The sequence below is a fragment of the Sphingobacterium olei genome (assembly GCF_005048855.1).
Classification (GTDB): Bacteria; Bacteroidota; Bacteroidia; order Sphingobacteriales; family Sphingobacteriaceae; genus Sphingobacterium; species Sphingobacterium olei.
This window is the reverse complement of record NZ_SUME01000002.1, coordinates 346,030-403,700: the sequence shown is the minus strand read 5'-3', so window position 1 is coordinate 403,700 and position 57,671 is coordinate 346,030. Positions and strand designations below refer to the sequence as shown.

Annotated in this window: 42 protein-coding genes and 1 riboswitch (2 of these 43 only partly in view); of the genes, 24 read left to right on the top strand and 18 right to left on the bottom strand. The window is 39.8% G+C overall.

Going from position 1 to position 57,671, the window contains the following annotated elements; translation table 11 throughout:
* On the bottom strand, positions 1-2,293 hold the 5' portion of the coding sequence (locus tag FAZ15_RS06010; RefSeq protein WP_136900409.1) for a TonB-dependent receptor. 497 nt of this gene lie to the left of the window's left edge; only the first 2,293 of its 2,790 coding nucleotides appear in the window; it begins with the start codon at positions 2,291-2,293; its stop codon lies off the left edge, out of view.
* Positions 2,294-2,478: 185 nt separating this feature from the next.
* On the opposite strand from FAZ15_RS06010, the gene FAZ15_RS06005 reads away from it, so the two are divergent.
* The 4 genes from FAZ15_RS06005 (at position 2,479) to FAZ15_RS05990 (ending at position 7,358) form a co-directional block, all read left to right on the top strand.
* Positions 2,479-3,021, top strand: a complete 543-nt coding sequence (locus FAZ15_RS06005; protein WP_136900408.1) for a TetR/AcrR family transcriptional regulator — start codon at positions 2,479-2,481, stop codon at positions 3,019-3,021.
* Positions 3,022-3,139: 118 nt separating this feature from the next.
* On the top strand, positions 3,140-4,843 hold the full coding sequence (locus tag FAZ15_RS06000; protein ID WP_136900407.1) for a glycoside hydrolase family 3 protein: 1,704 nt from the start codon (positions 3,140-3,142) through the stop codon (positions 4,841-4,843).
* 235 nt (positions 4,844-5,078) lie between these two features.
* Positions 5,079-6,506, top strand: a complete 1,428-nt coding sequence (locus FAZ15_RS05995) for an L-serine ammonia-lyase (protein WP_136900406.1) — start codon at positions 5,079-5,081, stop codon at positions 6,504-6,506.
* A gap of 63 nt (positions 6,507-6,569) precedes the next feature.
* Complete coding sequence (locus FAZ15_RS05990) at positions 6,570-7,358, top strand: MBL fold metallo-hydrolase (protein WP_136900405.1); 789 nt, start codon at positions 6,570-6,572, stop codon at positions 7,356-7,358.
* Between the two features lie 165 nt (positions 7,359-7,523).
* Here FAZ15_RS05990 and FAZ15_RS05985 read toward each other — a convergent pair whose 3' ends face one another.
* From FAZ15_RS05985 to FAZ15_RS05960, 6 genes are all read right to left on the bottom strand, one after another.
* On the bottom strand, positions 7,524-8,504 hold the full coding sequence (locus tag FAZ15_RS05985) for a hypothetical protein (protein WP_136900404.1): 981 nt from the start codon (positions 8,502-8,504) through the stop codon (positions 7,524-7,526).
* 86 nt (positions 8,505-8,590) lie between these two features.
* On the bottom strand, positions 8,591-9,286 hold the full coding sequence (lipB, locus tag FAZ15_RS05980; protein WP_136900403.1) for a lipoyl(octanoyl) transferase LipB: 696 nt from the start codon (positions 9,284-9,286) through the stop codon (positions 8,591-8,593).
* Between the two features lie 137 nt (positions 9,287-9,423).
* Positions 9,424-10,614, bottom strand: coding sequence for a GTPase HflX (gene hflX / locus FAZ15_RS05975; protein ID WP_136900402.1), 1,191 nt, complete (start codon positions 10,612-10,614; stop codon positions 9,424-9,426).
* A gap of 50 nt (positions 10,615-10,664) precedes the next feature.
* Positions 10,665-12,770, bottom strand: coding sequence for an ATP-dependent DNA helicase RecG (gene recG, locus FAZ15_RS05970; RefSeq protein WP_136900401.1), 2,106 nt, complete (start codon positions 12,768-12,770; stop codon positions 10,665-10,667).
* A gap of 59 nt (positions 12,771-12,829) precedes the next feature.
* Entirely contained in the window at positions 12,830-13,231 is a 402-nt protein-coding gene (locus FAZ15_RS05965) for a hypothetical protein (protein ID WP_136900400.1), read from the bottom strand.
* A gap of 74 nt (positions 13,232-13,305) precedes the next feature.
* Positions 13,306-15,189, bottom strand: coding sequence for a TonB-dependent receptor plug domain-containing protein (locus FAZ15_RS05960; protein ID WP_136900399.1), 1,884 nt, complete (start codon positions 15,187-15,189; stop codon positions 13,306-13,308).
* Between the two features lie 110 nt (positions 15,190-15,299).
* On the opposite strand from FAZ15_RS05960, the gene FAZ15_RS05955 reads away from it, so the two are divergent.
* Positions 15,300-16,790, top strand: a complete 1,491-nt coding sequence (locus tag FAZ15_RS05955) for an aminotransferase-like domain-containing protein (protein WP_136900398.1) — start codon at positions 15,300-15,302, stop codon at positions 16,788-16,790.
* Between the two features lie 25 nt (positions 16,791-16,815).
* Here FAZ15_RS05955 and FAZ15_RS05950 read toward each other — a convergent pair whose 3' ends face one another.
* Positions 16,816-17,730: an EamA family transporter gene (locus FAZ15_RS05950; protein WP_136900397.1), complete on the bottom strand. Its 915-nt coding sequence runs from the start codon at positions 17,728-17,730 to the stop codon at positions 16,816-16,818.
* On the bottom strand, positions 17,730-18,116 hold the full coding sequence (locus FAZ15_RS05945; RefSeq protein ID WP_136900396.1) for a RidA family protein: 387 nt from the start codon (positions 18,114-18,116) through the stop codon (positions 17,730-17,732). The genes FAZ15_RS05950 and FAZ15_RS05945 overlap by 1 nt, the downstream gene beginning before the upstream one ends.
* Before the next feature lie 206 nt (positions 18,117-18,322).
* Here FAZ15_RS05945 and nagA point away from each other — a divergent pair, with 206 nt between their 5' ends.
* The 12 genes from nagA to FAZ15_RS05885 all read left to right on the top strand — a co-directional run bounded on the left by nagA (position 18,323) and on the right by FAZ15_RS05885 (position 32,412).
* Entirely contained in the window at positions 18,323-19,450 is a 1,128-nt protein-coding gene (gene nagA / locus FAZ15_RS05940) for an N-acetylglucosamine-6-phosphate deacetylase (protein WP_136900395.1), read from the top strand.
* Between the two features lie 105 nt (positions 19,451-19,555).
* The gene (locus FAZ15_RS05935) at positions 19,556-21,217 is read left to right on the top strand and encodes a glycoside hydrolase family 10 protein (RefSeq protein WP_136900394.1); all 1,662 of its coding nucleotides are present in this window, start codon (positions 19,556-19,558) and stop codon (positions 21,215-21,217) included.
* A complete protein-coding gene (locus FAZ15_RS05930) occupies positions 21,207-21,878 on the top strand; it encodes an N-acetylmuramoyl-L-alanine amidase (RefSeq protein WP_238387167.1) in 672 nt (223 codons plus the stop codon). The genes FAZ15_RS05935 and FAZ15_RS05930 overlap by 11 nt, the downstream gene beginning before the upstream one ends.
* 73 nt (positions 21,879-21,951) lie before the next feature.
* Entirely contained in the window at positions 21,952-24,009 is a 2,058-nt protein-coding gene (locus tag FAZ15_RS05925) for a transglycosylase domain-containing protein (RefSeq protein WP_136900393.1), read from the top strand.
* A gap of 48 nt (positions 24,010-24,057) precedes the next feature.
* Positions 24,058-24,597, top strand: a complete 540-nt coding sequence (gene hpt / locus FAZ15_RS05920) for a hypoxanthine phosphoribosyltransferase (RefSeq protein WP_136900392.1) — start codon at positions 24,058-24,060, stop codon at positions 24,595-24,597.
* Between the two features lie 61 nt (positions 24,598-24,658).
* Positions 24,659-25,720, top strand: a complete 1,062-nt coding sequence (locus FAZ15_RS05915; RefSeq protein WP_238387166.1) for a DUF4271 domain-containing protein — start codon at positions 24,659-24,661, stop codon at positions 25,718-25,720.
* Between the two features lie 13 nt (positions 25,721-25,733).
* A complete protein-coding gene (locus tag FAZ15_RS05910; protein WP_136900390.1) occupies positions 25,734-26,501 on the top strand; it encodes a uroporphyrinogen-III synthase in 768 nt (255 codons plus the stop codon).
* A gap of 274 nt (positions 26,502-26,775) precedes the next feature.
* A complete protein-coding gene (gene porK, locus FAZ15_RS05905; RefSeq protein ID WP_136900389.1) occupies positions 26,776-28,068 on the top strand; it encodes a T9SS ring complex lipoprotein PorK/GldK in 1,293 nt (430 codons plus the stop codon).
* 34 nt (positions 28,069-28,102) lie between these two features.
* Positions 28,103-28,744 (top strand): type IX secretion system motor protein PorL/GldL, encoded by a 642-nt coding sequence (gene porL / locus FAZ15_RS05900; RefSeq protein WP_136900388.1) that lies wholly within the window; start codon positions 28,103-28,105, stop codon positions 28,742-28,744.
* Between the two features lie 43 nt (positions 28,745-28,787).
* Positions 28,788-30,311, top strand: a complete 1,524-nt coding sequence (gene porM / locus FAZ15_RS05895; protein WP_136900387.1) for a type IX secretion system motor protein PorM/GldM — start codon at positions 28,788-28,790, stop codon at positions 30,309-30,311.
* Between the two features lie 19 nt (positions 30,312-30,330).
* Positions 30,331-31,377 carry a type IX secretion system ring subunit PorN/GldN gene (gene porN, locus FAZ15_RS05890; protein ID WP_136900386.1) on the top strand — a complete coding sequence of 349 codons (1,047 nt, stop codon included), beginning with the start codon at positions 30,331-30,333 and terminating at the stop codon, positions 31,375-31,377.
* Positions 31,378-31,539: 162 nt separating this feature from the next.
* Positions 31,540-32,412 carry a cupin-like domain-containing protein gene (locus tag FAZ15_RS05885; protein WP_136900385.1) on the top strand — a complete coding sequence of 291 codons (873 nt, stop codon included), beginning with the start codon at positions 31,540-31,542 and terminating at the stop codon, positions 32,410-32,412.
* A gap of 96 nt (positions 32,413-32,508) precedes the next feature.
* On the opposite strand, the gene FAZ15_RS05880 is transcribed toward FAZ15_RS05885, so the two are convergent.
* The gene (locus tag FAZ15_RS05880) at positions 32,509-35,397 is read right to left on the bottom strand and encodes a PD-(D/E)XK nuclease family protein (RefSeq protein WP_136900384.1); all 2,889 of its coding nucleotides are present in this window, start codon (positions 35,395-35,397) and stop codon (positions 32,509-32,511) included.
* A gap of 2 nt (positions 35,398-35,399) precedes the next feature.
* On the bottom strand, positions 35,400-38,753 hold the full coding sequence (locus FAZ15_RS05875) for a UvrD-helicase domain-containing protein (protein ID WP_136900383.1): 3,354 nt from the start codon (positions 38,751-38,753) through the stop codon (positions 35,400-35,402).
* 169 nt (positions 38,754-38,922) lie between these two features.
* On the opposite strand from FAZ15_RS05875, the gene FAZ15_RS05870 reads away from it, so the two are divergent.
* The 4 genes from FAZ15_RS05870 (at position 38,923) to FAZ15_RS05855 (ending at position 44,410) form a co-directional block, all read left to right on the top strand.
* On the top strand, positions 38,923-39,465 hold the full coding sequence (locus FAZ15_RS05870; RefSeq protein ID WP_136900382.1) for a 30S ribosomal protein S16: 543 nt from the start codon (positions 38,923-38,925) through the stop codon (positions 39,463-39,465).
* A gap of 60 nt (positions 39,466-39,525) precedes the next feature.
* On the top strand, positions 39,526-40,050 hold the full coding sequence (gene rimM / locus FAZ15_RS05865; protein WP_136900381.1) for a ribosome maturation factor RimM: 525 nt from the start codon (positions 39,526-39,528) through the stop codon (positions 40,048-40,050).
* 41 nt (positions 40,051-40,091) lie between these two features.
* Positions 40,092-40,196, top strand: a riboswitch (SAM riboswitch).
* 140 nt (positions 40,197-40,336) lie between these two features.
* Positions 40,337-41,293 (top strand): methylenetetrahydrofolate reductase [NAD(P)H], encoded by a 957-nt coding sequence (metF, locus tag FAZ15_RS05860; protein WP_136900380.1) that lies wholly within the window; start codon positions 40,337-40,339, stop codon positions 41,291-41,293.
* Positions 41,294-41,401: 108 nt separating this feature from the next.
* Entirely contained in the window at positions 41,402-44,410 is a 3,009-nt protein-coding gene (locus tag FAZ15_RS05855; protein WP_136900379.1) for a glycosyltransferase family 117 protein, read from the top strand.
* A 36-nt stretch (positions 44,411-44,446) separates the two neighbouring features.
* Here the strand turns inward: FAZ15_RS05855 and FAZ15_RS05850 are convergent, their stop codons facing one another.
* Complete coding sequence (locus FAZ15_RS05850) at positions 44,447-46,117, bottom strand: glutamine--tRNA ligase/YqeY domain fusion protein (RefSeq protein WP_136900378.1); 1,671 nt, start codon at positions 46,115-46,117, stop codon at positions 44,447-44,449.
* A gap of 147 nt (positions 46,118-46,264) precedes the next feature.
* Here FAZ15_RS05850 and FAZ15_RS05845 point away from each other — a divergent pair, with 147 nt between their 5' ends.
* On the top strand, positions 46,265-47,485 hold the full coding sequence (locus FAZ15_RS05845) for an FAD-dependent oxidoreductase (protein ID WP_162304887.1): 1,221 nt from the start codon (positions 46,265-46,267) through the stop codon (positions 47,483-47,485).
* A 55-nt stretch (positions 47,486-47,540) separates the two neighbouring features.
* Here the strand turns inward: FAZ15_RS05845 and FAZ15_RS05840 are convergent, their stop codons facing one another.
* The 3 genes from FAZ15_RS05840 to FAZ15_RS05830 form a co-directional block, all read right to left on the bottom strand.
* Entirely contained in the window at positions 47,541-48,188 is a 648-nt protein-coding gene (locus FAZ15_RS05840; RefSeq protein WP_136900376.1) for a carbonic anhydrase, read from the bottom strand.
* A 62-nt stretch (positions 48,189-48,250) separates the two neighbouring features.
* Positions 48,251-49,825 carry a SulP family inorganic anion transporter gene (locus FAZ15_RS05835; RefSeq protein ID WP_136900375.1) on the bottom strand — a complete coding sequence of 525 codons (1,575 nt, stop codon included), beginning with the start codon at positions 49,823-49,825 and terminating at the stop codon, positions 48,251-48,253.
* A 101-nt stretch (positions 49,826-49,926) separates the two neighbouring features.
* The gene (locus FAZ15_RS05830) at positions 49,927-50,271 is read right to left on the bottom strand and encodes a hypothetical protein (RefSeq protein ID WP_238387165.1); all 345 of its coding nucleotides are present in this window, start codon (positions 50,269-50,271) and stop codon (positions 49,927-49,929) included.
* A gap of 288 nt (positions 50,272-50,559) precedes the next feature.
* Between FAZ15_RS05830 and FAZ15_RS05825 the strand changes: the two genes are divergently transcribed.
* Both FAZ15_RS05825 and FAZ15_RS05820 read left to right on the top strand, forming a co-directional pair.
* Entirely contained in the window at positions 50,560-52,107 is a 1,548-nt protein-coding gene (locus FAZ15_RS05825) for a helicase HerA-like domain-containing protein (protein ID WP_136900374.1), read from the top strand.
* 57 nt (positions 52,108-52,164) lie between these two features.
* Positions 52,165-53,079: a sugar phosphate nucleotidyltransferase gene (locus FAZ15_RS05820; RefSeq protein WP_136900373.1), complete on the top strand. Its 915-nt coding sequence runs from the start codon at positions 52,165-52,167 to the stop codon at positions 53,077-53,079.
* Between the two features lie 68 nt (positions 53,080-53,147).
* On the opposite strand, the gene dnaK is transcribed toward FAZ15_RS05820, so the two are convergent.
* The 3 genes from dnaK to FAZ15_RS05805 form a co-directional block, all read right to left on the bottom strand.
* On the bottom strand, positions 53,148-55,064 hold the full coding sequence (gene dnaK, locus FAZ15_RS05815; RefSeq protein WP_136900372.1) for a molecular chaperone DnaK: 1,917 nt from the start codon (positions 55,062-55,064) through the stop codon (positions 53,148-53,150).
* 162 nt (positions 55,065-55,226) lie between these two features.
* A complete protein-coding gene (locus FAZ15_RS05810; RefSeq protein ID WP_136900371.1) occupies positions 55,227-56,105 on the bottom strand; it encodes a GLPGLI family protein in 879 nt (292 codons plus the stop codon).
* A protein-coding gene (locus tag FAZ15_RS05805) for a TonB-dependent receptor (protein ID WP_136900370.1) crosses the window boundary here: on the bottom strand, positions 56,098-57,671 show its 3' portion. The gene runs 1,117 nt beyond the window's last position; the window shows 1,574 of its 2,691 coding nt (coding positions 1,118-2,691); its start codon lies beyond the right edge, outside the window — the gene reads right to left on this strand; its stop codon occupies positions 56,098-56,100. Before FAZ15_RS05805 ends, FAZ15_RS05810 begins: the two co-directional genes overlap by 8 nt.

Genomic DNA, 57,671 nt, shown 5'->3' with positions numbered 1-57,671 from the left:
TGTTGAGAAGCTCGTCATTTATAATGGCGTAGTCGTTGTTGTAGAATAAATTAGTACTGAGGTTAAGATTAAGCTTGAGTTTCTTTATTGGTAGACCATAGCTGTTGCGTAGACGTAATGTGTATGCACCGTCTACATTTTCGGGAACGGTATACTGTCCACCAGCTTCTAATATAATGTCATCCTCCAGCCCTTGTCCTGGAAAAAGAACGATCATGCTATCTGTCATCAATCTGGATTCTATAATTTTATTGTTGGTGTAATTCAATTCAACATTAGTTGTCAGACTCCGCCCCGATTCCCTATTTATATCCCTGTACTGTAAACGTAACCTATGGTTGTACTCCTGTTCTAAATTTGGATTACCATTCGTAATCCGTAGCTCGTTTTGATTATTTACAAAATCCTGCAGCTGATTGATAGATGGTGTATTAGTAGCTGTATTGTAGTTGAATTCTAGACTTTTTGCCTTGCTGAAATTGTAAACCGCTGTGAATTCCGGCAGAAAACTTCCAAAATTTGCTTCCGTCTGTAAATTAATGGGAACGGTTCGTTCATTTATTCGTATTCCGTGCTGGTAATTAAGACCTGCTTGGATACGTAAGGAGTCCTTTTTATTGTAAGAGTAGGACAACCCTGCACTATGATATTGGAAGTCGTTTCTAAATTCGTTTGACAGTCTATCACGTAATTCACCTAATTGTCCTGTTTCCGCTAGGAATTCGAATGTTTCCCTATCCGAGTAATTCGACGTATTTCTAAAATTGTAGTTTAATTGAAGGCGGCTCCGCACGGAAATGTTTTCGGTATAGGATATTCTGTTGTTAAATCCCGAGCCATATCCATTGGTGACGCTTTTATTGTTATTGGTATCGATACGACTCAATAGTGCATCCTTGTAATATTCCGTGGTTGCAAGATTTAGCCCCGCTGCATCATTCATATTTGCATTTCCATTTAGGTTTAAAGAAATGGATCTTCCGTTTTTTTTGAACCGGTGCATAAAGGTAAGATTAGCCCCGACAGAAAAATTGCTATTTTCATTGTCACCAAAGCGGTCAGACTGATTGATCAAATCTTCTTTATCCCGCGTCGTAAGACTATAAGAATCATTGATACGATTCGTTTTCGTAAAAGAGAGGTTAGGTGAAAAGTCAATGCGGTTTGCGGAATCGATTTCCCAGCGAATTCTGGAATTGGCCCTGTGTTCTGTATTTCTTTGATCTGAATGTTGATTTTGCTCCCTGAATTGATTGGCGCGTGAGTCGGATAGATATTCTATGTTTGAAAATGTATTGGTTTCTGTTGTTACGGATTCAACTTTATAATCAGCACTTATATCCAATTTCTTATCGAAATATACGTTATTAAAATTAATTGCTCCTGCGTAGGTATCTGATAGTCCCCTTTCGGTGTTGTTATTTCCCCTACGTCCGCCTCCGCGGCCTTGTTCTGAAAAGTTGGTCTCATTGATGTTGTTAGCCATCATATTTATGGCGATTTTTTTATCGCCGTCGAAGCTATTGATGTTCGTTGAAAAACCAAATTTATCTCCATCACCTTTTCCTCCGTTTGCTTTTCCAAAGTATCCATGACGTCGATCGGGTTTAGTGACAATATTGATAACTTTACTTCTGCTACCATCATCAAAACCGGAAAACCGTGCCTGTTCTGATTTTTCATCTATGATCTGAATCTTGGCAATGATTTCCGCGGGAAGGGTTTTTAACGCTATCCTGGGATCCGTAGAAAAAAATTCTTTTCCGTCTACTATTATTTTGGTCACTTGTTCCCCATGAGCGGTGACATTACCGTCTTCATCCATCTGTACACCGGGGATTTGAGCTACCAGCTCGTCTGCATCCGCAAACTCACGCGTGGCATAGTTCCTGGCGTCGAATTCCATAGTGTCTCCCTTGAGCACTACTGCCTGCGGGACAGTGATCTCTACTTCTTCTATCTCAATCTCCGCCGGTTCTAGTCGGAACAATAGATGTTGAGGTTTGGTATCGACTATTGCTGCTCTTCTCTCGGTTTTAAAGCCTATAAAATTACTTTCTACAAGATAATTGCCTTTTTTTACGTTTGTTATCGTAAAAACACCACTTCTATTCGTAGTAGCAGATATTGTAGACGAGTCTTGTGTATTGATGACACGTATTGTTACGCCTTCAAGTGGTACAGATGTTGTCTTGTCGATAATATTGCCAGAAATATTTTGCTGTGCCGAAGCAGTCACAGCGCAAAATAAAAACAGCACAAAAATCAACCTTTTTAGTTTAACAGTATTCACAGGTTAGTAATTTGTGAATGTAATTATAGCTAAATCTTTGTTAGGTAGCTTCATTATCATGAAAATGATACAATTCCTGGCTTTGATACCATCAGTATTATCTCATCTTTGGATTGGATCGATAGTTTTTGTTGTGAAAAAAGGGTAAGTTATCTAAGTTTGTAAGAATAAGCGTATTTTATAAAATGAAGGAATCGATGTTGAGTCGTAAAGAAAAGATTATGGTGAAGGCGTTAGGTCTATTTGCGGAGAAGGGCTATGCAGATACGTCGACAAAAGAGATTTCTGCGGCAGCCGGTGTTTCTGAAGCGCTGATCTTTAAGCACTTTGGTAATAAAGATGCGCTTTTGGCTCACTTGATCAAATCGGGGTATCGACGCGTATTACAATACCACAAAGGTATGATGACTTATAAAAGTGCAAAAGATTTTTTGAAAAATATGATTTTTTTGCCGAGTAAACTGGTTGCCGAAGAACCGCTATTTTGGAAACTCCAGGAACGACTATCGCACATTCCATTTTCTAGGCAGCAGCACGAACAGTTTATGAAGCCTGTTCAACCCATTATTCACCGCGCTTTTGTGGAATTGGGCTACGAGAATCCGGAATTGGAAACGCAATATTTATTGTTGATTATTGATATGCTTTGGAAAAAAGAAGCCTGCGGCGAAATCGATAATTCTGTAGATATTGCTAGGTTATTGGAAAAAAGATACAATCTCCTTTGATGACTTTGCGACCACCTTTGACGGCTTTGCATCTTTATGCTTTTTTGCAAAAAATAACGCACAAAACTTTATAAATACAATTATAATGCGTTTCTTCGTATCGTAAACTATTGACTATATGTTTAAAATAATTTTAACTCACGTGTTGGCGTTGCTATTTATGGTTAACGTAAAAGCACAGAAGAGGCCTGATTTTGTTCCGTTTATCAATAAGCAGCATCACTGGGTAGATTCTGTTTTCAATGTATTAACGCCTAAAGAACGGATTGCACAAATGTTTTTAGTAAGAGCGCATACCAACCTAGGGCAGAAGTATATTGATTCTGTAGCACAGATAGTTGAAAAAGAACAGCTCGGAGGGCTAGTTGTATTTCAAGGAGGACCTGTACGTCACGCTAACATGTATAATACGTATCAAAAACTTACGAAGGTTCCTTTGCTGATTACTTTTGATGGTGAATGGGGGATAGGTATGCGTTTACCAGATTCTACACTTTCGTTTCCATATCAGATGACATTGGGTGCGATGCAGAATGATAATCTTCTATATGAAATGGGCCGCGAGGTGGCTAAAGACTTCTTACGAATCGGAATGCATTTTAATTTTGCACCTGTAGTGGATATCAATAATAATCCGAACAATCCAGTCATCGGGTTCCGTTCCTTCGGCGATAACAAGCAAAATGTGGCGCGTAAAGCAAAGGCATATATGGACGGTATGGTTGATGGTGGTATTATTGCGTCGATTAAACACTTTCCCGGGCATGGAGACACAGATGTCGATTCGCACTATGACCTTCCCCAGTTGAATTTTTCTAAAACACGTTTGGATACTTTAGAAATGTTCCCGTTCCGCCAATTAATACAGAGTGGGGCTCCAGCTGTCATGGTTGCGCATATGCATATTCCTGCTATGGATGCCACACCTAATATTCCCTCGTCCATTTCGAAAAAGGTTGTTACGGATGTTCTTCGTAATGAACTGGGTTTTAAAGGTCTTACGGTTACAGATGCCATGGATATGAAAGGAGTCAAGAAATTCTTTCCGAATGGTGAAGCAGATGTCATGGCTATCGAAGCCGGGCATGATTTGTTGGAAATATCTGAAAATAGCGCACGCGCTATCGACTTAGTAGAAAAAGCAATTAAAAGCGGACGCATTAGACAGACTGATATTGATGCGAGAGTCAAAAAAGTTCTTGCTTCAAAATACTGGTTAGGATTGAACAATTACCGACCGATAAATACAAATGGTTTGGTAAGTGACTTGAATAGAGCTTCTACCAAATCGCTTATTCAACGTATGGCCGATGCTTCCGTTACACTATTGAAATCTAATAAACGCATTCAGTCTTTTGACACAAAAAAAAGTACTGCGGTAGTGAGTTTAGGAATTAAGTCTGCGCAAGAATTCGAGAGAGGACTAGGTCTCCAACTTTCGAATGTCACCAATTACTATATCACAGGAGAAGAATCCGAAGAGCAACTGCAACAATTGATTAAAGAGATAAGAGGTCACAAACAAATTTTGATGGCAATTCATGACGATCGGTTGCGACCTAGAAATGAACTGCCTATCAAAGAACCGGTAAAAAAATTCGTCGATAGAATAGCAGGTAGACGCACGATTACTGTTATGTTTACCAATCCTTATGCGCTAAACGCTATAAAAATAGATCGAAGTAGTGCAATTTTGCTTGCTTATCAAAATGAAGGTTTTATGCAGCGAGCAGCGTTAAAAGTTATTTTAAAGCAATTGAAACCTACCGGTAAGTTGCCTGTAACTGTCAATAAGGAATTTTCATACGGAAAAGGTCTATAAAAGAATTTCTGTAAACAATAGATCAAAGGTCAGCGACTCGAGCTGACCTTTTTGATATATACAATGTTTCCCAATAGTGCTTTTATTTTTTTGAATGCGTTGTCATCAATAGTCATCGAGAATTTTCGCATAAATTTTCATAATAGCGAGTATTGCGGCAAATTATAAAGGTTTTTTCAAGAACAATTATTTGTTTGGTTTATTCTCTTTAAGTTTGTGAAACTTAAATACGAGAATGGCTAAAGAACAAATTTCCATATTTGACATGTTCAAAATCGGTATTGGACCTTCCAGTTCACATACGTTAGGACCGTGGCGGGCGGCAGAGCGATTTGTAAAAGTTTTGAAAGACAAAAACATGTTAGAGAATGTAGAACAAGTGAATGTCTTGCTTTACGGATCTTTGGCGAAAACCGGTGTCGGTCACGGTACAGACATAGCCGTGTTGCTTGGCCTTAGTGGAGATGATCCGGTTACCTTTGATGTGTCTCAAGTGATGCCTAAAATCGAGCAAATCAAGTCCAGCAAGACACTGCTATTAGCTGGTGAGCATCAAATAAGCTTTCTCTATGTCGATCATCTCTTGTTTTTATATCACGAAAGTCTACCATTTCATCCTAATGCGCTTACCTTTCAGGCATTTTTGAAAGATGGTAAAGCGATTTCGGAAACCTATTATTCCATAGGTGGTGGCTTCGTTATCCAAGAAAATGACTCTCAGGGCGTGTTATCGGAGATAGATTTACCTTTTCCGATAGATACAGCGCAGGAGCTCATGGTTTGGTGCATGAAGACCGGATTGAAAATATCGGAGCTAGTTCTCGAAAACGAATTAGCATGGAGACCAGAGGAAGATACAAGAACAGGTGTTTTGCAGATTTTCAATGCGATAAAAGAGTGTATTTATAAGGGATGTCATAGTTCGGGAATTTTGCCGGGAGGCTTGAACGTTGAACGTCGGGCAGCTAAATTGAGTAAACGGATTACAAAAGACAGAACCTACGACAGCTATGATACCTGGATTAAAGCCATCCGTGAAGGAGGTAAAGATTTTGGTTATATATTGGATTGCGTTAGTTGTTTTGCCCTGGCGGTGAATGAAGAGAATGCTTCTTTTGGAAGAGTAGTTACCGCGCCAACCAATGGAGCGGCCGGTGTAATCCCAGCTGTCTTACAATATTATATTACATTTTATGATGCATATGACGAGAATAAGATTATACAATTCATTGCGACGGCTTCAGAGATAGGTTCTATTTTCAAGAAGGGAGCTACGATTTCTGCAGCGATGGGAGGCTGTCAAGCAGAGATTGGAGTTTCTTCGGCCATGGCGGCAGGTGCGCTGACAGAATGTTTGGGTGGTTCACAACGGCAAGTATTGATGGCGGCGGAGATAGCTATGGAACATCATCTTGGTTTAACCTGCGACCCTATCGGTGGTTTAGTACAGATTCCCTGCATTGAGCGTAACACAATGGGAGCCATAAAAGCGATTACTGCAGCTCAGTTGGCTCTGCAATCCAATCCTGACAAGGCAAAGGTAAGTTTGGATGCAGTCGTAAGTACCATGTGGGATACGGCGCAAGATATGAATGTAAAGTACAAAGAAACGGCTGATGGTGGACTAGCGATTAAGGTTCCGTTGAGTTTGCCAGAATGTTAGTGGCAGTTTGTAGTAATACAATGTTAGTTAACAAGACAATTTAATATAAGTTTGTGTATAAAAATGAAATATTGTGCAATCGCTTCTGGAAGTAATGGAAATTGTTATTATGTAGCAAAGGGAGAAGATGCTGTGTTGATTGATGTCGGTATTAATACCAAACATATCGAATTGCGAATGGGTAATTTGGGAATAGATCCATCACGGATCAAAGCTGTTTTTATTACACATGAACATTCCGACCATATACGAGGTCTCTCGGTTTTTTGCAAGCGATATCAGATTCCGGTATATTGGACCGCTGGTACATGTCAGGGATCCCGGCTTCATCTGCCCGCTCATTTAGTGCATATTATCGCTGCGAATGCACGAATTAACATCGGTGAAATCTCCGTGCTTGGAATCCCGAAGTTTCACGATGCAAAAGAACCCTGTAGTTTCGTCGTCACAGATGGATCGACAAATGTGAGTATTATGACGGATTTAGGTCGCGGCTGTGATAATGTAAAGCACGTCATTCAACATTCCGACGTGTTATTATTAGAAAGTAACTACGATGAAGAAATGCTGGAGGGAGGACGTTATTCTTATTATCTTAAAAATCGCATCCGTAGTGGATGGGGACATATTTCAAATAAAACGTCATTGGAACTGTTTTTACAGTATCGATCTTCTCGACTGAAACATCTTATTTTAGGACATCTTTCAGAACAAAATAATACCGTAGAACTTGTGGAACAAATCTTTCTACCACATTGTGATCATATCAAGTTCTCCATTGCAACACGGTATCAGGAAACCGATATGTTTTATTTGGAAGATATATTGCAACTTCGGCAAATCGGTGCATAAGGGGGCAAAAAGTATAACATCCTCGTCATTACCTACCGTAGATAGGCAATGACGAGGATGTTAAAAAGCGCAGATTGGTTTCCTTCGGAGCTGCTTCGTGGTCGTCATTCTTCCTCGCAATGATGGGTTTTTTGAAGGCGATGAACTTTTTAAATGCCCTCGTTATTAATTTAACGCGTTAATTAATGCGACTAGTTGGGACTGCGACGCCGTATTAAGTTCGCTTTCATTGATATTGATCACCGAGTTGTCTGCAATTGTTACTTCTTTGATCGCATAGGCAATAGAACCATTGCTTTCTGACGTGAAAATCACATGTAGTTTGATGCCAACAGGAACGAAACCGTAGTGTTCGGAAAAGAATTTCTCCGCCTGATTGTATGTATCTAATTGAGCAAGTAGATTGGGTTGATCTTCGTAAGCAAGGTATACCGCGGAATTTTCATTATTGTAAGCGTTTGGTACGACGACTTTAATCTGTGTTTTAGGGCCAGTATGACTATAAAAACGATCTACGTTAGTCCAGCCAAATTGACCGTTCCAAATGTTATATGAGTTTGTTTTTTCATCGGCTCTTAAGCCTTGCTCTTGACCTCCTGCGTTATCTCCGTTATCCCATTCCAAGTTGCCATCTGCATTGATGTTACCTTGCCATAAAATCATACCATAATCTAAGTCTCCGGTCAAGTTAGCAGGAACCGTTACATTGTAGCTGCATCTTGGCTTTAGAATTTTATTACCTTGCGTTATTCGAATATCAAACTCTCCACCTGTTACTAAAGGTAATAAATCGCCATCTTGATTCCGTCCCATTACAGGCTTATTGGTGACAACCATATTTCCTTTATCGTAGATTTCGACGAAAGAAAGTTGTACTTCTCCGGTGATTGGGTTGCCCTCAGAATCTTCTAGACAACTCGCGTGGATGGTTACTGTTGTTCCTTTAGTAGATGTAAATACTACGCCATCTTCTGCCTTAAACGTTTTGTTTTGTGTGAGGTCATGTAATGCTTTATTACGTAGACTTTGAAAATTGGCCGCATTAGGTGCAGCGAATCGCATGGTTTCTTGTTCTTTTTTACAAGAGATGTTAATAAAGAGCAAACTTGCTACTGCGAATAATTTGATTGTAGCTAATGTTTTCATGATAATCAATTTTAATGTTTACAAATTGTTTATTATGTATCATCACAATCTAATGTTTGTTACCCTCTCCTTTTAAAAAAAGAAAACTAAGCTAATTCCATCCCAAACAGGGAGGTTATGTGGTTTTTTAATGTTTCTTTTACTTTCGCCATATCCAGTTTATATCCCAGTTCTCTTGCCATGGACGTTACATCTTTGTCGTCTATTCCACATGGTACAATATTTCCAAAATAATCCAGGTCAGTGTTGACGTTAAAGGCAAAACCATGCATGGTGACCCACCTGGATGCACGCACACCCATTGCACAAATTTTACGGGCTTTATCGTTGTTGGGATCAAGCCATACACCTGTATATCCAGAATAACGACCCGCTGCGATGCCGTAATCTCCCAAAGTTAAAATAACGGCCTCCTCTAGCGTACGCAGATATAAATGTATGTCCGTAAAAAAATTATCCAAATCCAATATAGGATATCCTACAATTTGTCCGGGGCCATGGTAGGTGATGTCGCCTCCGCGATTTATTTTATAATATGTAGCCTGCTTTGCTTTCAAGCCCGCCTCATCCAGTAGTAAATTTTCGGGCTTTCCTGATTTGCCAAGCGTGTATACATGAGGATGTTCTGTAAAAATCAAATAATTAGGAGTAGGAGCCTGTGTATCGTTTATTCTATTATCATGTTTTATAGCAAGAGACTTTGCAAATATATCCTCTTGCATAGTCCATCCTTCTTGGTAATCTACCAATCCCCAATCAATAAACTGTACTTTTTTGTTCATTTTAAAGCTGTAGGTCTTTTAATTTTTGATTCAATGTAAACAACTGCTTCTTAATACGATTTGCCTAAATTATTAATTCGGCGAATTTCTGAGTCGGCGACGTAAGGTCTGTAGATACCATCTACCCACCGATAGCATTAATACAATAAATTGTTATATGGATAGCGCTCATTATGCATTTTCACAATGATTTCGTATAGCTTTGTTTTGAACTCTTCAATGTTTGTTTTATCTGTAGCTGAAATAAATATAGCAGGGTCTGAATTCTTAGCCATCCAGGAGTTTTTAAAATCTTCTAAGGTAACCTTAATTTCTTCTCCGTCTTCATCGATTTCAATGGGAGGTTTGTATGCATCAATTTTATTGAATACTGTAATCACAGGTTTATCTAATGCATCTAAATCTTTCAAAGTTTCATTCACTGCATGGATGTGATCCTCAAAATGAGGATGAGAAATATCTGCTACATGTATTAAGATATCTGCTTCACGCACTTCGTCCAATGTGGATTTGAAACACTCGACAAGGTGATGGGGCAATTTGCGGATAAAACCAACAGTATCCGATAGTAGGAAAGGTAAGTTATCAATCACGACTTTACGTACGGTCGTATCAAGCGTAGCAAACAGCTTATTTTCAATCAAGACTTCCGATTTTGAAATCATGTTCATAATGGTCGATTTACCTACGTTTGTATATCCTACCAATGCTACACGAATCATCTCGCCACGATTTTTGCGTTGGGTTTCGTTTTGTTTGTCGATTTGTTTGAGCCGCTCTTTAAATAAGGATATCTTATCTAAGATCATCCGTCTATCACTTTCAATCTGACTTTCACCTGGGCCGCGCATACCAATACCGCCCCGCTGGCGTTCCAAGTGGGTCCAGAGTCTCGTCAAGCGCGGTAATAAGTATTGTAGTTGCGCCAGTTCTACCTGTGTTTTTGCTTGGGCAGTCTGGGCATGTTTTGCAAAGATGTCCAGAATCAGGTTCGAGCGATCGAGCACTTTTATGTTGAGAAATTTCTCAATATTGCGTAACTGAGATGGAGATAATTCGTCATCAAATACGACAATATCTATTTCTTCAGCATCTATAAAATTTTTAATTTCCTCTAGTTTTCCGCTGCCAACAAAAGTGGCGCGATCCGGATAAGCTAGTTTTTGGGTGAAAATACCTTTCGTTTCGCCTCCGGCGGTTTCCACCAAAAAAGCGAGTTCTTCTAAGTATTCTTTTGCTGTATCTTCGGATACATGGGGTGTTATTACAGAGACCAAAACTGCTGTCTCAGGCTTTATTGCGGTGTCGTATATTTTCGTTTTTGCCATTTAATGCTATTTTCTCTTTAAATTAACAATACTGCAAAGGTAATTGTTTTTTAAGAGATTTTATCCCAATTGAAAAGAGGAGAGCGTCGGTTGAAGTAATCAACCAGCAATCTGTTTTTTTCGGAAGAAAGTGACGGATCTTCGTTGAATATCTCTATTACAGTTGCGCGAGCTTCTGTCAGCACAGCTTGATCACTGGCTAGATTTGCGATCTTCATATCTAGTACACCGGATTGTTGTGTTCCGGAAATATCACCGGGTCCACGCAATCGAAGATCAACTTCTGCGATTTCAAATCCATCATTGGTGCGGACCATTGTCTGTAAGCGTTGACGGCCATCTTTGCTTAATTTGTTTCCCGACATGAGTATGCAATATGATTGCTCCGCGCCGCGGCCTACGCGACCCCGTAGCTGATGCAATTGCGAAAGACCAAACCGTTCGGAATTCTCGATCACCATAACCGACGCATTCGGAACATTAACGCCTACCTCTATTACTGTAGTCGCCACCATAATTTGGGTTTCACCTTTGACAAATCGTTGCATTTCAAAGTCTTTGTCTTTTACTGGCATCTTTCCGTGTACGATGCTGATTTTGTATTGAGGCAATGGAAACTCACGCTGTAGATTTTCTAATCCGGCTTCCAGATACAGCAGATCTAGTTTTTCGCTCTCCTTGATCAATGGAAATACGACATAAACTTGCCTTCCTTTAGCGATTTCATCACGCATAAAGCCGAACATGCGCAAACGTGAACTTTCAAAAAAATGAACCGTCTTTATGGGCTTCCGTCCGGCAGGCAGTTCATCAATAATCGAAATATCCAGATCGCCATATAATGTCATTGCCAATGTACGGGGGATAGGTGTTGCGGTCATCACGAGCATATGTGGTGGAATGGCGTTTTTGCGCCAAAGTTTGGCGCGTTGCTCTACTCCAAATCGGTGCTGCTCATCGATTACTACAAAACCTATATTTTTGAATTTTACTTTGTCTTCTATCAGTGCATGTGTCCCAATTAGAATATCAAGCGTACCTTCCTCCAGTTCTCGATGTAGTATGCGACGTTCTTTTGCTGAGGTGGATCCCGTCAATAATTTGATCGTACAGATATCTTCGCCGAGCAGTTCTTTTAGCCCAATATAGTGCTGATTAGCTAGTATCTCGGTAGGTGCCATCATGCAGGCCTGGTAACCATTGTCTACGGCAAGCAACATGGACATCAAAGCAACCACTGTTTTACCGGATCCTACGTCTCCCTGCACCAGTCGATTCATCTGCGATCCGGTGTTGGTGTCCAGTCTAATCTCTTTTACAACGCGCTTTTGGGCGTTCGTAAGCGGAAAGGGTAGTCTTTTGGTAAAAAAGGTATTGAACTTATCTCCAACCCGATCAAATCGATGCCCCTTATATTTTTGCGTATTGAGTTGTTTGTTGCGTAATAAACGCAGCTGAATAAAAAATAACTCTTCAAACTTAAGTCTTTTGGTCGCTGCATTCAAGTCATTCACATGCTGTGGAAAATGGATAGCCACCAATGCCTGTGGATAGGGAAGCAGCTGATGGCGTTCCAAGATATAGTTTGGTAAACTTTCTTGAAGTGTGCGAAAAACGGTTTCTAGAGCAGTTTGTTGCAGGCGCTGGAGGCCTTTCGTATCAAGACTGAATTTTTTAAGCTTTTCAGTAGAAGAATACACGGGTTGCATGCTCATGTTCCCTACTTTCTTCTCCTGGGAGTTGTAAAGATCCATCTCCGGATGTGTAATGGATAGCTGTCCGTTGAATTCTATTGGTTTGCCGTAGATAATGTATGCGGAACCAATTTTTAGGTTTTTCTTTAACCAAGTAATACTTTGAAACCACACCAACTCTATCATACCGGTATCATCCCTAAGCTGGCCGACTAACCTGCGTGATCGTTTCTCACCCACTTCCTGAAGACTGATTAATCTCCCTAATACCTGTGCCCCGACTAAATCGGGATGAAGCTGTTGTATTTTATAGAATTTTGTCCGGTCAATATAGCGGAAAGGGTAATACAGTAATAAATCGCCAATAGTGAATACCTGCAGCTCTTTTTTGAGTACATCCGCCTTTTGGGGGCCTACACCTTTGAGATATTCTATAGGGGTAATTAAACTTAAATTAGCCATTCTATTGAATGGCTAATTTAAGAATTTTGTATGGGAGATCCGATATCAAATTACCGGATTTACAATTGTCCGCCTTCGTAAGCTAAAATAGGTTTGCCATTGTCACAGGTTACTTCTTTAGGAGGCATGACGTACATACAGTCTGACACAATATTATATTTTTTGTTGTAGTCATTTTCGGCTTTATTGTATTCTTGTACAAGTTTTAAAAAAGCTTCAATGTCTATTGTATTGGGATACGCAATGTAGCCTTTGGGGCCTCCGCAAGCTTTTCTGCCGATAGCAGTAAAATTCCAGTTTTCTGCATAGATGCATTTAGACGTATCAACAATATCTGATATTTGAGCGCGAAGTTCTGTTAGGTTTTTTTCGTCAACACCTTGCATTTGCGAATTACTCTTTTCACAAGCCGTAAGACTGATCACTGTGAATACAACAACAAACAATATACTTTTCATCATCTTTTTTTTATGGTTTACAGCCTAATCTCCTACTTATGGGTATCCGTAACATAACGAAAATAATCTCGATTATGCTACAGTATCGGCAATCTGTATTTCGCTCCGAGTGCAAACCATCTTCTTGGCATAGGCACGGCGGCTGTTTCGATGTACGATTGATTGAAAAGGTTGGTAATATCGGTATAGAAGGAGAGTTTGGACAAATCATATCCAATCCGCAGGTCTGATATCAAATAGGCAGCCTTCTGTTCTCTCTTCAACAGCCTGTTATTGAAGCTTACACTCAGTTGATTTTGTGTATACGTGGTCCTGAGCATCAATTGATGCTTCAGGCTTTCGAGGCTGTATTTTGAATCCATCCCCTCAGATCTTACCGTACTTACCGGAGTCAAAAAGTTGTAGCTTAATGTGTAGTGGAATCGCGATCTGGTATGAATCGGTACCGCCTGACTGGCTCTGAAATTTAATCCCTGCATTTTATTGTTGCCAAAATTGAATGGTTCATAAGGCTCATCTACAGATGCTCTTATCCGATCTATAAATCCAGAAATATCCCTGTAAAAATATCCTGTTTGCAATTCAAGATTAGATTTCTTGTAGAGCAGGGAAAATTCATATTGCCAGGCATTTTCCGATTCCAGATCAGGGTTTCCGATGTTTCCACCTGTTGCTGAGCGTTGGTCCAGATATAGATCGGTAAAAGAGGGGATGCGTTGACTTGATCCGATGTTGAAAGCCAATTTCCATCTGGGATGGAATAGATAGCCCACATCTACACCCGGAAAAACCTGCCATCCGTATTGGGTATTGTAATTCAGGTAACTTCCGACATTCCAGATCATGTTTTTGATGCGTTCGGTCTTAAACTCTGCATACACGCCATGATTATATCGGTGATGATCGCCGATGTTCGTACTGCTGATCTCTTCTGAGCGGCTTTCCAAACCAAATCCAACGTCGCCAACGGAAGTATTCCAGATCGAATTTACCTCTGCTGATAGCACATCCGTATGATGTTGAGACCGTGCGGTATTTAAATCGTGTCGAAAATAGCGGTAATCATCCGCATTATAGCGATAGCTCACGCGGGGGCGCAGACTAAACCTATCGCTGATTTGATGACTTGATGAGATACCAACTAATTTTGTTTCTACAATTTCATAGGATTCCCTGTCGCCGGGAGCGGCATAAAAACCGTTGGCGCCAAATTCATTGTAAAGGTACCCCGCGGTTAAGTCCAACGCATTCCGCTCGTCGATCTGTAACCTGCCTTGATAGAATAGTTTAGTGTTTTCTGTACTGCTGTTGTAACGTTGTCCGTTATATTTATCGTTGCTAATAGAGACGATGTGCTGATGCGTATTGAACGCAAGATTGCCCCCTACCTGTAGGCCGCCCCCCCAATATAATCCTTCGCCATCATTTTCCTCCTTCTCCTCAAAAGATGAACCGGCATAGGCATGAGCCGAAATACTGGACTGTTCGGGTTTTGTCGTCACTATATTTACAGCCCCCGTGAGCGCATTGATACCGTATATCCGAGCAGCGGGACCTCGTAGAATTTCGATCCGTTCGATGTTTTCTATGGATACAGGAATATTCATCGAATGGTGGGCTGTTTGCGGATCGGAAACTTTTATTCCGTTAACCAGCACCAAGACCTGCTCGAACGAACCGCCATCTATACTGATGTCAGCCTGTGCTCCGAATGGTCCGCGTTGTCGTATATCTACCCCACCAATAAAACTAAGAACTTCATTAATGGATTTTACGGGAAGGCGGTCAATCTCCTGCTTCGTAATGATTTGTATGTTTCGTACATTTTTATTGAATGGTGTTTGTAACCTGTTTTCAGATATGATGACTTCATGTAACACCGTGGAATCAACCGTAGTTTCCTGCCCGATAGAAATCAAAGGACTGATAAGAGAACAAAATAGTATTGACTTTTTTAACATTGTAAGGATTGTGTTTTAAGTTGTTTCTATAGAACTTTATCGTGTTCTTGTTTTAGTTTTGGCAAAAGTCGTATCTTTCCGGCTAATTCGAGTGTGCCAGTTTTTATAATATGAGTAGTCCGGTTGATTTACCTTTTTTGAGTTTTATCCAGTTAGACAGGAATGCATCGAGCCCTGTTTATATACAGGCGGCCCAGCAGATCATTAATGCCATTCAACGAGGTCATTTGTTGATAGGCTCTAGGCTTCCGGGTACGCGGAGTCTGAGCGATGTCCTACAGGTTCATCGCAAGACAGTGACAGCAATATATGCAGAACTAGAAGCACAGGGCTGGGTCGAAGTCTGTCCCAACAAAGGTACTTTTGTGATTAATCCCGAAGAAGGTGGATTAGCGGTCAAAACCTCGGATATGCCGGTATCGTTGGCAAAATATCCTGAAAAGACGGGTTATTTTTTCAGCAAATCAAATATATTGGACAGTCCTTTTGAGTATTCACACTGTAGCTACGGGTTTAATGATGGTGTTCCGGATATCCGGCTCATGCAGATGCATAATCTATCCCGTATTTATAGTGCAACGATGAAACGTAAAAGTAATCGTAAAAAGTTAGGCATGTACAATCAAGAAGGAAGCGAGTATTTCAAAGCACAATTGAGCACCTATCTCAATCTTTCAAGGGGATTGCACATCACACAAGAAAATGTGTTAATTACCCGAAGTACAGAAATGAGTTTATATATTATCTCTCAATTGTTGATTACTACCGGCGATCTGGTGCTTGTAGGCGAATTGAGTTTCTTTTCTGCCAATATGGTGTTTCAGAAATCTGGCGCCCGTATACAGATTATACCGATAGATGATCAGGGGATTCAGGTAGACTATATCAGGGATAATTTTGAACCGGGTTCCATTCGGTTGATTTATATTACCCCGCATCATCATTACCCTACCACGGTTACCTTAAGTGCGCAGCGTAGAATAGCTTTATTACAATTGGCGAGTGAATATGGATTTGTGATTATAGAAGACGATCATGATTACGATTTTCAATATGAACAATCTGCCGTAATGCCTCTGGCGAGTGCAGATACACAGGGGATGGTCATCTATATCGGGGCTTTTGGCAAATCATTGGCTCCCGGTTTTAGAACAGGTTTTGTGGTGGCTCCGTATAATTTAATGTGTGAGATGAGGAAATATCTCGGGATTATAGATCGGCAAGGAGATATTATTATGGAGCAGGCTTTAGGGGAAATGATCGAAGAAGGAGATATCAATCGTCATTTGAAAAAGTCACTTAAGGTCTATCGTGAAAGGCGTGATCTGTTTTGCGAATTATTAGTGGATTTGCTCCCCGAAGTGGTGTCTTTTAAAAAGCCCACAGGAGGACTGGCCCTGTGGACAGAATGGAATGTTCCGTTCTCGTTGTTGAAGTTTGCCAATAGCTGTATCCAGGATGATCTTTTTATTCCCAAAACCTTACTGTATCAAAACGCTAAAGTGACGGCTATGCGTTTGGGATTTGGTCATTTAAATGACTCCGAAATGGAACAATCGGTCGCTATTCTTAAATCAAGGCATGACAAAATGAGGTGCTAACTTTTTGCAAATCCGGGAAGTTAAACTATTTTTTAGATAACCGCTTTACGGTTTGCCAATTGAAAAGTATGATGGCAAGCGCAATAATGGCATAGGCGATATATTTATGGGGGTCGACGATTTCTTTAAAATAAATAACGGCTAAGGTAAACGCGATCAATGGATTAATATAAAGAAGTACACCTGTGGTGGTCGAAGAAATTTTTGTTAATGCATACATACTCATATAAAGTGGAATAATCGTAAATAGCACGGCAATGACGAGGATGGTAATCCAAAAAGTAGCGGAATCGGGGATGCTGTGCTGATTGAAGATCAACTTAGGAATGACGAATACAGCACAGATGAATAGCTGAACAGCGAGTACATTGAGTTTATCAAACCCCTGTGCTACGCGCTGAATGACCAAATACAATGCATACAACAAACCTACTGAAATAGACCATATTACTTCGGTTATCGAACCCGAAGCAAGCATTCCCACACTGATCATAGCTAATAATAATGCTACTTTTTTGACCGCCGACAATTGCTCTTTCAGCAGGATATAGGCCGAAACGGCTGTTAGTAGGGGACAAATCAAATAGGCAAAAGCTGCGGATTGTATACTAACGTGATTAACGGCATAGATATATGCAAACCAGTTTCCGAATATCAGGACAGACGCAAGCAAGGTCAACGAAATAATTCTTTTCTTTTCCGTGGGCTGCAACGATCGATAGTGGATTATGTCCGTATGCATTACAGATCTACGGAAAACTAAGATAAAACTCCACAGGATAACTAATGCCGTGAGGATTCTGTAATAAAGTATATCTTCAGCAGGGTAATTTTTTACCCATCGAATGGCAATAGACATAAACCCCCAAATAAGGGGTGCTAAAAAAGCCGCTAAGAAGTACTTTCCGCGGCTTTCCGATTGTTGTATTTCTTTTTTCACTACGCTTTCCAGGCAATAACCGATATTTCTACATTTACGTTCTTGGGGAGTGTTTTTACCGCTACACATTCGCGTGCCGGCTGTGCGGCATTAAAGTATTGGGCATACACCTCGTTAACCGTAGCGAAATCGCCCATGTCGCTCAGAAAAATCGAAGCCTTCACCACATCTTCAAATCCATATCCTACGTTTTTCAGAATAGCTTCTACATTCTTCAATACCTGATGTGTTTCGTCTGCCACGCCTGAAGTTACCAATTCCATCGTTTCCGGAATCAACGGAATCTGACCGGATACATATAATGTTTTATCGGCTTTGATGGCCTGATTGTAAGGGCCGATAGCAGCGGGTGCTTTTTCGGTATTTAAAATCTCTTTTTGTGACATGATCTATTTTATTTTGAAAAGAATATTTTATAAACAATAGCCAAGATGAATACCGAAATAGCGATAAGGTTCATTATTCGCATGGCACGAATATTAAATTTCGATGATCCCGATACTCTTGTCTTTTGATCTTGGTCCATAGCGCTAAGTTACGACGGTAGTGTGTAAAGCCCAAATAATTGCTGCACATTTTATTATATTGCAGGATGAATTGCAGAATAGCGTTGATCAATGGGATCATTTATAATCAATATGCTGTTATTAAACAGCAGAGTTTATTATTGGATGAAGAGCATATAGTCGGTATTGTCCCTATAGATCAGATTCCAGAAGATTACGAACATTTGGATGTCGCTGGAGCTTACATTTGCCCAGGAATGATCGATTTGCAAATTTACGGAACCGGAGATCAGCTGTTTTCCGCCGAACTGACACAAGAATCACTATATGCTATTGAAAAACAGCTTTTATTGCAAGGCTGCACCTCTTTTTATTTGACGTTAGCGACCAATACGTTGGAGGTATTTAAGAAAGCCATTACTATTTTTAAACAATCAGATCCAACGGTTGCCTTGGGTTTACATTTAGAAGGTCCTTTTTTGAATCCGCTAAAGCGAGGAGCTCATCCCGAAGATTTAGTTATCTCCGCTTCTCCAACCCTGATAAACGAGCTGCTTTTGGACGCTAATGATGTTGTCAAGATGATCACCATAGCTCCAGAACTACTCGATGATGCGTGTTTGGATGTATTAAAACAATACAAGGTGCTGGTCAGTGCAGGGCACAGTGCAGCGAACTTCGAAGAGGCGTCAGCTTCTTTTAACAAAGGGATCGATGCGGTTACTCATCTTTGGAACGCGATGTCAGTCTTACACCACCGTAATACGGGACTTCCCGGAGCTGTATTCAATCACCAAACAGTAAGTGCTTCTATTATCGTAGATGGTATTCACGTTGATTATGAAGCGGTCAAATTAAGTAAAAAGCTTTTGGGAGATCGTCTCTTTCTTATCACGGATGCGGTAGCTTCTTGCCGTAAAGGTATTTATCAGCATGTTCTGAAAAAAGATCATTATGTTCTGCCCGATGGAACACTTTCCGGCTCTGCTTTGACGTTATTAAAAGCCGTCGAAAACTGCGTGAATCATGCCGGTATTTCGTTGGACGAAGCGCTAAGGATGGCGACCCTATACCCATCACGATTGATCAAAAATCCGTTAATAGGCAATCTGAATAGGGGGTCTATAGCTAATGTTTTGGTATTTAACGCGAATTTTGAAATAAAGCACGTCTTTCTAAAAGGTAAAGCGATAATGGGATCACAAAAGGAGTAAAATTGAAAATTTAGAGCGTTAAATATTGTAAAAAAATCATGGTAATAGCGTGATTTTAATTATGAAGCAAATCTTATTGTGTTTTTTAACGTAGCTTTGTAGACTATGAAGATTCAAGTTATCAAGTTTTTGACCCTATTGGGGATTGTGGCATGTTTAGTTTATTCATGCTCATCTAAACGTAATAAAACTCCGTTAATTAATCCTGTCGAAAGTACGGTCACATCTGTGAAGTTGGATACAGTAAAGAAAGAGCAAACTCCTGAGAAAGCCAAAGAGGCGTTGCGTGCGCCAGTTTATACACAGGTGGTCACACCTAAAGAAGAAGATACAAAAGAAGAAGATACATCTATTAAAGTAACGTTGCCTCGTGTTCAACGCGAATTTCGTGCGGCTTGGATCGCGACCGTTGCGAATATTAATTGGCCGTCCAAGAATAACCTCTCTACAGAACAGCAAAAAGCGGAAGCTGTTCAGCTGTTGGATATGTTAAAAGTTAATAACTTCAATGCGGTTATTTTTCAGGTCAGGCCATCTGCTGATGCATTGTACCAAAGTCAATATGAACCTTGGTCGTATTTTCTGACTGGCGAAACCGGCAAAAAACCGTTCCCTTTCTATGATCCGTTAGAATTTTGGGTTGAAGAAGCGCATAAAAGAGGTTTGGAGCTACATGTTTGGCTTAATCCCTATCGCGCCCATCATACCAATGGTGGATCCGTAACCGAGCAATCCATGGTCAATCGTGCATCCGACCACGTCGTGCGGTTAAAAAATGGAATGTATTGGTTTGATCCTGCCGATCAGCGCACGCAAGATCACGCCGCTGCCGTTGTAAAAGACATTGTGAAGCGCTATGATATTGATGGGGTTCATTTCGATGATTATTTCTACCCTTACGCATCTTACAACGGGGGGGCAGACTTTCCGGATAACAAAACATGGAATGCGTATCGTAATGCAGGCGGGAACTTATCGCGTGCAGACTGGCGTCGATATAATGTAAATAAATTTATTGAACGCGTATATGCGGATATTAAAGCCGAAAAGAACTATGTCAAATTCGGACTTAGTCCCTTTGGCATTTGGAAGCCCGGTTATCCAGCCGGAGTTACAGGCTCTTCACAATACGATGAATTGTATGCAGATGCCAAGTTGTGGTTGAATAAAGGATGGATTGATTATTTTACACCTCAGTTGTACTGGCCTATTAATCCTTCGAAACAAAGCTTTACCGCACTCCTGAAATGGTGGCAATCAGAAAATACGCACAACCGTCATCTATGGCCAGGGCTGAACACGGTAGGTGTAAGCGTATCCGACAAGCCTACGGAGATTGTGAACCAAATCGAGGCGACACGACAAATTACACCAAACAGTGTGGGCGCAGTACATTGGAGTATAGCTGGGCTTACAAAGAGCCCGGCGATGCTAAGCCGGATTAGTAACGGACCGTACAAGCAAAAATCGCTTATTCCTAAAAGTCCTTGGCTGGCGGCCAATCCGCTTTTACAACCCACGTTATTGCTGACAATGGAAAACGGCAATATTTTTGCTAAATGGTTACATAAACAACCCGATCAAGTTTTCCATTGGGTGCTTTACAGTCGCTATGGCGATACTTGGGAAACAGAGATCTTGGACGCAAATATCACAGCGATGGAATTTGGAAAGTCCAAAAATGGTAAAAATTTGAATGCTGTAGCCGTTCAAGCAATAGACCGCTTAGGCAACGAGAGCGAATATATGGCGAAAAGTGTTAAGTAGATATGCAATATTCTTGATGTTGATCTGTGTTTTTGGTTTTTCCCTCCTAAAAGCACAGCAGAAACCGCTTATCTATAAACGTCCTATTACTTGGAATTCGGAGCGGGAGCGCCTGTCTTTGGAATATTTACTGAAGCGTCACGGAGTACACACCGATACCGCATTGATCATCCCTCGAATGGTTGTGGTGCATTGGACGGGAAATATGAGCGTAAACGCCACGGTCAAAACGTTTAATCCAGTGTATCTTCCCGGACGGAAAGACTTACAGACGGCCAGCACACTCAATGTGTCCACGCAATTTGTGATTGGACGAAACGGAACTATTTATCAACTTTTACCGGAGAATTTCTTTGCAAGACATACTATTGGCTTAAACTATTGTGCTATTGGTATTGAAAATATTGGATCAGCGCAAAACCCGCTTACTGAAGCACAGTTAAATTCCAATACTAAATTAATAAAATATTTACGTTCTAAATATGCTATTGAATATGTGATAGGTCATCACGAATACCAGGCATTCAACGGTACGATTTGGTGGAAAGAAATGAATCCAACTTATATCACTGCTAAAACGGACCCTGGAGACAAATTTATGCATTCCCTCCGTGCACGATTAGGGCTAGATAAGCAGTTAAAAGTGCCTCATTTGTTATAGTTCCGTCCGAAATAGTCCTGTTTGTGAATACAAAGCATTTTATCTAAGTTTATTGGAGAATTTTTAAATGAGCATGTTAGATAAGTATCTGCCAAAAATAAACGCCAATCAAAAAAAATGGATTGGAATAATTGTCGTTACCTTACTCGTACTAGTGGGTGTGGGAGTAGCCGTAGGTCTGTCTAAAAGAGATATTTATCTTCAGGAAGCGGTTAGTAAGGCGCAACGTAAACTTAAGGAGACATATAAAGTAGATCTTCAAATCCAAAAATATCAGTTTGAAGGTCTTCGTACGTTGGTGCTGGAAGATGTTGTTGTGGTTCCCGAAGATCGGGATACCTTGGCGACGATCCAAAAATTGAGTGTCTCTATCCGACTTTTTCCGTTGTTGTTTGGCAATATTAAAATTGCAGCTCTCCATTTGTACGATGGAAAGGTTGCCTTTGTCAAGAAAGATTCGGTGAGCAACTATGACTTTTTGTTCCGAAAAAAAGAAAAGGACACAACCGTCATAGAAGAGCCAACAGAACGCAATTTTGCGGAGTTCGTTGAAAAAATTGCAAAGCAGGTATTTTCGAAAATACCGAATGACATGCAAATGGTGAACGTTGAAGTCTCCTATAAGGATGAGAATACATCGCAAAAGATTCGGATTCCAGAAGCAATCATTGATGATGGAGATTTTGAAACCAGTATGTTCTTAAACGAACACGATGCCGAATGGATACTGAACGGACATGTCGACGGAGACGCACAGCAGCTCAAAGTAGCCATTTCTGCAAAAGATAAAAATACGGAAGTTCCTTTCTTGAAGAGTAAATATGGGTTGAAAGTAAGTTTCGATAAGCTGGTTTTCGATCTCAACCGGATTAAGAAACAAAGTAAGAACCTGTTGTTTCTCGAAGGAGGATGGGAGTACGAAAATCTTGTGGTCAATCATTATCGATTATCCGATCAGGACATTGTTCTTCCTCATGGCATAGCTGAGGGGGGGATTCAGGTTGCAAATGATTATATAGCCTTGAGCGAGGGTACCCGTGTAACAGTAGAAGATTTTACCGTAAGCCCGATATTGAAATATACATTAAAGCCTCAGCGGAAACTTGAACTGGCGATACATACCGGCAGGTTCAACGTCCAGCATTTTTTTGACGCCATTCCGCAGGGTCTATTTGAGAGTTTGGATGGTGTAAAAGTAGAAGGCGAAGTGAAATATGATTTGGATTTTTCGGTCGTATTGGACGATCCTGACAATCTTATATTTGAGTCGCGTATCGATGATGCAGATTTAAAAATTGTGAAATGGGGAAAGGCAGATATCAATAGCTTGAATTCCAGCTTTGTGTACGAAGCATATGATGATACGACGATGTTGCGAACTTTTGTTGTCGGTCCGGAGAATCCGAAATTCGTTTCTTTAAATAGCATATCAGATATCCTGAAAACAACAGTTCGGAACACAGAAGATCCTTTCTTCTACAAGCACAATGGATTTGAAGAAGAAGCGTTCAAACTGTCTATAGCGACAAATATTAAAGAGAAGAAATTTAAAAGGGGGGCTAGTACCATCTCTATGCAACTGGTGAAGAATGTATTTCTGAACAGAAAAAAAACGATGAATAGGAAACTGGAAGAAATCCTATTGGTCTGGCTCATGGAATCCTCTGGGCAGGTGAGCAAGGATCGGTTATTTGAGGTTTATTTGAATGTGATTGAGTGGGGAAGGAATGTATATGGGATATCGGAAGCAGCCAATTATTATTTTTTAAAGCAGCCAGCCGACCTGAATATAGGCGAAAGCCTCTTTCTGTCCAGTATTATTCCCCGCCCAAAAACGGGCTTGAACTCGTTCGATTATACCGGCCAGCTTAAACCATGGGTACAACGGCATTTTAATACCTATGGCTATATCATGCATAAAATGGGTGAACTGAAAAACATTTCTGTCCCCGATAATTATGGGTTCTATGAAGTCGTTTTACAACCCCAATTAAGGCCAGCGGCGCCCATAATGAGGGATACAGCTACGTATGATTTGGATGTAATTGACGAACATGAACAAATCATGCGTGATATCGAGATGGAAGAAAAAACAAAAAAATCTATTTTGGATAAACTATTTCCGCAATAAATAGATACAAAGCATTTTATCTAAGTTTGATAAAGAAAGGAATTAAGCATGAAGTCCATAGAAATAGACGATCTATATTTTGAACAGTTTATAGAATACGATCAGATCAAGAAACGTATCCGTTTGATAGGCATTGATCTCAATGTAAAGTATGAAGATAAGCATCCGGTATTTCTCGGCGTGCTTAACGGATGTTTTATGTTTATGGCCGATCTGATGAAGCAGGTGCACGTGCCTTGTGAAATGTCTTTTGTTAAACTGGCGTCCTATCACGGGGTCGATCAGGGGAAGGTAAGCGAATTGTTAGGTGTAGGTATGGATTTACAGGGAAGAGATGTAATCATTGTCGAGGATATAGTGGATACCGGTAAGTCATTAAAACATACGATGGATGCGTTGGAAGCGTTGGGGGTGAACAGCGTTGCGGTATGCACGTTACTTCTAAAACCTTCCTGTTTAACCTATCCATTTGATAATATCATGTACGTAGGGTTTGAGATCGAGAAAGAATTTGTTGTGGGTTATGGTCTTGATTACAATGGGCAGTGCCGCAATCTTCCGGATATTTATCGTCAGGTGATTAAGTAGATTACTCGCGTCTATGCGTTTCGCAGGCGCCTTTAACCGCCAATCGGTTTCAATAGTATGTATGAGTTCACGATGTTGGGCTTGTGAATGCAAAGCATTTTATCTAAGTTTGGGAGCAATGAATACGCTAGGCACGAAACGGCAACCTATAAAAAAATGGCATTATCTGTTGACTATATTTTTATGGTTGTTCGGTTTACATACGGTGAACTCGCAAGCCCGGCTGTCCATTGGTTATTCTCAAAATCAAGATACCTTATCTCAAGATGAAGATACAGCTGTTCGGTTGGATAGTGGGTTTAATCAGAACGTAGATGCTTCCTATTTAGATCTACTTTTTGTTAATCCAGATAGAGCACACTACTTTGTGGAAAAATATCGAGATAATCTTATTGTGAAAGGCAACGATTTCATGAGATGGATTACATTTTCGAACCATTTAATCGAAGAAAAAAGAATTAATATTATTCCTTCATTCCTTAAAGCCCAGCGACCCGATTGGATAATTGGTGTATTGATATTGTTAATCCTTGGTATTGGACTGATTCGATTTTTCTTTCCTGTAGATTTTCAGCGTATCATTGAATCTTATTATAACGAGCGGGAGCTTCAGCAGATTAGTAAAGAAGATAACATGATGACCTCTTGGCCTTATATCTTTTTGTATATAATCTTTAGTTTGTCCTTGGGGCTGTTTTTATTGATTTATCAATCACGATTTGACGATATAAATTCGCTTAATCCAGTGAATTTTCTTAAAATTTCGGGAATAGTTGCCTTACTTTTTGGGCTTAAAATATTAATTATTCGTATCATCGCTTTCATCTTTGAAATTGAACGAATGGTGCGGGAATACATTACTATACTTTACTTGGTGTATTTTAATAGTATGCTTTTTTTGATGCCGATGTTGCTATTTGTTACGTTTTTACCGACGTCCTACTTTAATTTTTTGTTAATTTTGTTTTTGATAATTGTATCTATTCTGTTTCTGTATAGGTTTTTACGAACAGCTTGGGGATTATTAGGTAATCATAAGTTTTCAATCTTTTATTTAATTCTTTATCTTTGCAGTCTCGAAATCACGCCGATTTTAATATTAGTGAAAGCACTAAGTAATTAAAGAAAAGAATTTTATGCAGATTGATGTAGCAAGAGCCAAAAAAGTAAAGAGCATTTTAGTCACTTTACCCAAACCTGAAAATGACAAGTCTCCATACTTTACTTTAGCAGAAAAGTATAATTTGAAATTAGATTTCCGTGGATTTATACATGTTGAAGGTGTATCAGCAAAAGATGTTCGTAAAGATCGGATCAATTTTGCGGATTATACTGCTGTCATATTTACAAGTAAAAATGCAGTAGATCATTTCTTTCGCGTATGTGAAGAGATGCGTTTTGAAGTGTCTGCAGAGATGAAATATTTTTGTATATCCGAAGCTATCGCGTTATACTTGCAAAAGTATATTCAGTATAGAAAGCGTAAAATTTTCTTCGGTAAGCAGACTGCACAGGATCTAGAAGAAGTGTTAAAAAAACATAGTAAGGAAAATTTTTTGTTCCCGTGTTCTGATGTTACCAACGAAGAAACGCAAAAGTGGTTACAGGAGAACGGTTATAATTTTACACCTGCCGTTTTATTCCGTACGGTGATAACGGATATTACAGATCTTAAAGATGTTTTCTATGATGTGATCGTCTTTTTTAGTCCTTCGAGTGTACAATCCTTATATGACAACTTTCCGGACTTTGTTCAGAATAATACCCGTATAGCTGCTTTTGGGGCGAGCACACAACAGGCTCTTTTAGATCATGGTTTGATCCTCGATATCCCGGCGCCAACACCAGCAGCGCCGAGTATGACTATGGCAGTTGAACAATATATCAAGCAGGTAAATAAATAGAACTTGTATGATTAGGAGCAATATTAGCAAAGATGAAAGTTACATGAAGGTTCTTGGGAGCCCTTTGAAATAGAATCTTTCAGAAAAAAAAGTAGTGAAGTCACTACTTTTTTTTATATTCAGAAGTTTTTACGTTAAAAGATGTTAAATGTAGTGTTAGGTTCACATTTTTTTGTTTTTTTTTGTGCGTGCTTTGTGGTAAGAAACTTAACCTGTAGTTGTACACGCTTTTTGAGAACGGATTATGGTAAATTAAGCTTAGAATTGAATTTTTATGAATTACAAACAGTATAAAATTGTATTTGGTCTTTTAATCGTGTTTACCTCGATGGTGAATATCAGTTGTAAAGGGCCAGGTAATTCGGGCGAATTAGTGGGTGTTAGACTTGAAAAGTTAAAGGCTAATAAAACCCCTTATGGGATGGTATTGGTCCCTGGCGGCACATTTATCATGGGCCAGTCCGATGAAGATATCACGTTCTCCCAAACCGCTCAAAATCGTCAGGTTACAATTGCGCCTTTTTATATGGACGATACAGAGATCTCCAACAGCGAATATCGACAGTTTGTATATTGGGTTCGTGATTCGATTCTTATCCACAATTTTTTGGGAGATGATACGTACTTTATACAGGGCACCAATGGCGAACGTTTTATAGATTGGGATAAAGTGTATAAAAAGTCGCCATGGGGAACCTCCGATCAAAATCAGAAAGAAAGATTGTCCAGTATGTATTATCAGGGAGAAGACCGCATCTTTGGAAAGAATGAATTAGATGTACGTCTATTGAAATATCATTATGAATGGTATGATTTGCGGGCTGCGGTAGATGGTAAAAGAGATCCCAATAAAACACGGTCAGATTTTATTATGCGGGATACCATGTTGGTCTATCCAGATACGACTGTTTGGCTAGCCGATTTTAGTTACGCGGCTAACGAACCGATGGTAAACGGATATTTTTCCCATCCTTCATTCGACGATTATCCGGTTGTAGGTGTAACATGGAGACAGGCGCAGGCGTTCAACTCCTGGAGAACCCAGCTGTTTAATAATGCAGCATCCAAAAACAAAGAAAATCCGAGATTTGACTATCAACTTCCATCTGAGGCTGAATGGGAATATGCAGCTAGAGGTGGTAAGATAGGTATGCAATATCCTTGGGGCGGTCCTTCAGCGCGTAATGCAAGAGGGTGTTTAATGGCTAATTTTAAACCCGGAAGAGGAAATTATATTGATGATGGGATTGCTTACACCGCTCCGGTTTATGCATATTTTCCAAATGATTTTGGATTATACAATATGGCTGGCAATGTGGCAGAATGGACGCAATCAAGTTATAACGAGTCCGCATACTCTTTTGTGCATGATATGAACCCAACTTATACCTATCATGCGAAACCAACAGATCACGAGACAATGAAACGTAAAGTAGTACGTGGGGGATCTTGGAAAGATGTAGGATATTTCTTGCAGAATTCGGCGAGACAATACGAGTATCAAGATACAGCAAAATCATACATTGGTTTTAGATCTGTAACAAAGTATGCAGGAGTAGCTTACTAACTATTTGAAATTATAAATTTATATCGACGAAAAAATGGCAAAGAAAAAGAAATTCGGTTTTAGTATCAATACATTGATCAATTGGGGTGCGACAGTAGTTATTATCGGTTTAATGTTTAAAATATTACATTTCAAAGGCGGTGAATGGATGATTGGCATTGGTCTAGCGGTAGAAGCCTTCTTATTCTTTATTATGGGATTCATGTCTGCAGAAAAAGATGTGGATTGGACGCGTGTTTATCCAGAGTTGGATGAGGAATTTAGTGGCGAACTGCCAACAAGAAGCGCATTTCCAAATATAGCTCAACCTGTTGCGACCGGCAATACCGTCGCCTTGGATAGACTGTTGCAAGATGCGAAGATCGACGAAAACTTGATCGGTAATCTAGGAGATGGCCTGCGTACATTCGGGGATAAAGTAGCTTCCATTTCTAAAGCAGCGGATACAGCTGTGGCTACCAATCAATTTGCTGACAAATTAAATGCGGCTTCCATTGGAGCTTCCCAATTGAGCCATGCTTTTGAGCGCGCGGCAGCAGATTTGCAAACCTTTAATGAATCTTCTGCTGATATGTTACAGTTTAAAGAACAGGTGGGTACTTTCAATAAAAATTTAACCTCGTTGAATGCCATATATGGCAATATGTTGTCTGCTATGAATGCGAATCGTTCATAAATAGTAGTTTGATCTAGAAAGCGAATAAGGGAAATTACAGATTATGGCAGGACAAAAAGAGACACCAAGGCAACGGATGATCAGTATCTTATATTTAGTGTTGCTAGGCTTAGTAGCACTAAATGTAAGTGATTCGATATTAGATGCGTTTAAAAATCTTGGTAATAGTTTAAATACCTCAACGCAAAATACGCAATCAGGTATTGATAATATGTTTCTCGCGTTTCGAGAAACCAAAATGAAAGAGAACCCTGAACGTGCACAGCCTCTTTTGACGAAGGCTGAACAGGCACAGACTTTGGTTGGTAAATTGACCACCAAACTTAAGGAGTATAATCAGTTATTGACCGCGGAAGGCGGCGGTATGAATGAAGAAACAGGTGATGTTCAGTTCAGAAGCAGTACCGATATTTCCGCACGATTGATGATTAATCAAGGGCGCGGTAAAGAACTTAGAAGTATGATCAATTCTACTGCTGCAGAATTGAAAAAATTAACAAATGATGAGGTAAGCTTTACTTTATCTGCGGAAGATCCTGCACCTCGTGGTGGTGTTAAAAAATCTTGGGAACAAGCTAATTTTGGCGACGGTATTCCATTGACGGCAGCTATCACAGCCTTAGAAAAAATTAATGCAGATGCAAAGAATGCCGAATCCGCAGTCGTAAAGCATATTTTTGGCAAGATGGATCAGGCAGTCGTAAACTTGGATAAGTTTGCCGCAGTAGCCGTTGCACCTACCTCGTATTTAATACAGGGTCAGCCTTATACTGCAAAAGTTTTTTTAACCGCTTATGATTCCAAGTCTTCGCCTCAGATTTCTGTAGGAGGAAGCGCTTTACCCGTTACAGAAGGACAAGGAACATACAGTGTTAACACCTCTAGTGAAGGGGTGTTTAATTGGAGAGGTACTATTCGTGTTCAGCAAACGGATGGAACGGTAAAAACGTACGAAACAGAACCGATGACTTATCAGGTTGCCCGTCCTTCAGCTGTCGTCTCCCCGGATGCGATGAACGTATTGTATATTGGTGTAAATAATCCAATTTCGGTATCGGCACCAGGTATCCCAAAAGAGAATTTGCTTGTTTCGGGTTCGAATGTTTCGATTTCTGGATCCGGCGGCAAATATACTGCACGGGTAACTTCTACAGGCGAGGCTACTATCAATGTTTCTGCGAAAATAGGAGACAAGACACAACAGTTAGGTAGTACAAAGTTTCGTGTGAAACGTATTCCTAAACCGACTGCTCGTATAGCAGGCAAAACTGGTGGGCGTGTATCTGCAGCACAATTGAGAGGGCAAAATGTCGTTTCGGCATCGTTGGATAATTTTGAATTTGATGCTAAATTTAGTATCACGAAGTTTAATATGTATATTGCTAAACCTCGAGTAGATCCAATAGGGCCTTATCAGTCTTCTGGAGCTTCGTTCTCGGGAGCGATGAAAACGGCGCTAGGTGGAATTACGTCGGGTTCTGTTGTAATGATCTACGATATTGTTGGGGTTGGGCCAGATGGGGTAGCACAAAACTTGGATGCGATTACATTCCAGGTAACGAATTAATACGAACAAAATAGCTATTATGAAGAAGATATTATTATCAGTAGCTGTCTTAGGATTTTCGTTGAGTACATATGCTCAACAGGAGAATTTGTCGAATAGCACAAAACCGGTTCAGGTATCAGATGATCCACCTGTGGATGGATACGTTGTGAAAACCGATATCGAAAATCGTAAGGTCGTTCCTTATGCTACTATCAGACAGACGGATGTAGCTTTTAGTAAGCGGGTGTGGAGGGAAATTGATCTTAGAGAGAAGTTGAATCAGGCTTTTGCTTCACCAAAATCTAGGCTTATGGATGTTATTGTAAAGGCTATACAAGCTGGCGAATTAACAGCTTACGATCCTACACCTACTGAAAATGACCCAAATGGAGATAGTTTTAAGAACGTACTACCTCCAGATCAAGTGATGGCTCGCTTGGGAGGAGATAGTGTGCTGGTGGAAGAGTATAATGAAAATAATGAAGTGATTAGTTCTCACTACGAAAGCAGGGCGTTTAGTGGTGAGAATGTGGTAAAGTTTCGTATTAAAGAGGATTGGATTTTTGATAAACAGCGATCTGTTTTTGAACCAAGAATTATCGGCATCGCTCCTTTAATCACACCAAATATCCCGGGTATGGACTCAAATATAGGTTTGCCGGTAAATAGTGATGGAGGAGCGGATGTAGAATCTGGGTATGATCCGTTTGATCCTTTTGCTGTTCCGGCCCAAAACGAGACAGCGGAAACAGCGGAAGTTCCGTCTAGTGATGTCCCTTTTCCTGTCGATAACGGTTCATTAACGATGACAGTTGATCCTACGCCTGCATTTTGGATTTATTTTCCAGAAGCACGCCACGTATTTGTCAATAAGGAGGTGATGAATAGGCATAATGACGCAACAGGATTGAGCTATGATGACGTATTTGTTAAAAGATTATTCTCAAGTTATATTGTCAAGCAGTCGAATACGGATGACTTGCGGATCAAAGATTATATTCGCGATGATATCGATAGGTTATTTGAATCCGAACGTATCAAAAAGACACTGATGGACTACGAACAAGATCTATGGTCTTATTAATTATACTGATGAGTAAGTGATATGAGTCACTTAAAGTTTTAAAATATTTCTACATATTGTCTAATGAGGATGTACATGGGAAATCTCAAAGAGAATTCTTTAAAGACAATAGAATGCAGAAATATTTTTTTTATGTTTGTATAAGTACTTAAAGGGAATATTTTGAAATTAGAACCAGTTAATAGTATCTCAGGAGTGACTCCAAAGGACTTTGTGAGAGATTATCTTAATAAAGGCCAACCGGTTATCATCAAGGATTTCATTAGCAAAGATAGTCCTTGTTGGACGAAGTGGAGTTATGACTATTTCAAGGAAATAGCGGGCAATGAAGAGATAGATGTGTATGGACGAGAGGAAGAATCTCAGAACCATGCTGCGAGTCCGCCGATAGGCCGAATGAGCTTTGGACAATACCTGGATACGATAAGTAATGAACCAACCGAGTTACGTCTTTTTTTGTTCAATCTGATGAAAATCAGACCTGAACTCAAAAAGGATATTATATATAATGACGTAACCGGAGGTAAGGTGATACAATGGCTTCCATATATGTTTTTTGGAGGGGAAGGATCTGCGACACGTAATCATTTTGATATTGATATGTCGCATGTATTTATTTCTCAATTTCAAGGGGCAAAACGAGTCTGGCTATTTCCAAATGATCAATCGGATCTGATGTATAAATTGCCATACAATTTTCACAGTATTGCAAATCCAAAGAAGAGCAGCGAACAAGATTATCCGGGCTTGCAATATTTGGAGGGTTATGAGGCTGTTATTTATCCGGGAGATACGCTCTATATGCCGGCTGGATGGTGGCATTATATTCAGTATGAAACAGAGGGATATTCCATATCTGTGAGAGCGTTGGCTAATTCTGTGAGCGAGAAATTGAAAGGTGCACGTAATCTGTTTGTCACACGCTATTTCGATGACACTATGCGTAAGATATTTAAAAATAAATGGCTTGATTATAAGATTGAGATGGCAAAAAAGAGAGCCAGTCGTGCTATTTCCAAGCGCACAAAAGAATAATAGGGTAAACCTATTTAAATTGAGGGAAGAAAAGGGTGGCATTCGCTACCCTTTTTCGTTTTTCTAGAAATGCATTTAATGCTGGTATTAGAACTGTCATAAAAGGTTTTCGTCTGTTTGTTGCATGGGTGTGTTACGATAGAATAGGGTATAAGGATCATTTTCGTAAATATGTGCGTCGGGATTATGTCGAAAGGGAATTTCAGCATTGAATATCTCTTCTAGAGTTGCTTTTAGAAAATCCACAAAATTTTTCTTTTGTTCTATTAAATACTCACCTTCCATTACTCCGAATTTGCCACTAAATAGTGTTCCATCTTCCCGCATTTTCCGCGCAACGTATAGATGCGGCTCCAAATTCCTTCGACCTGTTACTTGTTCGAAAACGTAGGAATAAAACAGGGTCTGTACAAGGGCTTTATTTTCCGTATTAGCAGCGAATACTTTGTCTATTTCTTTGAAAATAATACGGTCTCCTCCGGTTTTGTAGTCAACAATTCGGGTTTTGATTAGATTATCGTGTGTTATTACCTCATCCACACGGTCGATGATGCCGTACAGATTTACCGTTTCTGTTTTTCCAGATATATGTATCGGAAAATCTAAGATATAATCTTCGTCGTTTTCTAATTCAATAATTCTAAAAGCTTTATAGTTTTCCATATCATGTTGCAGATACATTTTAACGTATTCGCTCGCTATTTTGTGCATGATTCGTTGCAAACTATTTAAATCGTCCAAATTTTTGAACTCTGACAAATATTGATTTCCGATTTCGCGCACAATTAACGCATCCACATCCGCTAAATTTTCTTTCAACCTCTGAGTAGGCGTGAATTCGTTTATACCCTTAAAAGGCAAGAATATCTTTTCCATCACCTCGTGAATAACCGTTCCAAGTTTATTCATTTCAAATTCTTGGGTAATGGAGGGGGGCTCTTTAATTTCGGCGACATGTTTTAAGAAAAACTGTAGCGGAGACTGCAGATAAGTTGTTAATGCTGTTGCAGATATTCTGCGACCTCTTTCAATAAAGGTATGATACATTTTATCCCATACCTTTCCCCTTTTTTCTACTAATAGCTCTGTTGGAGGTGACGGGAAGAAAATAGATTGCTGTTGTGTTTTCTTTATAAAATTAAATTTGCTTTCAAACTCCAATTGTTTAATAAACCGGCTTTCTTCTCCTGTACTATTTTCGTCGACTATACTGTTGTAAAATACATGTATATGATCACTGTATTGAAAATGGCGGTAAAACAAGTAGGCTGATAACGCATCCTGGTTTTCTAAAATAGGTAAACCATAAGCTCTCCTCAGAGCATTAGGAAGAAAAGTAGGCGAATTAGAAGTTTTGGGTAATATTCCTTCATTTGCGCCAAGAATATAGACATTGTCAAAATTCAGACAGCGGCTTTCCAATAATCCCATAATTTGTAATCCTTTAAGCGGATTACCTTCTATTGCCGAGTTAACTGGTGCTATTGCTTTCTTAATTAATCCGATTTGAAAGGAAATGCTGAGTGGTTCAATTTTATCAAATCCCAATTTGAGTTGATATAAGGTTTTTTTTGTTTCCACCAAAAGGTTACTTTCAATTTGACGTATGCGATCCTGTTCTGCAATGGAGCTAAGTAGACGATCTACCAAATCAATCAAGGTGGGTATTACTTCATCACTTTTTATAATCGGTTTAAAGAAATTAGGGAGTACAGATGACTTGATGATCAAATCATCTACTCCCACTTCATAAAGCTGTTTATCGGCAATGTATTGTTGCAGCTGTAGCTTTTCCTTCTTAGACACCTTGGTAAGGGGATGATTGATAAAGGTTTCGACAGCCTGAAAAGAGATTTTGTCTTTTTTGAGGTAGGAAATGTCTTGGTGTACATCCATCCAAAGATCCAATATGCCGAATAGGGGAGATTGTACCAATGGGTAGCCTGTGGTAATATTGGGTGTGGCATCGGGCAAACTTTGCAATAGAGGAACCAGTAGGCTTTCGTCGGCCAACAGTATAGCCGAGGTTTTATCGGAGCTTTCCGTTTGTTCCAAAATCTCGTGTAAGAGTTTGGTTTGGCTTACTTTCCCGGTGGAAGCATATAAGTGTACGTCGGCAGTTCTCCTGCCAAGAATATTAGGACTCTCTCCTAACGCATTAATTAGACCGGTCTGATAGATATTCCTGCGGATAAATAGCCCTGCTTCCTGCTGTTTGTCTTCCAGATAATAAACATCTGCATCAAAATAAAATAAAGCTTTTCCTTCTTCCTGCCACTGCTTGAACAAAAAGGCTTCCGCATTATTTAGTGCATTAAAGCCCACAAATAAAACCTGTTTAAAATCTTGGATAACGTGTTGATTTTCGGCTCTTCCTTCTGCAAGATCGCGATAGATGGTCGGATAATTGGATTGCTTTTCGTGTCGTAGTTTTTCTTTGAAGGCTTTATATAGGATAGGTAACCTTTTCCATAATTTTAAAAAGCGTTGTTGAATGCCGGTATGTCCAGCAATGGAAAAGGACTGCCAAAACTGACGGATAAAATGCTGCTGCTCGACCGTGAAATGCTGGAACTCCAGATCGATTTTGGTCGTATCATACAGCTCCATATAAATATGATCGATATTAACCAAATCATAATCCAGTTGGCTAAAATCACTGAGAATGATTTCCGCTATGGGATAAAACTCTTCCAATGTTTCCAATTCATGCCCTTCATGTTGCAACAGCTCGTTGTGCAGCTGGTACAAATAAAAGAATTGACTCAATGAAGATGCTTCAGTCGCCGAAGTCGAAAGGCTGAAAAATTCTTGTATGGTAAAGAACTGTGGAGACCAAATGGCTTGTCCGTAGACATCCGCAAGATGCTTTTTGAGATAGGTGATTGGTCTTTTATTATTGAAGACGATGGCAATCTCCGGTAAATCATTTCCAAAACGATTCTTGATATCTTCGGCTACGTGTCGTAAAAATGGTTTGTTCATGATTAGATTACTTCAACTAATTGATTGGACTTGGCATAATACAAATATCCTTTTACATTTTTATAACCAAGGTCATGTAATGTTTTGGTGTATTTGTCGACTTGGGATTTATGTCCGATATAATCGCCTTGTGTAAATTTAAAATCGAGTACAATCGTTTCTTCGATACTCGTAAATACCTTGTCTGGACGTATCGTCTCTCCATCTGCCGTGATGATACTCGCTTCATTCCATATTTTATAATTGCCCACTAACCATTTGTTGATTTCGGGGTGATGCCATATCTGTTGTATCTCGTTCAAAAGATATGGACGCTCTTCCTTGGATAAGACTCCTTCTTCAATATACTTATCGACCAGTGCATCTACATCATTTTCGGTTGATACTTCGGACATAATCTCATGCGCCAAGATACCATATTGAGAAGCTTTTTCAAGCATTAGGATATTGTTAATGGTGCGCTTCGATGATTTTTCCAAGGCTTTTTCCAGCTCCTTTGAAACAGGATAACGATCTAACGCAATGAAATCAGAAGAAATAGCTCCCTCCTCTTCCTGGGGGATAGGGTGTTGAACATGGATTTCTCCATTTTCCACTCGGAAAGGTGCTTCGATATGATCTAACACTTGATATACTAAATCGCTGATATATTCATTTTTGATTTCGAACCCCATAATTTCTCCTGTTTTCTTGTCTACCGTCTCTTTGAATAAGGGAGCGGAGATATAGAGATGCTCAATAGCTCGCGTAGTTGCTACATATAACGTGTTCAATGCATCCATATAGTTGAAGAGCATTTCTTCAAAGTACTGTTTGTAGAAGATGGACCCCCCTACTTGTCCATTGTATTTAATGGGTAACTTCCCTAATTGCGCAAAAGGCGTTTCGTGGGTCTGTATCCAGAAGTCACCATTTGTCATTCCATCCAGATCCCATGAACAAAAAGGGAGCATGACCACATCGTAAGCTAGTCCTTTAGATTTATGTATTGTGGTAACCTCAATCGCATTTACTTTTCCATTAGAAGGAAGAACGGCACGGTTACCATCTTCTTCCCAAAAGTCTAAAAATTGGATAATACCACGCTCACCATTGGTGGAAAAAGAGGTAACAATATCTTTAAATGCTAAGATATAAGGTAGGTGGATGTTTCCACTTTCTGTTAAATGATAGATTTCAATGAGTTTTTCGACTAAGTGAACCAGGGGTAGCTTTTGCCAGTTTTCCCAGTTGTTTATCAGTTGATCGGGTAAAACCGTGTTCAGATCCCTGATCTCATTGGATTTAAAATCGAGCCAGATAGCATCGTCAAAACTCATGTTGTGTTGCATGACGTGATACAAGTAGGCTATTTTTGCACGATGTATAATATGCTTGTCCGAGTTGTATACCAAGGCTTTGAGCGTTTCAATCAACAATAATATAGCATCATTGGAGATCAGTGCAAGTGCATCTCCAGAGATGACTTCAAAATCTATCGCATGTGTGTTCTTGAAATCCATCAAATGCTGAATCACTACCCTAGCCTGTGCATTACTACGTACCAATATGCCGATTTGATTGGCTTTATATCGCTTACTTCCGATCCATTCACCTACTTGCTTACACAATGTTTCAATGGAAGTTTCTTCCACTTGGTTTCTTCTCCAAGCACCAGAAGTGACTGGAAAATAAAGAATGTCTATAGAGCCCGGTTTTAAGGTGTCGGTTAGTTTACTTTCAGGAATGAGCTGTTGACTGTTTTCATAGGCATTGATAAGCATATTGTCATTGCCTGACTCCCGCCACCATTCTTTGCCTTCTGCAGTCAGTTTATCGAGTACCTTTTCGTTCAGTATAGCTTGTAGTTTATATGGAATCGTTTTGAAAAGGTAGTTGTTTAGCCGGATGATATTGGGCAGACTTCTAAAATTCGTTTCTAAAGCCCCATTTTCAATAAAGCTGGTTCTTTTATCGGGCATGAGGTGGAACGTATCCGCTACCTGCTGTTCGGCTTGATGGAGTAGGATCCGCCAATCACCATTTCTCCACCGGTAAATGCTTTGTTTTACATCGCCTACAATGAGGTGTTCGCTTAATTCTCCAGTTGCATTTCCGAGTGCATTGATTAAGAGCGGGCTATAATTTTTCCATTGAATACGTGAAGTGTCCTGAAATTCGTCAAATAGGAAATAATTGTATCGATTTCCTATTTTTTCCCAGATGAAAGTCGGATCGTTATGCTCGTCTAGTCCCAGCTTACTCAATAATATTTGTGAGTCGGAAATTAATTGTGCACCGTTTTCCTTTCTCCATCGTCCCAATAGGTCACTCATTTCTTTGAGCAGTCTTAAATAGTACAGGTTATTTTGTACGGCTTGATAAGCGAGGTAATTGGGGAAATAGCGATACAGATCTGCGATACTATTTAGTACAGGCGTAAGCTGTTGGATGATATCATACCTCACATCCTTGTTTTGGTCGGTGAAGGCATCTTCATTATCTATCAGTCCCAAGAATTTATCAAATATTTTTTGCAAGTCTGTAGGGGATAATTTCGAAATATTGGAATCCGTCTTACTTGCAGAGAAGAGTTTATTTCGGGATTTTCCTTTCAGGTCATCCGCTCCGAGACCGAAATTTTTAAATAACGTATTAAAAGTTGTTATTGCTTGACTGAGTGCTTCGAGGAAGGTCTTCGTTGTTGCATCTACTTCTTTGTTTAGTAAATTAAAAACTTCTTTGGCATCAGCAATATTCAAATAACCATCGAATTCCTGAAAATTCTCCGAGAAAATCAAACTGGCAAGTTTCATGAGTTGTTGGCGGTAATTCCAATTCTCATTGTTGGTGATTTTCTTTTCGGCATAGGCGATAATCCACTCCAACAAGTCTGGTCGCTCATCCAATAATTGGTTGAGCATGACGGTCAGGTCTTGTTTTACCTTGTTTGTATTCATTTCGATTTTGTAACCCGCATCTAGATTGAGTTCATAGGTGAAACTGCGGATTACCTTTTGGGAGAAGCCATCAATAGTACTAATGGTGAAATGACTGTAGTCGTGTAATATTTTTCTGTAGACCTGATATGTTTTTTCCTGTAAAGTTTCCTGATCCCATGTTGGGAATTTCGCTAACAATAGTTTGCGGTAATCGTTGATTTTTTTGCTGTCATATCCGATAGCCAACGCTTGAAGCACATCCAAGATGCGCTCTTTCATTTCAGCAGTAGCCTTATTCGTAAAAGTGACGGCTAATATTTCACGATAGCTGTTTTCTTTGGAAAGCAACAAGGTCAGGTAATGTACCGTAAGACTGAACGTTTTACCCGAGCCTGCAGAAGCCTTTAATATTTTTAGAGGAGCTATTTTAGCCATTAGAAACTGTCAATTTGGAATGTTGAAGTTACAGAATATTTGGGTCTTTTTATTTGCCCAAATCAATTATCTTTATATCGAGTTATCAATCTAAAAAATAATTACTATCTTTGCGTCCCCTCTTATATATTGTACGGGGGATATGTTGAATACATAAATTAAATTAAACATGGCAACTAAAATCAGATTGCAAAGACATGGTAAAAAAGGACGTCCTTTTTATCACGTAGTAGTAGCAGATTCACGTGCTCCACGTGATGGTAAATTCATTGAGCGTTTAGGATCTTACAATCCAAACACAAATCCAGCGACTATCGTTTTGGATTTTGAAAAAGCGTTGGATTGGTTGAATAAAGGAGCACAACCTACTGACACAGCTCGTACTATCCTTTCGGATAAAGGCGTTCTTTACAAAAAACACTTACAGGGCGGTGTGAAAAAAGGTGCTTTCGACGAAGCTGCTGCTGAAGCAAAATTCACTGCTTGGACAGAAGCTAACGAAGCTAAAATCGCAGGTAAAAAATCAGGCTTAGCGCAAACTAAAGAGGAGGTTAAAAAAGCTGCTCTAGCTGTTGAAGCTAAGAAAAAAGAAGAAAAAGCAGCTGCTATCGCAGCGAAAAATGCTCCCGTAGCGGAAGAAGCTCCTGCTGAAGAAGAAGTGGCTTCAGAAGTGACTGAAAGCGCAGAGAACACAGAAGAAACCGAAGGTTAATCTTTCACAAAGTATTCAGGAAAGCCGGATCTTAGGAACCGGCTTTTTTTATATGACAACATGACACTAGATCAAAGTTTTTATATCGGTTATATCTCTAAGACCAGAGGTCTAAAGGGTGAAGTTCAGGTCTTTTTTGAGTTTGAAGACTATATGGATTTGGAATTTGATGTGCTCTTTGTCGAGGAGAACAAGAAACTTATCCCGTACTTCGTGGATGAATTGAAATTACAAAAAAATAGTACAGCTTACGCTACGTTTGAAGATATCGATCATATCGACAAGGCCCAACCGCTATTGCGTAAAAAAATCTATCTGCCAAATGATAAGATGCCTGTGCGTGATCCAGATGATTTTCGGTACACCGATCTGATAGGCTATTTAGTCATAGATGAACATCACGGTGAATTGGGCGAGATTACCGCTGTACAGGAAATGCCGCAGCAGTTTATCGCTACGGTCAATATGGATGGCAAAGAATTGATGTTTCCGCTTTCCGATGATCTGATCCTTGGAATAGACGGAGAAGAGGGAACCATCGAAGTAGAGTTGCCGGAAGGACTGGTAGATTTATATAGGGAGTAAAATAATTTTGACTTTTTACTTCTTATTGCCGATATTAGCGACGCTTATAGAGAAAGGCAGAGGGAATAGACCCACTGAAGCCTTAGCAACCTGACACTTGGTCAAGGTGCTGCATTCTACTCGTCTTCGGTCGGGAAAGATAAGCTGAAGAAACACGATACCTGTGCGTTTTCTCTGAGCCTAAAACAATAAAAATCAAATGAAATCTGCACGAGTTACCGTACAAAAAGACGGTAATTAAATATAGCTCATGCACGCTTCATCACCTTTAAGATAATTTATTTAGATGAAAATCGTTGATCATATAAAAAACGCGAAAGGAAAAACATTGTTTTCTTTTGAATTGTTGCCTCCCGCAAAGGGGCAGGGTATTCAAAGTATCTTCAAGACAATGGATGAACTTATGGAGTTCAAACCCCCTTTTATCGATGTTACCTATCACCGCGAGGATTACCTATATAAACAACATGATAATGGGTTGCTCGAGCGAGTTGCGTACCGCAAGCGTCCGGGTACTGTAGCTATCTGTGCAGCGATCATGAGTAAATATAAGGTTGACGCTGTTCCGCATCTGATATGTGGCGGATTTACGAAAGAAGAAACGGAGAACGCACTTATTGATCTTAATTTCTTAGGAATAGACAATGTATTGGTGCTCCGCGGCGATGCACGTAAAGGGGATTCGGATTTTATTCCTACACCAGGTGGGCACGCGTATGCTACCGACCTATTGCAACAGGTGGCGGATATGAACCGTGGCCAATATCTTCACGAAGATATTGAGCTTTCTGAAAAAACGAACTTTTGTATCGGTGTGGCCGGCTATCCTGAAAAGCATTTTGAAGCGCCCAATTTCAATACAGATTTCAAATGGTTGAAGAAGAAAGTAGATATGGGTGCGGAATTTATTGTAACCCAGATGTTCTATAATGTAGAAAAGTATAAAGAATTCGTAACCAAATGCCGCGATAACGGTATTCACGTCCCTATTATACCGGGGCTGAAACCATTGACGACGAAAAAGCAGCTGATTACGCTGCCAAAGATTTTTCATTTGGATATTCCAGAGGAACTCAGTGATGCAGTATCCGAATGTAAGACTAATGCCGATGTAAGGCAAGTAGGTGGGGAGTGGCTTGTGGAGCAGTGTAAGGAGCTGATTAAATTTGGGGCACCGGTATTACACTTCTATACCATGAGTAATCCTGGGCCAACAAAAAAAATCGTAGAGAAGTTATTTTAACAACAAAAAAGAGGCAATCGCCTCTTTTTTGTTGTTAAATAGTGTTAATCCATGTGATATACAGGATCTAGTGTTTAACTTTAATCGTAAACAACTAATTCCTAGGATATGAACTACGCTAAAATTAACAATCTTGTAGGCTGGCTATGTGGGGCTGTTGCTACGATGGTATACATTGCCACTGCTGATACCTTTACCAGTTGGTGGGATACGGGCGAATTTATAGCTTCGGCGTATAAATTAGAAATTGTGCACCAGCCCGGAGCTCCACTGTTTCTAATGCTTCAGAATTTGTTTTCTAATTTTGCTTTCGGTGATACTACCCGTATCGCTTTTTGGATGAATATAGGTTCTGCAATTTGTAGTGGACTAACCATCGTATTCCTCTTTTGGACAATTACCGCTTTAGCACGTAAAATAATCGACAAGAAAGGTAATGGTACCAATTGGCATATACTGCAAATTATGGGAGCCGGGATGGTTGGTGCTTTAGCCTATAGTTTTACGGATACATTTTGGTATTCAGCGGTAGAATCTGAAGTGTATGCCATGTCGTCTTTATGTACTGCTGTCGTATTCTGGTTGGTTTTAAAATGGGAAAGAAGAGCCCATGAACCCGATGCAAACAAATGGCTGCTTATGATTGCCTATGTAATGGGACTATCTATCGGTGTGCATTTATTAAACTTACTTACTATCCCTGCATTGGCGTTGGTAATTTATTTTAGAAAGACCGAGCAAATAACCTGGAAGGGTATTTTGAAATCTTTGGGATTGGGTATACTGATATTGGCTTTTATACTGTGGGGTTTGGTGCAGTATATGGTAAAATCTGCAGCATATGTTGATCTATTCTTTGTCAATACGTTGGGGCTCCCTTTCGGATCTGGTATCGTGATTTTTATGGCGTTTATTCTTGGAGCCTTGATTTTTGGGGTTGTTTATTCAATTCGCAGAACCAAACCAATTTTGAATGTTGTTGTTTTAGGAATTTGCTTTGTTCTTGTGGGGTTCAGCTCATATTCTATGCTTTTGATACGTGCCCAAACTAACATTTCGCTGAATAATAATGGCCCGGATAATGTGTTCTCTTTCTTAGGCTATTTAAGCCGGGAACAATATGCCAGTGAACCCCTGTTGAAAGGTTCAAGTTTTGATGCAAAAGTAAAGGAGGCGCAGACGCAATATACCTATCGCAAAGATGAAAACGGGTACACCAAAATTGAAACCAATCGCAAATATACCTATGACAAAGAGACGCTTTTTCCGCGGATGTATAGCGAAAAACATACCGCCTATTATCAGCATTATTTAAATCTAAACCCAACGCAATCACCAACTTTTGCGGATAATTTGAATTTCTTTTTTTCATATCAGTTGAATGATATGTATATGCGTTATTTTATGTGGAATTTCGCTGGAAGGCAAAATGATAAACAAGGGCATGGTACGTATACAGAAGGAAATTGGCTTTCAGGAATTAATTTCTTAGATAACGCTCGTCTCGGTGGACAAGAAGCATTATCTCCTTCCATGCAATCCGATCCTTCAAGAAACAATTATTTTTTCCTACCGCTACTGTTAGGTATAATGGGTTTGCTTTGGCATATCAAACGTCGTAAACAGGATGCATTGATTGTGGCGCTTCTATTCTTTTTTACAGGGATTGCTATCGTCATTTATCTTAATCAGACGCCAATGCAGCCCCGCGAGCGAGACTATGCCTATGCAGGTTCATTTTATGTTTTTGCCATTTGGATAGGCTTAGGGGTATTTGGCATGATCGATATCATGAAGCGGAAGATCATGTTGATTCCTGCTTCCCTTTTATCTCTTGCGATCTGCTTGGCTGTCGGTCCTGGGCTTTTGATAACCGAGAACTGGGATGATCACAACCGAGCAGATAGAGCGATGACGAGGGAAGTTGCTTTCAACTATTTAACATCCTGTGAACCCAATGCTATTTTGTTTACCTATGCCGACAACGACACCTTTCCGTTATGGTATTTGCAGGAGGTCGAGGGAATTCGTACCGATGTGCGTATTGTCAATTTAAGTTATTTGCAATCGGATTGGTATGTGAAACAATCTATGCAAGATATAAATGAGGCAAAGCGTTTGCCTTTAAATTTTGAGGTATCAAAGATCGCAAAAGGAGTTAGGGATGGTCTTCCTGTGGTAGATATGAACATAGAGACACATACGGATGTAAGGACTTTGGTGGATATTATGTTATCGGATAACCGAAATAACCAAATCCAGATGCAGAATGGCGAATACGTCAATATACTCCCTACTAAAAAAATACAGTTACCGATAGATAAGGATTCTGTGATTCGAAATAAGGTTGTGCCAAAGGATTGGGAGAAGGCGATCCCAGACCATATGGAATGGATCTACAATAAAGATTATGTAAGCCGGGCGGAACTTTGTATGATGGAAATATTGGCCAATAACAATTGGGAGAGGCCTATTTATTTCGGTATGATGCTTCCTGAAGAAAGCCTCATGGGATTGGATAAATACTTAGTTTCTGAAGGGTTTGTATATCGATTAATGCCCGTGGAGTTGAACCAGATATCGGATGAAATTACATTAATAAACAGTGACACCTTGCATCGCAATATAACGCAAAAATATAGATGGGGGAATATACATACTTTAGAACATTTTGATCCCGATTCCAATTTTATGTATGAGAATTTTATTTTGAGTAATGTTTTTTTGAATTCCTTGACATCTTTAATGACCGAAAATAAATTTGACAAGGCAAAAGAGGTCGCTTTGATCGCATACGACAATATGCCTAAAAAGGTGTCAAGTATGAAACAGGCATACCTCAACAGTGTTATCGTGGATACGCTCTATAAAACAAAGGAACTGGAAAAAGCTAGGTTGCTTACGGGTAAAAATTTAAGATTCGTTGATGAAGAAATGAATTATAATTATGCTGTAATGCAGGATAAAAATGCTGCTTTGGATGGAAGGGGCTTGAGATTGGCGTTTGCATCTTTAGATAATTATCAAAAGATATTATCGGATGCGGATGATGAAGAACTATTGGCCGCTACTGTGGCACTGAATGATAAATATAAGAAAATTTACCACCTTCAATAGAAGGTAAATAAGGAGGTATTGGCCTCCTTATTTATATTATCTTTTTTTGATTTCTTTTGCCCAGGAATCTTTTAGCGTTACCGTGCGGTTAAAAACTAAATGATCTGGAGAAGATTTGGTATCTAGTGTAAAGTATCCTAAACGGATAAATTGATAACCTTTACCTGCCTGTGCTCTAGCTAGATCAGGTTCAATATAAGCTTTGTTAATGATTTGTAAGCTGTCTGGATTAATAGAAGATTTGAAATCATCTGCAGCAGCCGGATTTTCATCATGGAATAAGCGATCATAAAGGCGTACCTCAGCCTCTTTAGCATGAGGTGCCGATATCCAGTGGATCGTTCCTTTTACTTTTAGTCCTGAGGTATCCTCACCCGATTTGGAGGTCGGGATGTAGTTACAGTGTACTTCGATAACCTTTCCATCGGCATCTTTCACAAAATCATGGCATTCTACGATATAGGCATGTTTTAACCTCACGGATAAACCGACTCCCAGACGAAAGAATTTCTTTGGCGGTTCTTCCATGAAATCATCACGCTCAATCCATAATTGGTTCGTGAAAGGGATACGACGAGATCCTTCTCCTCCTTCTGCTTCTGGATTGTTTTCACCAGTCAATTCTTCTACCTGACCTTCTGGATAATTTGTGATCACCAATTTGATGGGATCCAATACAGCCATGCGACGCCATGCCGTTTTGTTTAAATCTTCACGGATACAGAATTCCAGCAGACTGACGTCGATCATATTTTCACGCTTCTGAACACCGATTTTATCACAGAAGTTGCGAATACTTGCTGCTGTATACCCTCTTCGGCGTAATCCTGAAATTGTAGGCATGCGAGGATCATCCCAGCTTTCAACAAATTTTTCGTTTACCAATTGTAGCAATTTACGCTTGCTCATAACCGTGTATGTCATGTTGAGACGGGCAAACTCATATTGTTTAGACGGGAAAATTTCTAACTTCTCAATACACCAATCGTATAATGGACGATGTGGGATGAACTCCAGCGTACATATAGAATGCGTAATTTTTTCTATCGAATCCGATTGTCCGTGTGCAAAGTCATACATCGGATAAATACACCATTTATCCCCAGTACGGTGATGATACACGTGTCTGATACGGTACAATAATGGATCGCGAAGGTGCATATTGGGGTTGGCCAGATCTATTTTCGCACGTAATACCTTTTCTCCGTCCTTATATTTACCCTCGCGCATTTGTTGAAAGAGCCTTAAGTTGTCTTCAACGGAACGACTACGGTATGGGGTTGGCATGCCCGGTTCCGTAGGGGTGCCTTTTGAAGCTGCGATTTCCTCCGCCGTGCTGTCGTCTACGTAGGCTAATCCTTTTTTGATTAAGTCTACAGCATATTGGTACAATGTGTCGAAATAATCAGACGTGTATAGTTCTTGTGCCCATTGGAATCCAAGCCATTGGATGTCACGTTTAATACTTTCGACATACTCGGCATCCTCTGTAACAGGATTAGTGTCGTCGAAGCGTAAGTTCGTCAATCCATTATATTTTTGCCCTAAGCCAAAATTCAAGCAAATTGATTTGGCATGTCCAATATGAAGATAACCATTAGGTTCGGGAGGGAAACGCGTCAGGACTCTTCCGTCGTGCGTTCCTTTACGAAGATCTTCTTCAATAATTTCTTCGATAAAATTTAATGATTTTTCTTCTTCTATCATGTAGCAAACTTAGATAACTTTCCTTTTTTTCACAAGGAAAGTTTCCATTTATGTTATAAATTAATTTTATGTATTTTCGGAATAAATATCACACAAATGAAATTTCGTCTTTATATTTTTATATTCCTTATCAGTCCCGCACTATTAATGGCACAAAAAAAAGCTAAACCAACCTTACTGGTGTATGGTTCGGATATAGAAGCCTTTACGGCTGCTGTACAAAGTGCACAATCCAGCGTTCCCACACTTTGGGTATTGGAGCAGGAGCAAATGGTGCCATCACTTACTATAGGAGACACTAACATTTTATCTAATGCTAATTTAGATGGAGGTATTTGGATGGATATGTTGATGAAAATAGCAATGAGTAAATACGTCAACGATTCTATAGGACAGATGGTAAAGCGTGATATCAACCCACGACTAGCAATGAATGCGTTGGAAAAGATCATTTCTACGCAGCCCAATCTCACCGTAATGAAGGCTTTGTCGGTGCAATCCGTGTTGCGAAGGAAAAAAGATTGGGAAGTAACCTTATCAAACAAGCAGAAATATACCATACGTGCTATCATTGACGCCACGGAAGAAGGGAAATTACGATCATTGGTGAATGGTATGGAAGGTTATTATAAACCCGGAAGAATATCCCGTGCAGATGCTCATTCGCTGGATCTATCACGTACTACGGTTGCCGTAGGTGAAGTAGACAGTGTTGTGTATTCCTATGTTTTGAATAATATACTGAGCCAATCAAATCAGAACCTGTTTTCGACACAATATCTGATTCAGGTTGCCCGAAATGCAGAAAGCATTCCTCTGCGTGCGCAACTTGGTCAAGCTATGGGAGCGACGGCGGCATATTGCGCGTTTTTCAAAACTACAACAGAGAAGATTGACGTACGGAAGTTACAAACCGAATTGATTACATATGGAGCGAGGCTGTTGCCTCTTCATGACATCCCGACGTCTCATGTTCATTACCGTGCAATTGAAAAAATGTATCTCGCCGGTCTCTTGACTGGAAGGAAAAAAGAAGGTAGCTACGTTTTTGATTCCAAAGATAGCGTAAGATTTGAAGAAATTAAACCCATATTCAATCAATTACATTCCAGGAGCCAGTTGTGGTTCATGGATAATGACGGTGTGTATCTAACTTGGAAGGATCTTTTAAGCTTGGTCAGGTTTGTGAGCTTCAGAGGGACAGAAATGGATGCACAAGTCCAAAAGGATTGGTCTAACAAATTAAAGTTTTCCGGTGAATTTGATGAGAATAGGATAGTAAGCCGGGAAGAGTTTGCCGTAATCGTTGGCAAATACGCCGATCCGTATGTCAAGGGCGTTACCGTTCAAGGAACTATTTTAAGATAGAATCTAAGCAAAAAAAAACTCCGACAAGTTTTTTGTCGGAGTTTTTTGTCGGATCCTATTTATAAGCGAAGACATCTCCTAGATCTTCATTACTTGTAAATGTAGAATCCAAATCAATTAATTCACCCGTTCCGATGTTAACGACCATTCCATGTACAGCCAGATCTTCACGATCTTTCCACGCATTCTGCACAATAGATGTTGTACATAGATTAAATACTTGCTCTTTTACATTTAATTCGACCAACCTGTTTGTTTTCTCTTCTGGGTCTTCAATTGCATCAACTTCTGCTGCATGAAGTCTATATACATCTTTGATATGGCACAGCCAGTTATCGATAATACCAAACTGCTTACGGCTTAAGGAAGCCGCAACGCCACCACATCCGTAATGACCAGCGACGATCACATGTTTTACTTTCAATACATTAACTGCATAATCGAGAACGGATAGCATGCTCATGTCCGAGTGAACGCACAAGTTTGCGATGTTGCGATGTACAAACACTTCTCCGGGTTTTTTACCGGTCACCTCATTCGCTGGTACGCGGCTGTCTGCGCACCCAATCCATAATATCTCTGGGCTTTGGCCTTTTGCTAGTTGTTGAAAACGACCGGTTGTGTCTCCACTTACAAAATTAACCCAGTCTTTGTTTCCGTCTAAAATTTTTTTAAATCCTAATTCTAATTCGTTATTTCCCATATTCTTAAATTTAGAATAGCATCGGTAAATGCTATTCAATATACAGCATTTAGTTTAGTTTTTTAAATTACTTTCTGAAGTTTTTGTTTCTTCCGGTATGTTTTTTTTTTATAGTTTACATCATTTAGTTCGATTTCGAGTCCTTTGCTCAAGGCATTTTGTTCAAAATCTTTGATCACTTCAATAACATCTTTATCTATAAATTTACTATTATGTCCGTCGATCACCACGCGGTTTACCGATTTTGGAAGATTGTATAGTTTTTGTTGAATCGGCACTTTATTAAGGAACGAAACTTCCTCTGCTAATGTCAACGTAGCCTCGTTTTTGAAATCAGTTTCTTCAATATTAAACTTGTATGCATTTTGCATATTGGCACGTAAAATATAGAATGTTGCTACAACAATTCCTATTCCAACTCCCATTAATAAATCCGTTGCAACAATTGCAACTACGGTGACCGCGAAAGGAATAAACTGATCTAGGCCCTTATGGTATATTTTTTTGAAAAGCGCAGGGTTAGCTAGTTTATACCCTGTGTGCAATAAAATGGCAGCTAAACAGGATAGTGGGATTAAGTTGATAAGAGAAGGAATAGCAACCAAGGCTGCTAGCAACCAAATACCATGAAAGATGGCCGACTGACGAGTTCTACCTCCGGCATTTGCATTTGCCGATGAGCGAACGATTACGGAGGTCATCGGCAAACCACCCAATAGACCACTTGTCATGTTGCCTATACCTTGTGCTACTAATTCTCTATTAGTAGGAGAATTGCGTTTGAAGGGGTCAAGTTTGTCTACTGCTTCTATACTCAGGAGTGTTTCCAAACTGGCTATGATTGCGATGGTGACAGCCACTATCCAAACATCTTTATTTAAGATCTGCGTGAAATCAGGAAAAATAAATAATCCAGTAAATTCGGTAAATGAGGAAACCACAGGAATGGATACAAAATGATTTGGATTTAACCCCCAAGAACTGCCTGCGAATGCTATGCTTAGTCCGACTCCGACAAGAACGACAACCAAAGGAGCTGGAACCTTATTTACCGTTTTTATCTTTGGCCAGTATATGAGAATTGCTAGCGATAAAAAACAGATTATAGCGGCTCCCCAATTTACTGCTGAAAAGATAGTATCCGTGAAAGCAGAGATGCCGCCTCCATTATCCAATTCAAAAGCGTGAGATTCAGATAATCCTACTGCCAAAGGCAATTGTTTTAGTATGATGGTGATACCAATTGCAGCAAGCATTCCCAATATTACGGCTGAGGGAAAATAGTTCCCTATCATTCCAGCTTTCAAAATGCCCAATACCAGTTGAACAGCTCCAGCAATCAATACAGCCAATAAGAAAGTTTCATATGCACCTAGATCTTGGATGGCACCTAATACGATAACAGTTAATCCGGCGGCTGGTCCGCTTACACTAAGTGGGGAACCCGAGATAGACGCTACCACAATCCCCCCAATAACCCCTGTTAATACTCCGGCAAATAATGGCGCACCGGATGCCATTGCAATACCCAAACATAGGGGTAAAGCTACCAGGAATACAACAATACTCGCTGGTAAGTCATATTTTAAGTCTCTTTTCGATAATTTTAGAAAAGCAGACATACGAGTTCCTAACATAATTTTTATAAAATTATTTTTAAAATTTATTGAATAAATCACAACAGATTAGTTTCGCTAAGTTATTAGCGCAAACAGATCATCAAATACGAAGCAAGAATTTAGCAGTTAGGAGGCGGTGTTGGGACCGAAGGATGATAAGAGATAATACTTCGCTCGTTACGGAGATAAGTTAGACTCTTACTGTTACTTTCAATAGTAGGATTGAAAGCCAAGAAATCGATTGCATCTGGTTTGAATACTTTCACGCCGTGTTCATGGAGATCTTCACTATTGGAGTTGCTGTTGTTTTTTGCACTCTCAATTTCCAATTGCATGACTACCTGAAGGATCGTTCCTTGGTCAACGTTGTCAATAAAAATCGGCGTAGCAGAAATCAGCATCTTCGTGAAGAAGATAAAGAAACAAATCTTTGCTGATAATATCCTATATGCCTTACTATACATCTATCTTGATTATATTGACTTTCACAAAAATAGAATTATTCCTTAAAAAAACAAGGTTTTTTTTAATCATATGGTATAAATATTACAAAACTTCTTATAAAATCTGTATAAATTAACGATTTGTTAATATAGAAAACCTTGCTTTGTTAAATATTGCAATAATCTCTTCAAATATTTATAAATTCGATAGCTGAAACTTTGGTTTTTTGCGAAATTATATATTGAAGTTTTCCGTTCAATAGGTATTTGTGTTAAATTTTTAAGAACGTAAATTTTACTAATTATATTATGAATCAGCTGTTTATCGACAAAATTAATACCTCTTATAACCCCAAGGGATCGTTTATACAATTGGGATCGGGTATACTAGATGGAGAAGTTATTACGGATGCGAAAGTGAATTTGGCATTAAAGATGATGAACCGTCATGGGCTTATTGCTGGAGCTACAGGTACGGGAAAAACACGTACGCTACAGCTGATGGCGGAACAGCTTTCGGATACAGGAGTGCCGGTATTTATGCTAGACGTCAAGGGCGATTTATCGGGACTGGCTGAACCTGGCAATACGAATGATGCCTTATTGGAGCGGGGCAATCTCGTTGGCATTCCTTTTGTTCCTGCATCGTTTCCCATAGAGATTTTTTCGCTCAGTGGCAAATTAGGGTCTTCTATGCGCATTACCGTTGAAGATTTTGGACCAATACTTCTCGCCAGGATTCTTGATCTTAATGAAACGCAGTCGGGTGTACTTAGTGCTATATTCAAATACGCGGGTGATACCAAATTACCGTTGGTCGATCTTGACGATCTCAAAAAACTATTATCATATTTATCTGAAGGCGCCGGCGCAGAGGAGATCAAAGCAGATTATGGAAAGATAAGTACGGCTAGCTCGGGCGCTATATTGCGAAAAATAGTTGCCATTGAACAGCAGGGCGTCGCACATATTTTTGGTGAGAAAGAATTTGATATTCAGGATTTATTCGGCAAAGTGGATGGTAGAGGTGTGATTACACTTCTAAATATAGCCGATATCCAAGATCAACCCCTGTTATTTTCTACTTTTCTCTTAAGCCTATTGGCCCAGCTTTTCAAAAAGATGCCAGAGGTTGGGGACTTAGATAAACCCAAATTGGTGTTTTTCTTTGATGAAGCGCATTTGCTTTTTAGTGGTGCTTCTAAAGCATTTTTAATGCAGGTAGAACAGATCATTAGGCTAATCAGATCCAAAGGAATAGGCGTGTTCTTTTGTACACAAGCGGCTACTGATGTTCCGGAGAGTGTTTTAGGGCAGTTGGGAAATCGAATCCAACATGCACTACGTGCCTTTACACCTAACGATGCTGAAAACCTCCGTAAGACGGTGAGAACGTATCCTACATCCGAATTCTATGAAATAGATAAAATTCTTACCTCGTTAGGTACAGGCCAGGCACTTGTTACGGTGTTAAATGATAAAGGAATTCCGACGGAAGTTGTCGCCACACATCTCGTTCCAGCTCGGGGTGTGATGGGGCCGGCTAATCCTGAGACGTACGATAACATCATTAGAAACTCCGAGTACTATTCGAAATATCAGGAACGAATAGAAAGGCGTACGGCTTCCGAAATTATCATGGAACGTCAATCTGCAACAGAAGCACAACTTGCGCAAGAAAAAGCCCTGCAAGAGGCCGCTAAAACAAAAAGATCCAAAACAAGCTCTACATCACGGAGACAGACACCTCTGGAGGCGGCTCAGACACAAGCAAGTCGTACGCTTGCCCGAGAGGGAGCTAAGTTGTTGGGGAAAATTGCTAACGGTATATTAAATTCAATATTTAAAAGGAAATAGTCTCAAAATCTTTATGTTTGTAAGATTATTGAAAAGAATTAACAAGGAAATTTTAATATGAGTAAACCTACATTACTAGTACTCGCTGCGGGTATGGCAAGCAGATATGGTTCGTTAAAACAAGTGGATAGTTTTGGTCCTCATGGTGAGACTATTATTGATTATTCTATTTATGACGCTATAAATGCAGGGTTTGGCAAAGTAGTCTTTATTATCCGTAAGGAATTCGAAGCCACCATGCGCGACAAATTTGACGAAAAATTAAAGGGAAAAATAGAGGTGGACTATGCATTCCAAGATTTTGATCTGCGTAAATTCGGTGTAGACAAAGATATCGTACGCGAAAAGCCCTGGGGTACAGCTCACGCTGTGATGAGTGCAAAAGATATTATTCATGAACCATTTTGTGTGATCAATGCCGACGACTTCTATGGTACCGATGCCTTTCAAAAAATGGGTCAGTTCCTTACTTCCGAAGTGTCTGATACCCATATGTCATTAATAGGTTTTAAAGTGGGTAATACCCTTTCAGATTACGGATATGTATCGCGCGGCGTATGCGAAGTAAGTGATGAAGGCAATATGGCTTCGGTAATAGAAAGAACAAATATTTTTTACGTGTCTGATGAAGCAGGGAATAGAAAGATTGTTTACGAAGAGAACGGGGTACAATATGATCTTGATGCGGAATCACGGGTGTCTATGAATTTTTGGGGATTCACACCAAAGGTATTTGAAATAGCACTGGATATGTTTCCTAAGTTTGTGGAAGAAAATGGCGATAATCCGAAATCAGAGTTCTTTATCCCTTCCGTACCAGATTATATGGTTAGGCAGGGATTAGCTGACTTCAAAGTGATACCGACCTCTGCCAAGTGGTTTGGTGTTACCTACAAAGAAGATAAGCCCATTGTACAGGAATCGATTTCAGCATTAATAGAAAACGGAACCTATCCAACGAAGTTATTTTAAAAGTCCTGGTAACAAAGAAAGCCCGAAGATCAAATCTTCGGGCTTTCTTTGTTATGTAAAAAAGTGAATTATTTCACTTCTTCGAAATCTACATCCTGTACATCATCAGCTCCACCTTGGTTAGCGTCAGCGCTACCCGTGTTAGCTTGACCTGCATCCCCTTGTGGCTGTGAGCCACCTTGAGACGCTGCGTACATTTCTTCTGAAGCAGCGTTCCATGCATTTTGCAATTCAGCCGAAGCCGTATCAATGTCGGCAAAGTTTCTAGCTGCATAGGCTGCTTTTAACTTTTCTAAACCTGCATCGATAGGTGCTTTTTTGTCCGCAGAAATTTTGTCACCGTATTCTTTCAATTGTTTCTCTGTAGAAAAGATTAAGGCATCGGCACCGTTGATTTTATCCGCTTCTTCTTTTACCTTTTTATCAGCCTCTGCATTTGCTTCCGCCTCTTGTTTCATTTTTTGGATATCTTCTTCGGATAAGCCAGAAGAGGCTTCAATACGGATGTTCTGCTCTTTGCCAGTTGCCTTATCTTTAGCAGATACTTTGATAATACCGTTTGCGTCGATATCAAAAATAACTTCAATTTGTGGGATGCCACGAGGAGCAGGAGGGATATCTGTCAACTGAAAACGTCCCAGTGTACGGTTTTGAGAAGCCATAGGTCGTTCACCTTGTAATACGTGAATTTCTACCGATGGTTGATTGTCAGATGCCGTAGAGAATGTTTCCGATTTTTTAGTTGGAATAGTGGTATTCGCTTCGATCAATTTTGTCATTACACCACCCATCGTCTCGATACCCAATGAAAGCGGAGTGACATCTAATAACAAAACATCTTTTACTTCACCTGTCAATACACCGCCTTGGATAGCAGCACCTAACGCAACTACCTCATCAGGGTTAACACCTTTTGAAGGCTCTTTTCCGAAGAAAGCCTTAACTGCATCTACGATTGCAGGAATACGGGTAGATCCACCTACTAGAATGATTTCATCAATATCTGACGTGCTGTAACCTGCATTTTTCAATGCTGTACGACAAGGATCGATCGTACGTTTAATCAAATCTGCTGCTAGGTTTTCAAATTTAGCACGTGATAATGTACGAACCAAATGTTTAGGGCCAGTAGCATCAGCTGTAATATATGGCAGATTTATTTCTGTAGAAGAAGTGCTTGATAACTCAATTTTTGCTTTCTCAGCAGCTTCTTTCAAACGTTGTAATGCCATTGCATCTTTTTTCAGATCGAAACCGTTGTTTTCGTTTGAAAATTCTTCAGCCAACCAGTTGATAATTACATTATCAAAGTCATCTCCACCTAAGTGCGTATCACCATCAGTTGATTTTACTTCGAATACACCGTCGCCTAGCTCTAGTACAGATACATCGTGTGTACCACCACCACAGTCAAACACAACGATTTTCATGTCTTTGTTTGACTTATCAAGACCATAAGCTAAAGCTGCCGCTGTAGGCTCATTAATGATACGTTCTACTTTAAGACCTGCAATTTCGCCCGCTTCTTTAGTCGCTTGACGTTGTGCATCATTGAAGTATGCTGGTACAGTGATTACCGCACGACTTACCTCTTGACCTAAATAGTCTTCCGCTGTTTTTTTCATTTTCTGAAGTATCATTGCAGATATTTCTTGCGGTGTATATTTTCGGTCGTCGATTTCTACGCGGGGCGTATTGTTGTCACCTTTAACAACATTATAAGGAATATGAGAAATTTCTTTTTGTGCTTCGTTAAAAGAAGTTCCCATGAAACGTTTGATGGAATATATAGTCTTATGTGGATTTGTAATAGCTTGACGCTTAGCTGGATCGCCAACTTTTCGCTCGCCACCATCTACAAAAGCAACAATAGAAGGTGTAGTGCGTTTACCTTCGTTGTTGGCAATAACTACCGGTTCGTTACCTTCCATCACAGCAACACATGAATTGGTAGTACCTAAGTCGATTCCTATAATTTTTGACATATCTTGTATTTTGTTTTTTACTTAATTTAAATAGTTGTTTCGTATATAACAACCCTTATGCCAAGAAGTAAAAGCCGCTTTATACAAGAAAATAGGATCCATATTGTCGGAAATATGACATGTTTTTGTGACAAACTGTCATTTTCTTCGTTTGCGATACTGTTAATATATGAGCTGTTCTAATATTAATCTTTTGTTGGATGTGTTGTTATCTTCTCGTCCACGTGAAAAGAAACGCCCAAAGCTTTCTGAAAATTCGTTTACCCCCATACTTTTTACTTTTTTGTCCTTCCAGTTTGTCGGAACGAGCTCGTTAGAATAGGTTACCTTAGTCGCCCAATAATGTATATGCATCTCGGGTATAACTAATCCCATAATCATTCCCGGGAGGCCATGACTTAAAGCCGGACCGGTAGAAACCGGTATCTGATCCGTGTAATAGGCGATGAGATACAATGAGTCCGGAGTTGCACCATTTACCCGACGACACTCATAACCGGCAATCGTACGATATTCGTTGGTAAAGCGCCATGTAATGGGTGATAGTGAATCATTAAGTATGTATTTTTCATCAATTTCAACTTGTATCTCAGCGGTCTGATCCTTTAAGTTTTGATAAAGCACCTTACTATTATTACCGCCCATCCGTCTCATACTCATGTTCATCCCCCCCCTTGACCCACGATTTCCACCAGAAACGCCCATTGTTACTCTTCCTGACGGCCCGCCCCCAGTTTGGTTGCTGTTATCTTCGACTGCCGTCATCAAGCTTTGCTTTTCATCAAACGTAAGTTCAAAGTATTGGGTAGAAGATTCCGGCATATTGTCAAGATTTCCACCCATGCGCATCATGCCACCTCCGCCTTGCCTTCTTCCCGCGTTGTTGCCGGCATCCATGTTTGCCATTAGATCACGCATCCGTGCTCTGGTATACGTAATCTTTTCGAATGATATTTTGCCATGTGTGGCAAAGTATGCATACTGCGCCTGTGAATCGTGTATGACGAATAAAGTCAGTAGAGCGAATAATATCCTAGTCATTTTTTTTACCTAAATTTTTGTTAAAATCCCATTTTAATCCAACAAGTACGTACTGTGTCAATATAAGTTGCCTTGATTCAGTGAAATCCGTGTCAGAAATGCTTCTATTGACGTTGTTAAACGTATTGAAGATGTCAAATGCTTTAACGCTAGCTACCAAGCTTTCGTTCTTTAATAGTTTTTTGCTCAACTCTACATTCGCGTAGAATTGGTGTATGGATTGAGGGTAGAGCTTAGTTGGTCCTTCGTACGAATAGTTGACATTGGTCGTCGCCTGGAATTTCCACGGGAAAAAGTACTTAATATAGCCAGCGCTGCTACCTGTCATATTGGTGTAGTTGAGATCCGACCGTAAACTATTAAGCTGATTGTTTGCTCCGATACGAGCATTGACTTCAAAATCGAACCCTTTAGAATTTTGTTCATTCAATCCTAGGCCAATGTTTCCGTTGGTGTTCTGAAGATTATTAAGTTCGAATGACTCAGAATCTGAATTCTCTATAAAGCTGAAGCTATTTTGATAGTTAAGGCTGGAGAAAATATTGAACTGCACCTGCTTGTTAAACATAGGCTTGTTGAAATTCCCATTCATGCCGGCACGCCAAGTGGATCTGTCATTGATGTTTACGTATGAGCTTCTTGTTACGTTGGTTTCCCTATCAATCTGGAGTTGGTTGATGATAGGGTTTACAACAAATCCAATATCTCCATTTAGGTTTAGATTGGTGCCCTTTAAAAGGCTGATCGTATTGTAGTTTAAACGGAAATTATTGTTTGTTGCTCGCTCCAGATCGGGGTTCCCGATGGGTATAAATAATTCGTTGCGTCGGGGTTGCGTGGGCTGTAGCTGCTCGAAAGATGGAATAGTATTGCTATTTTGATAAGAAACCCGTAGATTCTTTCTGGAAGAAAGTCGATAGTTGATGTCCATATTGAAGCTATTGTCCCAGAAACTCCGCGATAAGTCTACATCACGGTAGCTGTCTTCCAGATTTTGATTTTTATAAAGCGTTTTGTTCGACACATTGATATTAAGAAGTTCATGGTTGAAGTTCATCGTCGCATTAACTCCCTGATTGGTCGAAAAATCATGCTGGCGCTGCGAATAATTGAGATCGAGTTCCGATGGGGTGCCATTGGCGTCGAGATCAAAAGCATCAAGAAAATTCTTCCTATTCGAGTTCGAAAAGCTATACCCTAACGAGTAATTAATCTGTTGGCTCAAGCGATTGCCGAAGTTGGCCTCCGCCGAGAAATTGTTGGAATAGTTATCACCCAATCGTCTTTGGTCGATATTTGTTTCTGTATTTTCTATAAATTGTGTTGTCGTTTCGTCCGTGCGATTTTCGGAGTCCGATTTCGAATAATCATTGCTTACATGTACATTTAAGGAAGCTCCTTTTTTATTCAGCCGTTTTCTGTAGTTTAAGCGAATGTCGTTTGATCTGCTATCTGTCTTTGTATTTTGATCACTTTCAAATTCGTTAATATCGTTCCCTCCTTCACCACGCGTCCTGCTATTGGAACTGTTTCCACTTTCTTGTTGGGATAAACCTGCATTGATAC

What these genes read in the sequence shown, in the direction of transcription:
- FAZ15_RS06005 (WP_136900408.1), top strand. Translation starts at nt 2,479, where the DNA reads ATGAAGGAATCGATGTTGAGTCGTAAAGAAAAGATTATGGTGAAGGCG.
- FAZ15_RS06000 (WP_136900407.1), top strand. Translation starts at nt 3,140, where the DNA reads ATGTTTAAAATAATTTTAACTCACGTGTTGGCGTTGCTATTTATGGTT.
- FAZ15_RS05995 (WP_136900406.1), top strand. Translation starts at nt 5,079, where the DNA reads ATGGCTAAAGAACAAATTTCCATATTTGACATGTTCAAAATCGGTATT.
- FAZ15_RS05990 (WP_136900405.1), top strand. Translation starts at nt 6,570, where the DNA reads ATGAAATATTGTGCAATCGCTTCTGGAAGTAATGGAAATTGTTATTAT.
- FAZ15_RS05985 (WP_136900404.1), bottom strand. Translation starts at nt 8,504, where the DNA reads ATGAAAACATTAGCTACAATCAAATTATTCGCAGTAGCAAGTTTGCTC.
- lipB (WP_136900403.1), bottom strand. Translation starts at nt 9,286, where the DNA reads ATGAACAAAAAAGTACAGTTTATTGATTGGGGATTGGTAGATTACCAA.
- hflX (WP_136900402.1), bottom strand. Translation starts at nt 10,614, where the DNA reads ATGGCAAAAACGAAAATATACGACACCGCAATAAAGCCTGAGACAGCA.
- recG (WP_136900401.1), bottom strand. Translation starts at nt 12,770, where the DNA reads ATGGCTAATTTAAGTTTAATTACCCCTATAGAATATCTCAAAGGTGTA.
- FAZ15_RS05965 (WP_136900400.1), bottom strand. Translation starts at nt 13,231, where the DNA reads ATGATGAAAAGTATATTGTTTGTTGTTGTATTCACAGTGATCAGTCTT.
- FAZ15_RS05960 (WP_136900399.1), bottom strand. Translation starts at nt 15,189, where the DNA reads ATGTTAAAAAAGTCAATACTATTTTGTTCTCTTATCAGTCCTTTGATT.
- FAZ15_RS05955 (WP_136900398.1), top strand. Translation starts at nt 15,300, where the DNA reads ATGAGTAGTCCGGTTGATTTACCTTTTTTGAGTTTTATCCAGTTAGAC.
- FAZ15_RS05945 (WP_136900396.1), bottom strand. Translation starts at nt 18,116, where the DNA reads ATGTCACAAAAAGAGATTTTAAATACCGAAAAAGCACCCGCTGCTATC.
- nagA (WP_136900395.1), top strand. Translation starts at nt 18,323, where the DNA reads ATGAATTGCAGAATAGCGTTGATCAATGGGATCATTTATAATCAATAT.
- FAZ15_RS05935 (WP_136900394.1), top strand. Translation starts at nt 19,556, where the DNA reads ATGAAGATTCAAGTTATCAAGTTTTTGACCCTATTGGGGATTGTGGCA.
- FAZ15_RS05925 (WP_136900393.1), top strand. Translation starts at nt 21,952, where the DNA reads ATGTTAGATAAGTATCTGCCAAAAATAAACGCCAATCAAAAAAAATGG.
- hpt (WP_136900392.1), top strand. Translation starts at nt 24,058, where the DNA reads ATGAAGTCCATAGAAATAGACGATCTATATTTTGAACAGTTTATAGAA.
- FAZ15_RS05915 (WP_238387166.1), top strand. Translation starts at nt 24,659, where the DNA reads ATGAGTTCACGATGTTGGGCTTGTGAATGCAAAGCATTTTATCTAAGT.
- FAZ15_RS05910 (WP_136900390.1), top strand. Translation starts at nt 25,734, where the DNA reads ATGCAGATTGATGTAGCAAGAGCCAAAAAAGTAAAGAGCATTTTAGTC.
- porK (WP_136900389.1), top strand. Translation starts at nt 26,776, where the DNA reads ATGAATTACAAACAGTATAAAATTGTATTTGGTCTTTTAATCGTGTTT.
- porL (WP_136900388.1), top strand. Translation starts at nt 28,103, where the DNA reads ATGGCAAAGAAAAAGAAATTCGGTTTTAGTATCAATACATTGATCAAT.
- porM (WP_136900387.1), top strand. Translation starts at nt 28,788, where the DNA reads ATGGCAGGACAAAAAGAGACACCAAGGCAACGGATGATCAGTATCTTA.
- porN (WP_136900386.1), top strand. Translation starts at nt 30,331, where the DNA reads ATGAAGAAGATATTATTATCAGTAGCTGTCTTAGGATTTTCGTTGAGT.
- FAZ15_RS05880 (WP_136900384.1), bottom strand. Translation starts at nt 35,397, where the DNA reads ATGAACAAACCATTTTTACGACACGTAGCCGAAGATATCAAGAATCGT.
- FAZ15_RS05875 (WP_136900383.1), bottom strand. Translation starts at nt 38,753, where the DNA reads ATGGCTAAAATAGCTCCTCTAAAAATATTAAAGGCTTCTGCAGGCTCG.
- FAZ15_RS05870 (WP_136900382.1), top strand. Translation starts at nt 38,923, where the DNA reads ATGGCAACTAAAATCAGATTGCAAAGACATGGTAAAAAAGGACGTCCT.
- rimM (WP_136900381.1), top strand. Translation starts at nt 39,526, where the DNA reads ATGACACTAGATCAAAGTTTTTATATCGGTTATATCTCTAAGACCAGA.
- metF (WP_136900380.1), top strand. Translation starts at nt 40,337, where the DNA reads ATGAAAATCGTTGATCATATAAAAAACGCGAAAGGAAAAACATTGTTT.
- FAZ15_RS05855 (WP_136900379.1), top strand. Translation starts at nt 41,402, where the DNA reads ATGAACTACGCTAAAATTAACAATCTTGTAGGCTGGCTATGTGGGGCT.
- FAZ15_RS05850 (WP_136900378.1), bottom strand. Translation starts at nt 46,117, where the DNA reads ATGATAGAAGAAGAAAAATCATTAAATTTTATCGAAGAAATTATTGAA.
- FAZ15_RS05845 (WP_162304887.1), top strand. Translation starts at nt 46,265, where the DNA reads ATGGCACAAAAAAAAGCTAAACCAACCTTACTGGTGTATGGTTCGGAT.
- FAZ15_RS05840 (WP_136900376.1), bottom strand. Translation starts at nt 48,188, where the DNA reads ATGGGAAATAACGAATTAGAATTAGGATTTAAAAAAATTTTAGACGGA.
- FAZ15_RS05835 (WP_136900375.1), bottom strand. Translation starts at nt 49,825, where the DNA reads ATGTTAGGAACTCGTATGTCTGCTTTTCTAAAATTATCGAAAAGAGAC.
- FAZ15_RS05830 (WP_238387165.1), bottom strand. Translation starts at nt 50,271, where the DNA reads ATGTATAGTAAGGCATATAGGATATTATCAGCAAAGATTTGTTTCTTT.
- FAZ15_RS05825 (WP_136900374.1), top strand. Translation starts at nt 50,560, where the DNA reads ATGAATCAGCTGTTTATCGACAAAATTAATACCTCTTATAACCCCAAG.
- FAZ15_RS05820 (WP_136900373.1), top strand. Translation starts at nt 52,165, where the DNA reads ATGAGTAAACCTACATTACTAGTACTCGCTGCGGGTATGGCAAGCAGA.
- dnaK (WP_136900372.1), bottom strand. Translation starts at nt 55,064, where the DNA reads ATGTCAAAAATTATAGGAATCGACTTAGGTACTACCAATTCATGTGTT.
- FAZ15_RS05810 (WP_136900371.1), bottom strand. Translation starts at nt 56,105, where the DNA reads ATGACTAGGATATTATTCGCTCTACTGACTTTATTCGTCATACACGAT.